Source organism: Owenweeksia hongkongensis DSM 17368 (genome assembly GCF_000236705.1).
Lineage (GTDB): Bacteria > Bacteroidota > Bacteroidia > Flavobacteriales > Schleiferiaceae > Owenweeksia > Owenweeksia hongkongensis.
In genome coordinates this window covers 1,557,131-1,614,801 of sequence record NC_016599.1, presented here as the reverse complement: position 1 = coordinate 1,614,801, position 57,671 = coordinate 1,557,131, and the positions used below count along the sequence as shown (strand labels likewise).

At 41.4% G+C, this 57,671-nt stretch carries 49 protein-coding genes and 5 tRNA genes (2 of these 54 running past the window's edge); 44 read left to right on the top strand and 10 right to left on the bottom strand.

Annotated features, from left to right (window positions below; genetic code table 11):
• A protein-coding gene (locus OWEHO_RS07340) for an amino acid carrier protein (protein WP_041628046.1) crosses the window boundary here: on the bottom strand, positions 1–1,218 show its 5' portion. It extends 588 nt beyond the left edge of the window; only the first 1,218 of its 1,806 coding nucleotides appear in the window; the start codon lies at positions 1,216–1,218; its stop codon lies off the left edge, out of view.
• A gap of 149 nt (positions 1,219–1,367) precedes the next feature.
• Here OWEHO_RS07340 and OWEHO_RS07335 point away from each other — a divergent pair, with 149 nt between their 5' ends.
• From OWEHO_RS07335 to OWEHO_RS07210, 27 genes are all read left to right on the top strand, one after another.
• Positions 1,368–3,065 carry a sodium-dependent transporter gene (locus OWEHO_RS07335; RefSeq protein WP_014201836.1) on the top strand — a complete coding sequence of 566 codons (1,698 nt, stop codon included), beginning with the start codon at positions 1,368–1,370 and terminating at the stop codon, positions 3,063–3,065.
• Positions 3,062–3,208: a hypothetical protein gene (locus OWEHO_RS18485; RefSeq protein ID WP_014201835.1), complete on the top strand. Its 147-nt coding sequence runs from the start codon at positions 3,062–3,064 to the stop codon at positions 3,206–3,208. Before OWEHO_RS07335 ends, OWEHO_RS18485 begins: the two co-directional genes overlap by 4 nt.
• Before the next feature lie 2 nt (positions 3,209–3,210).
• A complete protein-coding gene (locus OWEHO_RS07330) occupies positions 3,211–4,308 on the top strand; it encodes a ComEA family DNA-binding protein (protein ID WP_014201834.1) in 1,098 nt (365 codons plus the stop codon).
• 27 nt (positions 4,309–4,335) lie between these two features.
• Complete coding sequence (locus OWEHO_RS07325; protein ID WP_014201833.1) at positions 4,336–5,508, top strand: acyl-CoA dehydrogenase; 1,173 nt, start codon at positions 4,336–4,338, stop codon at positions 5,506–5,508.
• Between the two features lie 75 nt (positions 5,509–5,583).
• Positions 5,584–5,775: a 30S ribosomal protein S21 gene (gene rpsU / locus OWEHO_RS07320; protein ID WP_014201832.1), complete on the top strand. Its 192-nt coding sequence runs from the start codon at positions 5,584–5,586 to the stop codon at positions 5,773–5,775.
• A gap of 76 nt (positions 5,776–5,851) precedes the next feature.
• Entirely contained in the window at positions 5,852–6,751 is a 900-nt protein-coding gene (locus OWEHO_RS07315) for a tyrosine recombinase XerC (protein WP_014201831.1), read from the top strand.
• A 6-nt stretch (positions 6,752–6,757) separates the two neighbouring features.
• Entirely contained in the window at positions 6,758–7,063 is a 306-nt protein-coding gene (hpf, locus tag OWEHO_RS07310) for a ribosome hibernation-promoting factor, HPF/YfiA family (RefSeq protein ID WP_014201830.1), read from the top strand.
• Positions 7,064–7,157: 94 nt separating this feature from the next.
• Positions 7,158–7,231: transfer RNA gene (locus OWEHO_RS07305), tRNA-Thr, on the top strand.
• A gap of 38 nt (positions 7,232–7,269) precedes the next feature.
• Positions 7,270–7,351 (top strand) — tRNA-Tyr (locus tag OWEHO_RS07300).
• A gap of 87 nt (positions 7,352–7,438) precedes the next feature.
• Positions 7,439–7,512, top strand: a tRNA-Gly gene (locus OWEHO_RS07295).
• Positions 7,513–7,643: 131 nt separating this feature from the next.
• Positions 7,644–7,715, top strand: a tRNA-Thr gene (locus OWEHO_RS07290).
• A 66-nt stretch (positions 7,716–7,781) separates the two neighbouring features.
• Positions 7,782–8,969, top strand: a complete 1,188-nt coding sequence (tuf, locus tag OWEHO_RS07285; protein ID WP_014201829.1) for an elongation factor Tu — start codon at positions 7,782–7,784, stop codon at positions 8,967–8,969.
• A gap of 71 nt (positions 8,970–9,040) precedes the next feature.
• Positions 9,041–9,113 (top strand) — tRNA-Trp (locus OWEHO_RS07280).
• A 15-nt stretch (positions 9,114–9,128) separates the two neighbouring features.
• Positions 9,129–9,320: a preprotein translocase subunit SecE gene (gene secE, locus OWEHO_RS07275; protein ID WP_014201828.1), complete on the top strand. Its 192-nt coding sequence runs from the start codon at positions 9,129–9,131 to the stop codon at positions 9,318–9,320.
• A 23-nt stretch (positions 9,321–9,343) separates the two neighbouring features.
• Complete coding sequence (gene nusG / locus OWEHO_RS07270; protein WP_014201827.1) at positions 9,344–9,895, top strand: transcription termination/antitermination protein NusG; 552 nt, start codon at positions 9,344–9,346, stop codon at positions 9,893–9,895.
• Between the two features lie 90 nt (positions 9,896–9,985).
• The gene (gene rplK, locus OWEHO_RS07265; protein ID WP_014201826.1) at positions 9,986–10,423 is read left to right on the top strand and encodes a 50S ribosomal protein L11; all 438 of its coding nucleotides are present in this window, start codon (positions 9,986–9,988) and stop codon (positions 10,421–10,423) included.
• A gap of 17 nt (positions 10,424–10,440) precedes the next feature.
• A complete protein-coding gene (gene rplA, locus OWEHO_RS07260) occupies positions 10,441–11,130 on the top strand; it encodes a 50S ribosomal protein L1 (protein ID WP_014201825.1) in 690 nt (229 codons plus the stop codon).
• Positions 11,131–11,154: 24 nt separating this feature from the next.
• A complete protein-coding gene (gene rplJ / locus OWEHO_RS07255) occupies positions 11,155–11,679 on the top strand; it encodes a 50S ribosomal protein L10 (RefSeq protein WP_014201824.1) in 525 nt (174 codons plus the stop codon).
• Positions 11,680–11,746: 67 nt separating this feature from the next.
• Complete coding sequence (rplL, locus tag OWEHO_RS07250) at positions 11,747–12,124, top strand: 50S ribosomal protein L7/L12 (protein ID WP_014201823.1); 378 nt, start codon at positions 11,747–11,749, stop codon at positions 12,122–12,124.
• Positions 12,125–12,222: 98 nt separating this feature from the next.
• Positions 12,223–16,047, top strand: coding sequence for a DNA-directed RNA polymerase subunit beta (gene rpoB, locus OWEHO_RS07245; RefSeq protein WP_014201822.1), 3,825 nt, complete (start codon positions 12,223–12,225; stop codon positions 16,045–16,047).
• A gap of 33 nt (positions 16,048–16,080) precedes the next feature.
• Positions 16,081–20,400, top strand: coding sequence for a DNA-directed RNA polymerase subunit beta' (gene rpoC, locus OWEHO_RS07240; RefSeq protein ID WP_014201821.1), 4,320 nt, complete (start codon positions 16,081–16,083; stop codon positions 20,398–20,400).
• 3 nt (positions 20,401–20,403) lie between these two features.
• Complete coding sequence (locus OWEHO_RS07235) at positions 20,404–20,727, top strand: DUF3467 domain-containing protein (RefSeq protein WP_014201820.1); 324 nt, start codon at positions 20,404–20,406, stop codon at positions 20,725–20,727.
• Between the two features lie 231 nt (positions 20,728–20,958).
• Positions 20,959–21,345 (top strand): hypothetical protein, encoded by a 387-nt coding sequence (locus OWEHO_RS07230; protein ID WP_014201819.1) that lies wholly within the window; start codon positions 20,959–20,961, stop codon positions 21,343–21,345.
• A 2-nt stretch (positions 21,346–21,347) separates the two neighbouring features.
• Positions 21,348–22,745 carry an LruC domain-containing protein gene (locus tag OWEHO_RS07225; protein ID WP_014201818.1) on the top strand — a complete coding sequence of 466 codons (1,398 nt, stop codon included), beginning with the start codon at positions 21,348–21,350 and terminating at the stop codon, positions 22,743–22,745.
• A 249-nt stretch (positions 22,746–22,994) separates the two neighbouring features.
• A complete protein-coding gene (locus OWEHO_RS07220; RefSeq protein WP_014201817.1) occupies positions 22,995–23,384 on the top strand; it encodes a hypothetical protein in 390 nt (129 codons plus the stop codon).
• Between the two features lies 1 nt (position 23,385).
• Positions 23,386–24,771 carry an LruC domain-containing protein gene (locus OWEHO_RS07215; protein WP_014201816.1) on the top strand — a complete coding sequence of 462 codons (1,386 nt, stop codon included), beginning with the start codon at positions 23,386–23,388 and terminating at the stop codon, positions 24,769–24,771.
• 147 nt (positions 24,772–24,918) lie between these two features.
• Complete coding sequence (locus OWEHO_RS07210) at positions 24,919–25,923, top strand: radical SAM/SPASM domain-containing protein (RefSeq protein WP_014201815.1); 1,005 nt, start codon at positions 24,919–24,921, stop codon at positions 25,921–25,923.
• A 225-nt stretch (positions 25,924–26,148) separates the two neighbouring features.
• Here the strand turns inward: OWEHO_RS07210 and OWEHO_RS07205 are convergent, their stop codons facing one another.
• From OWEHO_RS07205 to OWEHO_RS07195, 3 genes are all read right to left on the bottom strand, one after another.
• The gene (locus OWEHO_RS07205; protein WP_014201814.1) at positions 26,149–27,441 is read right to left on the bottom strand and encodes a M56 family metallopeptidase; all 1,293 of its coding nucleotides are present in this window, start codon (positions 27,439–27,441) and stop codon (positions 26,149–26,151) included.
• Positions 27,438–27,809: a BlaI/MecI/CopY family transcriptional regulator gene (locus tag OWEHO_RS07200; protein ID WP_014201813.1), complete on the bottom strand. Its 372-nt coding sequence runs from the start codon at positions 27,807–27,809 to the stop codon at positions 27,438–27,440. Before OWEHO_RS07200 ends, OWEHO_RS07205 begins: the two co-directional genes overlap by 4 nt.
• 316 nt (positions 27,810–28,125) lie before the next feature.
• Positions 28,126–28,812, bottom strand: coding sequence for a zinc metallopeptidase (locus OWEHO_RS07195; protein ID WP_014201812.1), 687 nt, complete (start codon positions 28,810–28,812; stop codon positions 28,126–28,128).
• Positions 28,813–28,908: 96 nt separating this feature from the next.
• Between OWEHO_RS07195 and surE the strand changes: the two genes are divergently transcribed.
• The 5 genes from surE to OWEHO_RS07170 all read left to right on the top strand — a co-directional run bounded on the left by surE (position 28,909) and on the right by OWEHO_RS07170 (position 36,187).
• On the top strand, positions 28,909–29,682 hold the full coding sequence (gene surE, locus OWEHO_RS07190; RefSeq protein ID WP_014201811.1) for a 5'/3'-nucleotidase SurE: 774 nt from the start codon (positions 28,909–28,911) through the stop codon (positions 29,680–29,682).
• Between the two features lie 49 nt (positions 29,683–29,731).
• Entirely contained in the window at positions 29,732–30,025 is a 294-nt protein-coding gene (locus OWEHO_RS07185) for a hypothetical protein (RefSeq protein WP_014201810.1), read from the top strand.
• 65 nt (positions 30,026–30,090) lie between these two features.
• Complete coding sequence (gene lpxB, locus OWEHO_RS07180; RefSeq protein WP_014201809.1) at positions 30,091–31,200, top strand: lipid-A-disaccharide synthase; 1,110 nt, start codon at positions 30,091–30,093, stop codon at positions 31,198–31,200.
• A 4-nt stretch (positions 31,201–31,204) separates the two neighbouring features.
• Entirely contained in the window at positions 31,205–32,377 is a 1,173-nt protein-coding gene (locus OWEHO_RS07175; protein ID WP_041627494.1) for a SpoIID/LytB domain-containing protein, read from the top strand.
• A gap of 219 nt (positions 32,378–32,596) precedes the next feature.
• On the top strand, positions 32,597–36,187 hold the full coding sequence (locus OWEHO_RS07170; RefSeq protein WP_014201807.1) for a methylmalonyl-CoA mutase family protein: 3,591 nt from the start codon (positions 32,597–32,599) through the stop codon (positions 36,185–36,187).
• A 109-nt stretch (positions 36,188–36,296) separates the two neighbouring features.
• Here OWEHO_RS07170 and OWEHO_RS07165 read toward each other — a convergent pair whose 3' ends face one another.
• From OWEHO_RS07165 to OWEHO_RS07145, 5 genes are all read right to left on the bottom strand, one after another.
• Complete coding sequence (locus tag OWEHO_RS07165; RefSeq protein WP_014201806.1) at positions 36,297–37,454, bottom strand: ATP-binding protein; 1,158 nt, start codon at positions 37,452–37,454, stop codon at positions 36,297–36,299.
• A 71-nt stretch (positions 37,455–37,525) separates the two neighbouring features.
• On the bottom strand, positions 37,526–38,014 hold the full coding sequence (locus OWEHO_RS07160; protein WP_014201805.1) for a hypothetical protein: 489 nt from the start codon (positions 38,012–38,014) through the stop codon (positions 37,526–37,528).
• Between the two features lie 2 nt (positions 38,015–38,016).
• Positions 38,017–38,415 (bottom strand): hypothetical protein, encoded by a 399-nt coding sequence (locus tag OWEHO_RS07155; RefSeq protein ID WP_014201804.1) that lies wholly within the window; start codon positions 38,413–38,415, stop codon positions 38,017–38,019.
• Between the two features lie 11 nt (positions 38,416–38,426).
• Positions 38,427–38,786 (bottom strand): hypothetical protein, encoded by a 360-nt coding sequence (locus OWEHO_RS07150; protein WP_014201803.1) that lies wholly within the window; start codon positions 38,784–38,786, stop codon positions 38,427–38,429.
• A 54-nt stretch (positions 38,787–38,840) separates the two neighbouring features.
• Positions 38,841–39,341: a GbsR/MarR family transcriptional regulator gene (locus tag OWEHO_RS07145; RefSeq protein ID WP_014201802.1), complete on the bottom strand. Its 501-nt coding sequence runs from the start codon at positions 39,339–39,341 to the stop codon at positions 38,841–38,843.
• A gap of 107 nt (positions 39,342–39,448) precedes the next feature.
• Here OWEHO_RS07145 and OWEHO_RS07140 point away from each other — a divergent pair, with 107 nt between their 5' ends.
• The 12 genes from OWEHO_RS07140 (at position 39,449) to OWEHO_RS07075 (ending at position 56,220) form a co-directional block, all read left to right on the top strand.
• Positions 39,449–39,853 carry a very short patch repair endonuclease gene (locus tag OWEHO_RS07140; RefSeq protein WP_014201801.1) on the top strand — a complete coding sequence of 135 codons (405 nt, stop codon included), beginning with the start codon at positions 39,449–39,451 and terminating at the stop codon, positions 39,851–39,853.
• 76 nt (positions 39,854–39,929) lie between these two features.
• Positions 39,930–40,154: a helix-turn-helix domain-containing protein gene (locus OWEHO_RS07135; RefSeq protein WP_014201800.1), complete on the top strand. Its 225-nt coding sequence runs from the start codon at positions 39,930–39,932 to the stop codon at positions 40,152–40,154.
• A complete protein-coding gene (locus OWEHO_RS07130) occupies positions 40,154–41,749 on the top strand; it encodes a DNA cytosine methyltransferase (protein ID WP_014201799.1) in 1,596 nt (531 codons plus the stop codon). Before OWEHO_RS07135 ends, OWEHO_RS07130 begins: the two co-directional genes overlap by 1 nt.
• A 58-nt stretch (positions 41,750–41,807) precedes the next feature.
• Positions 41,808–43,415 carry an ATP-binding protein gene (locus OWEHO_RS07125; RefSeq protein WP_014201798.1) on the top strand — a complete coding sequence of 536 codons (1,608 nt, stop codon included), beginning with the start codon at positions 41,808–41,810 and terminating at the stop codon, positions 43,413–43,415.
• Between the two features lie 3 nt (positions 43,416–43,418).
• Positions 43,419–46,070 (top strand): Z1 domain-containing protein, encoded by a 2,652-nt coding sequence (locus OWEHO_RS07120; protein WP_014201797.1) that lies wholly within the window; start codon positions 43,419–43,421, stop codon positions 46,068–46,070.
• Positions 46,067–47,086: a PD-(D/E)XK motif protein gene (locus tag OWEHO_RS17835; RefSeq protein WP_014201796.1), complete on the top strand. Its 1,020-nt coding sequence runs from the start codon at positions 46,067–46,069 to the stop codon at positions 47,084–47,086. Before OWEHO_RS07120 ends, OWEHO_RS17835 begins: the two co-directional genes overlap by 4 nt.
• Before the next feature lie 275 nt (positions 47,087–47,361).
• On the top strand, positions 47,362–48,615 hold the full coding sequence (locus OWEHO_RS07110; protein WP_014201794.1) for a YCF48-related protein: 1,254 nt from the start codon (positions 47,362–47,364) through the stop codon (positions 48,613–48,615).
• An 865-nt stretch (positions 48,616–49,480) separates the two neighbouring features.
• Positions 49,481–51,721 carry a helix-turn-helix domain-containing protein gene (locus tag OWEHO_RS07100; RefSeq protein ID WP_014201792.1) on the top strand — a complete coding sequence of 747 codons (2,241 nt, stop codon included), beginning with the start codon at positions 49,481–49,483 and terminating at the stop codon, positions 51,719–51,721.
• Between the two features lie 80 nt (positions 51,722–51,801).
• Positions 51,802–53,043, top strand: a complete 1,242-nt coding sequence (locus OWEHO_RS07095; RefSeq protein ID WP_014201791.1) for a YCF48-related protein — start codon at positions 51,802–51,804, stop codon at positions 53,041–53,043.
• 68 nt (positions 53,044–53,111) lie between these two features.
• Positions 53,112–55,364 (top strand): GDSL-type esterase/lipase family protein, encoded by a 2,253-nt coding sequence (locus OWEHO_RS07085; protein WP_014201790.1) that lies wholly within the window; start codon positions 53,112–53,114, stop codon positions 55,362–55,364.
• 58 nt (positions 55,365–55,422) lie between these two features.
• On the top strand, positions 55,423–55,749 hold the full coding sequence (locus OWEHO_RS07080; protein ID WP_014201789.1) for a DUF3817 domain-containing protein: 327 nt from the start codon (positions 55,423–55,425) through the stop codon (positions 55,747–55,749).
• A 39-nt stretch (positions 55,750–55,788) separates the two neighbouring features.
• Positions 55,789–56,220: a hypothetical protein gene (locus OWEHO_RS07075; protein ID WP_014201788.1), complete on the top strand. Its 432-nt coding sequence runs from the start codon at positions 55,789–55,791 to the stop codon at positions 56,218–56,220.
• A 14-nt stretch (positions 56,221–56,234) separates the two neighbouring features.
• Here the strand turns inward: OWEHO_RS07075 and OWEHO_RS07070 are convergent, their stop codons facing one another.
• On the bottom strand, positions 56,235–57,671 hold the 3' portion of the coding sequence (locus tag OWEHO_RS07070) for an FG-GAP-like repeat-containing protein (RefSeq protein WP_014201787.1). The gene runs 1,260 nt beyond the window's last position; only the last 1,437 of its 2,697 coding nucleotides appear in the window; its start codon lies beyond the right edge, outside the window; it ends in the stop codon at positions 56,235–56,237.

The window sequence follows — 57,671 nt, the reverse complement described above, 5'->3', positions numbered from 1 at the left end:
AAATCCACCAAGCATGGCAGATGGAGCAAAAGCGCCATCAATAATAAGGGTGAAGGCATGACCTACATTTCCAATGTTTTTGAAAACAATAATTAAAGCTGCTAACACGTAAAGACCAGCCATAAAAGGAACAATTTTTTCAGTAACCTTAGCAATACTTTGAATTCCACCAAGGATAACAACTCCCACCAAAACAGCTAAGAAAACACCGAAGTATGGACCCATACCTTGTAGCATTGGAAATTGGCTGGAAAGCTGCTCATACGCCTGATTGGCCTGAAACATATTACCACCACCAAAGCTGGCACCGATAGCAAGAATTGCAAAAACTACGGCCAATACTTTACCAAGTCCGCCCATGTTTCTAGCTGCAAGTCCTTTACGTAAGTAGCGCATTGGGCCACCTTCTACTACACCGTCAGCGCCAATGTCACGGTATTTTACTCCAAGTGTACACTCTGTAAATTTGGAAGCCATACCGAGTAATCCGGCAAGAACCAGCCAAAAAGTAGCTCCAGGGCCACCTACAGAAATTGCTACGGCAACACCCGCAATATTTCCAAGTCCTACGGTAGCACTTACGGCTGTAGCCAAAGCTTGAAAGTGAGTTACTTCACCCGGTGCATCATCTTCGTCAAATTTTCCTCGAACCAAGGCAATGGAGTGGCGCCATCCCCAAAAGTTGATAAAGCCCATTCGGATGGTGAAAAACAGTGCGCCAAAAATCAACCAGATTACAATAAATGGAATTTGATTGGTGCGTACAGTTCCATTTGGATTTTTTACAACTTGACCATCGTCAGTGTACACTTTATTATCATACATCCCCATTGCATAGAATGGGTCCCAAAAAATTACCGATGCAAACACATCCACTATTGGTTTGAATGTTCCATTAAAAGTTTCGGCAACAGATTCTGACTCAACTTCAAATTCACGGCTTAGTTCTGTGCCGACAGCATCGCGTACGGTAACTGAATGCGAAATGCCTTCTGTCAAGCCATTGCTTTTGCTGGCATTGGTGTCAGTACTGGTTTTTGACCAATAATATCTATAAGGAGGTGTTCCGCCTTTTACATCAATTTCGGCAGTAGCATCATTGATTTGATTGCTTACGTTGTCGATTTTGAGGTCTTCAATAACAAGGGGAGGGTTTTGCGCTTGAAGATTTAATAGGCTAAGAAATAGAAATGATAACAGCGGTATTGCTTTACGCATTTTGTGCATTTTGGTTTTTGAAAGTTTGCAATGTTCTTAAAAATATACCGCTATGGCAAATTTAAGATGTCAACAAGCTATTTTGGAGGTGCTTATATTTATATATTTAATGCGGTTTACTTTTTAACTAAAGACCTTATATACCGCTGATGAGTACAAATAAAGAAGCCTGGGGTTCCAGGATAGGGCTGATTTTGGCAATGGCCGGAAATGCCGTAGGACTTGGAAACTTTCTTCGATTTCCTGTTCAAGCTGTTCAAAATGGAGGTGGCGCCTTCATTATTCCATATTTAGTTTGCTTTGTTTTAATGGGAATCCCAATCCTTTGGATAGAGTGGAGCATGGGGCGCTTTGGCGGCAAAGGAGGAAATCACAGTACTCCATTTATATTGGATACCATGGGTAAAGCCCGTTTTTGGAAATACTTTGGCGTGTTCGGTATTTTCACCAACATAGCCGTTGCTTCCTATTATTGTTACATCGAGTCATGGACAATGTCCTACGTTTTTCATTCCATTAGTGGCACCTTTACGGGAATGGAGCAGGGAGCCGTAGCCGATTTCTTCAACACCTATCTTACTATTGGTAAATCTACCACTGGCATACCTTATGAAGCGGTGGTTTTTTATGTGATCTGCTTGGCGCTGAATACCTATATATTATCAAGAGGACTAAAAGGAGTGGAGCGTGCCGCCAAAATAGGTGTGCCCATGTTGCTTATTTTTGGTGCTTTTCTCGCTTTTCGCGGATTGACCCTTGGCACGGATGGAGCTTCGGCCATGCACCCTGATTCCAATGCGTGGGACGGTCTTAACTTTTTGTGGACACCACAGTTTGACTCACTTTCCAACCCTACGGTATGGTTGGCGGCTGCGGGCCAAATGTTTTTTACGCTTTCAGTAGGAATGGGTACGGTGCATTGTTATGCTTCCTATATAAAGTCTAAGGATGATATTGCGCTCAACGCAGTATCGGCTGGTTTTATGAACGAATTTGTGGAAGTGGTTCTCGGTAGCCTTATTGTAATTCCTATCGCGGCTGGTTATTTGGGCATTGATTGGGTAAAGGAAAATGCAGGCTTTGGAATGGCGTTTCAAACCATGCCTTATTTGTTTGACCAATGGGGAAGCGTCATTAGTAATCTCGCAGGTGTCTTCTGGTTTGGACTTTTATTCTTTGCAGGAATCACATCTTCCTTAGCTATGGGTACACCATGGATGGGCTTCATGCAGGATGAATTTAGCTTTAGCAGAAAAAGTGCCGCGTGGTCTTTTGGCCTTATCATATTAATGTTTGGCCTACCCACGGTTTTAATTTATCAAGTAGCGACCAATGGGGTGGTGGACCAAATTTTCTTTAATGAATATGATTACTGGGCAGGCACCATGTCGTTGGTGGTTTTCGCTACAGCGGAAGCAGTGCTCTTTGCATGGATATTTGGAATGAAACGAGGCTGGGCAGAGTTGCTTTCTGGGTCAGATATGAAAGTGCCAGTATTCTTTAAATATGTAATGATGTACGTTACTCCTTTATTATTGATGGCCGTATTTTTTGGCTCGCTCTTTTTGCCGCAAGGCGGAGATTGGGCTTCAGCTTTTAGTGGATTGTTTTCGGGCAACGGCTGGCAATTGGATAATAACTCTATCATTTTGATGCTTCAAAACACAGGTCTGAAAGAAACCATGGCTGCAGCATCCAACCCTGAAGAAATCGCAAGATTGACTCAAAAAATAAATTATGTCAATGCCGCTCGGGGCTTGCTCGTTTCTCTCTTTTTAGGAATTAGTATCTTGGTGTACATCGCTTATCTCAAACGTCAAAAGAATCTTAAAACCGAAACAATATGAATACCAGCGCGATAATTTTGATGGTCAGTACTCAACTCGTGGTAGTTGGTTTTACTATATATTTTTTCAAAAAAGTACTAAGCACACCACCCAAGCCCGAGCCGGATTCGTATGATGAAAATGATGACGAACCAAGGCCATAGATATGTGGAAGGGGCTTAAAGAAATATTCAATTACAATAAAAAGCAACGCAACGGACTTTTGATTTTGATAGCTGTAGCCTTGGGTATTCAGCTATTCCTTTATTTCAGTGACATTTTTGTTGAGCCACTTCCTGAAGAAGATACAGCGCGCTTTGCCGCGGTGGTTAAAAATTGGGAGCGAGAAAAGGATTCGGTAGAAAATTACTCATCAACCAATGAAGTTGCACTTTTTGATTTTGACCCCAACATAGCAGATCGTGAGGAATTTGAAGCGCTGGGTTTACGTCCCTTTTTAGCAGAACGAATTATTAAGTACAGAAATAAAGGCGGGCAGTTTTATAAAAAAGAAGACCTTCTTAATATATATGGTATGGATTCGACTTGGTACAGTCAGTTGGCTCCGTATGTGGATATTGAAGGGGCGGAGCGGATAGAATCTTTTACCAAAAAGGAAAAGAAGCTAAACCTAAAACCGTTCAAGATCAATTCCGTTTCACAAGCCGAGTTGGAATCGTATAATATAAAGGAGTGGCAGGCCAAGCGCATTATTACCTTTCGGGAAAAGGTGCATCCTTTTAAAACTAAAGAAGAGCTTTTTAAAGTTTACGGTTTTGATTCCGCTTTTGTAAAAGAGCTGCTGCCTTTTGTGGTAATTGATGAGATGGAGGAGGAAAGCACTCCTACAGAAATGGTGAAAGTAGAAATCAATTCTGCTGATTCGCTACAGCTACTTTCCCTTAAGGGAATTGGTCCGGCATTTTCAAAGCGTATTTTGGAGTATCGAAATAAGCTGGGAGGATTTTATACCAAAGAGCAATTGCTGGAAGTGTATGGCATGGATGCGGAGAGATTTGAAAAAGTTGCTCCTTATGTAAATGTGGATGAGTCACTAATAAAAAGATTAGATATAAATAAGGCCACTTTTAAGGAGCTAGTGAATCACCCATACCTTAGCTATGAGCAGGTTAAGAACATTGTGAACTTCCGTGAGAAGGTGCGCCCATTCAAGACTAACGAAGAGTTAAAGCACATTGAGTTGATTGATGACGCAATATTCAGTAAAATTGCAAACTATCTAAACCCCTCACCCTCTCAGTAATGGGAGGGAAATATTAAAAATTTGATAATGGAATTAACAGCAGATACGATGGAAGGCGGAATTTCTTTCGGTATGACCGAAACGCAAAAGATGATCGCAGAGACTGTAAAAGATTTTTGCGCACAGCATATCACCCCTAATATTATGGAGTGGGACGAAGCCCAGACTTTTCCCAAAGAAGTTTTTCAAAAGCTAGGTGAACTTGGCTTGATGGGTGTTTTGGTGCCAGAAGAGTACGGTGGTGCCGGGCTTACTTACACAGAGTATGTTACCGCAATTACTGAATTGAGTAGAGTCGATCCATCTATTGGATTGTCAATGGCGGCTCATAATTCACTTTGTACCGGCCATATTCTTCAGTTTGGAAACGAAGAACAGAAGAAAAAATATTTGCCAAAATTAGCTACTGCTGAATGGATTGGTGCTTGGGGATTGACCGAAGCCAATACAGGTAGTGATGCCATGCGTATGAAGGTGACTGCTAAAAAAGATGGCGATCACTGGGTGCTAAATGGTGCTAAAAACTGGATTACTCACGGTATTACCGGAGATGTTGCAGTGGTGCTAGCTCGTACTGGTGAGCTCTTGGATAGTCACGGTATTTCTGCGTTTATAGTAGAAAGAGGTACTCCTGGTTTTTCTGGTGGTAAAAAAGAAAACAAGCTGGGCATGCGTGCTTCAGAAACTGCTGAGATGATTTTTGACAATTGCCGTATTCCTGCCGAGAACCTTATTGGTGAAGAAGGTGATGGTTTTATCCAGGCTATGAAAGTTTTGGATGGTGGTAGAATTTCTATCGCATCACTTTCTTTAGGAACTGGTTTTGGAGCTTTGGATGCAGCTACTAAATACTCTAAGGAGCGTGAGCAGTTTGGAAAGCCAATTAGTCAGTTTCAAGCAATCGCTTTTAAATTGGCGGATATGGCCACTGAGCTAGAGGCTGCAGAACTACTAACCTTAAAGGCTGCCGATATGAAAAATAAAGGCATGAAAATCACCACAGAAGGAGCGATGGCAAAGCTTTATGCTTCAGAAGTAGCGGTAAGAGTTTGTAATGAGGCTGTACAGATTTTTGGAGGTTATGGTTTCACAAAAGACTTTCCAGTAGAGAAGTTTTACCGTGATGTAAAGCTTTGTACCATTGGTGAGGGAACCTCAGAGATCCAGAAATTGGTGATCTCTAATAATATTATGAAATAAATAAAGGCGCACTTGTATTGGTAATTAAATTATTACGCATACATTTGCAGCCCTAAAAATTAAGAAGTTTTAACAATGCTTGTAGTTTCTGTAAAAGAAGGAGAATCAATTGAACGCGCACTTAAGCGCTACAAAAGAAAATTCGACCGCACTGGTACCATGCGTCAATTGCGTGGACGTCAGCAATTCAATAAGCCTTCTGTAGTAAGAAGGAAAGAGGTTTTGAAAGCCGCTTATATTCAAACCAAACGTCAGGACGAAGAATAGATTTCTCGTACTTTTAGGTTAACAATATTCATATTTAAAGCAAGGATTTGTAGATTTACATCTCCTTGCTTTTTTTATGTCTATAACTCTCTTTTTGGATTATCTCCAAAACCATAAGCGCTATTCAGCGCATACTATTACAGCTTATAAAAATGACCTGGGTAGCTTTCATGACTTCCTGCTTCAGTCTTATGAAATAGAAGAGGGGTGGGATGAGGTTTCACATCACATGATTCGTGAATGGGTAGTTTCCTTAATGGAGGCTGATGTTTCTCCACGAAGCGTAAATCGCAAGCTTTCGGCTGTAAAGAGCTTTTATAAATATTTATTGCGTGAAGGAGAGGTTGAGGCTAATCCCGCGCTTCGTGTGGTTGCTCCCAAGCAAAAGAAAAAACTTTTACGCGTAGCGTCTGAAGATGATATGTCAGATCTTCTTAATAATGATCTTTTCCCTGATGATTACTGGGGGCTGACTCAACGCGCTATAATCACCACTTTTTATCATACAGGAATTCGTTTAAGCGAACTCATCAATATAAAAGTTGAGGATGTTGATTTTTCGCAATCAAAACTTACGGTGATTGGGAAAAGAAATAAGGAAAGAAGTGTTCCGTTGACCTCTAAGTTAAAGGAAGAGTTGGGGGCTTATCTTGCGGTGAGGGAGTCTCAAGAAGAGGGGTGTGATCCAGATAATTTGTTTCTATCTAAAAGAGGAAATAAGCTATATCCGAAGCTTGTTTATAATACCATTAATACATACCTTGGTTTAGTCTCCGATTTGGAAAAGAAGAGTCCTCATGTGTTGCGCCATTCTTTTGCTACACACATGTTAAATCGGGGGGCTGACTTGAATTCAATTAAGGAATTACTCGGGCATTCCAGCTTGTCAGCCACACAGGTGTATACGCACAATAGTATAGATCAATTGAAGAATTTGTATAACCAAGCCCACCCGAGGGGCGATGATAAAAACTAAAGAAGTATGAAAGTAAGAGTTCAGTCCGTAAACTTCACAGCCGATCAAAAATTAATAAATTTCATTCAAGAAAAATTAAATAAGCTAGATCAGTTTCATGATCGAGTAATTGATGGGGAGGTGTTTTTGAAAGTAGATAACAACCCCGGAAAGCAAAATAAAATCTCAGAAATTAAGCTCAATATTCCTGGGCATGAGCTAGTTGTGAAAAAGCAATGTAAGTCCTTTGAGGAGGCGGCTCAGCTAGGTGCGGACGCTCTTCGCAGGCAGCTTAGAAAGCACAAGGAAAAAGTAAATGCGATAGCATCGTAATTTTTTTTTCAGATCGCTTGCAGCAATTCAAAATTGTTTTACATTTGCAGTCCGTTTAAAAAAGCGGGCTGCTCTTGTTTTTATTGGAGTCAATGCCGATGTAGCTCAGTTGGCCAGAGCAGCTGATTTGTAATCAGCTGGTCGGGGGTTCGAATCCCTCCATCGGCTCTTTAATTTCCCATCATTTTTGGTGGGAAATTTTTTTCGGGGAGATACTCAAGCGGCCAACGAGGACAGACTGTAAATCTGTTGGTTTTACCTTCGCAGGTTCGAATCCTGCTCTCCCCACTTAAGCCAGACTTGGTTTTAGTGAGAAGCTAAAAGTTGAAAATTCTTTTTCAATAATAAGCTTTTAAATTTTAATCAAGTGTACCAGCGGGAGTAGCTCAGCTGGCTAGAGCATCAGCCTTCCAAGCTGAGGGTCGCGGGTTCGAATCCCGTTTCCCGCTCAACTTAAAGAAGAGAATCCGGTTTTTCCGGGTTCTCTTTGTAAGGTTTAAAATAATTGGTTATTGATTTATCGAAACTTCTTTTAGTAGGAAGTTTGTAGGTAGATTAATAATCTTTTGTGATGAAAAAAGCCGATGTAGCTCAGGGGTAGAGCGTTTCCTTGGTAAGGAAGAGGTCAGGGGTTCAATTCCCCTCATTGGCTCTAAGTGAAAGACCACGGTGGTCTCGCTTTTATTAATAGATTATAATATAATTAAGTTTTTTAACCATGGCAAAAGAAACATTCAAAAGGGATAAGCCCCACTTGAACATCGGTACCATCGGACACGTTGACCACGGTAAGACCACTTTGACAGCGGCTATTACCACCGTACTAGCTAACGCTGGTCTTTCTGAACTTCGTTCGTTCGACTCTATCGACAACGCTCCTGAAGAAAAAGAAAGGGGTATCACTATTAATACTTCTCACGTAGAGTATCAAACTGCTAACCGTCACTACGCTCACGTTGACTGCCCAGGTCACGCGGATTACGTAAAGAACATGGTTACTGGAGCTGCTCAAATGGACGGAGCTATCTTGGTAGTTGCTGCTACTGATGGTCCTATGCCACAAACTCGTGAGCACATCCTTCTTGGTCGTCAGGTAGGTATTCCTCGTATCGTTGTATTCATGAACAAAGTGGATATGGTAGATGATGAAGAGCTTCTTGAGCTAGTTGAGATGGAAATCAGAGAATTGCTTTCTTTCTACGAATATGATGGTGATGAGTCTCCTGTAATTGCAGGTTCAGCTCTTGGTGCACTTAACGGTGAGCAAAAGTGGGTTGATACTGTAATGGACTTGATGGCTAAAGTTGATGAGTGGATCGAAGAGCCAGAGCGCGATAACGAGAAGCCATTCTTGATGCCTATCGAAGATGTATTCTCTATAACTGGTCGTGGTACTGTAGCTACTGGTCGTATCGAAACTGGTGTTGCTAACACTGGAGATCCTGTAGAAATTATCGGTATGGGTGATGAGAAGCTTACTTCTACTATCACTGGTGTTGAGATGTTCCGTAAGATCCTTGATCGCGGTGAAGCAGGTGATAACGTTGGTATCCTTCTTAGAGGTATTGAGAAAACTCAAATCAAGAGAGGTATGGTAATCTGTAAGCCAGGTTCAATTACTCCTCACAGCAAATTTAAAGCTGAGGTTTATATCCTTAAGAAAGAAGAAGGTGGACGTCACACTCCATTCCATAATAAGTACCGTCCTCAGTTTTACCTACGTACAACTGATGTAACTGGTGAGATTTATCTTCCAGAAGGAACTGAAATGGTAATGCCTGGTGATAACGTTTCTATTAACGTAGAACTTATCTCTCCAGTAGCAATCAACAAAGGACTACGTTTCGCTATCCGCGAAGGTGGTAGAACTGTTGGTGCTGGTCAGGTAACTGAAATTACTGACTAAGACTTAGGTCTTATATAATAAATAGGTAAGAAAAGGTGTCCCGATTTGTCGGGATACCTTTCTGCCTAAATACGGGTGTAGCTCAGCTGGTAGAGCAGTGGTCTCCAAAACCGAAGGTCGTGAGTTCGATTCTTACCACCCGTGCTAAGGACAAAAAGAATGAGTAAAGTAAAAACTTATTTCCAGGAGTCGTACGAGGAGTTAGTGCACAAAACTTCTTGGCCTACCTGGTCAGAATTGCAAAAGTCAGCAGTGTTAGTAGCTGTTGCATCGATAATTATTGCGTTGATAATTTTTGCAATGGATAAAGTTATCAGTACTGCATTAGAAGGATTCTATAATTTGTTCTAAACAACACTGGCACAAAATTAAGTATGAGCGACAGCGGGAAAAAATGGTATGTAGTTAGAGCTATTTCCGGACAGGAAAATAAGATAAAAGGCTACATCGAGGATGAAATCGAATTCCAGGGATTGAGCGATTACTATGGTCAGATATTAGTACCTACTGAAAAGGTATATCAAATACGCAACGGCAAGAAAGTAAGTAAGGAAAGAAATTACTTTCCTGGTTATATAATGATCGAAGCCAATCTTATTGGTGAGATGGTGCACACTATAAAAGGAGTGCAGGGTGTAATTGGCTTTCTTGGTGAAGTAAAAGGTGGAGATCCTGTTCCACTTCGTCAATCTGAAGTAAATAGAATGCTTGGTAAGGTAGATGAGCTTACTGAAGTAGATGAGAAGATAAATATTCCTTTTATGGTTGGAGAAACTGTAAAAGTTATCGATGGTCCATTTAATGGATTCAACGGTTCGATCGAGAAGATAAATGAAGAGAAGCGTAAGCTTGAGGTAATGGTGAAAATCTTCGGTCGAAAAACTCCTTTGGAACTTAGCTATATGCAAGTTGAGAAGGAGGCGTAATTAACGAATAGTATGTGAGCTATATAAAAGTCCGGTCTTGCTTCCACAGCCGGCAAATAGTTTAGACTTTTTTAATAGAAAAATAACAAAATGGCTAAAGAAGTAAGCGCTTTAATTAAGCTTCAGGTAAGAGGCGGTGCTGCTAATCCAGCTCCACCAGTAGGACCTGCATTGGGTGCTAAGGGTGTTAATATCATGGAGTTTTGCAAGCAGTTTAATGCTCGTACTCAAGATAAGCAAGGAAAGGTACTACCGGCAGTTATCACCGTATACGCTGATAAATCTTTTGACTTTGTAATCAAAACCCCACCAGCAGCTGTACAGCTAATGGAGGCGGCCAAAATCAAAAAAGGTTCTCCACAGAGTAACCTTCAGAAAGTAGGAAAAGTAACCTGGGAACAGGTGAAAGCAATTGCCGAGGACAAGATGGCGGATCTCAATGCATTTACTCCTGAGTCAGCAATGATGATGGTTGCGGGTACTGCTCGTAGCATGGGATTGAATGTTACTGGACAAAAACCATTTTAATCATAAAGATTTAAGAAATGGCAGCAATAAGCAAAAAGAGAAAAGAAGCACTAAGCAAGCTAGATGTAAATAAACTTTACTCTCTAGAAGATGCAAGTGCCCTTGTAAAAGACATTAATACTACCAAATTTGATGCTTCAGTAGATGTAGCAGTAAGATTGGGAGTTGACCCTCGTAAAGCAAACCAAATGGTTCGTGGTGTAGTAACACTACCTCACGGTACAGGTAAAGACGTAAAAGTATTGGCACTTGTTACTCCTGACAAAGAGCAGGAAGCAAAAGATGCTGGTGCAGACTACGCAGGTTTGGATGAGTACATCGAGAAAATAAAAGGTGGATGGACCGATGTGGACGTAATTGTAACCATGCCAAGTGTAATGGGTAAGATTGGTCCCCTAGGTAGAGTATTAGGTCCTCGTGGCTTGATGCCTAACCCAAAAACCGGTACTGTAACTATGGATGTGGCTAAAGCTGTATCTGATGTGAAAGCTGGTAAGATTGACTTTAAAGTTGATCGTTACGGAATCATTCACGCTGCAGTGGGTAAAGTATCATTTGAAGCAGAAAAAATCAGAGAAAACGCAGAAGAGTTGCTTAAAACTCTATTGCGTATGAAGCCATCTGCTGCAAAAGGAACTTACATCAAGAGCATCAGCATGAGCAGCTCTATGAGTCCGGGAGTTTCTATTGATGCAAAGTCAATCTAATCCCACAGTAAAAGAAATTAGACGATGACAAGAGAAGAAAAAAATCTAGCAATAGACAACCTTACGGAGGTACTAAAAGGTGCAGAAGTACTTTATGTAGCTGACATCGCTGGCTTAAACGCTGAGCAATCAAGCAGCCTTCGTAGACTTTGCTTCAAAAATGAAGTAAAGATTAATGTGGTAAAAAATACACTTCTTAAGAAGGCTATGGAGCGTTCTGAGAAGAATTTTGAGGACTTGTTTCCTACCCTTAAAGGGAATACCACAATCTTGGTTTCTGAAACTGCAAATGCACCTGCTAAGCTTATAAAAGAGTTTAGAAAGAAAGCTGAAAAGCCTTTCTTAAAAGGAGCATATATTCAGGAATCTATTTATGTAGGTGATGATCAACTAGAAGCCCTTGCAACCCTTAAATCTAAGGAAGAGCTTATTGGCGAAGTTATCACCTTGTTGCAATCTCCTGCCAAGAATGTTATCTCTGCTCTACAGAGTGGAAAGAACACTTTGGGTGGTCTTATGAAGACCTTAGAGGAGCGCGCGGCATCTTAAAAGTGTACGCACTCAGCTTCCATATATTGGCGTAATTATTTATTTAAATTTTAAAAAGAATACCGAAATGGCGGATATTAAAGAATTAGGCGATCAGCTTGTAAACCTTACTGTTAAGGAAGTAAACGAATTAGCAGACTACCTTAAAGAAGAGCATGGCATTGAGCCAGCTGCTGCAGCTGTTGCTGTTGCAGGTCCTGCAGCTGGTGGCGAAGCCGGTGGTGGTGACGAGCAAACTGAATTTGACGTAATCCTTAAAGCTGCAGGTAGCTCTAAGCTAGCTGTTGTAATACTTGTAAAAGAACTTACAGGATTAGGTCTTAAAGAAGCAAAAGAGCTAGTTGATGGAGCTCCTAAGCCTCTTAAAGAAGGTGTAGCAAAAGACGAAGCAGAAGCACTTAAAGCTCAATTGGAAGAGGCAGGTGCTGAAGTTGAGATTAAGTAATCTCACTTAGCTTTCTTATTACGGTTTAGGTCTTTCCCGCAGAAGTGCGGGATAGGCCTAAACCCTTTTGTGTTTATTTTAACTTTATTTAAATTCCAATGTCCAAAAACCCAGTTACAAAAAATCTTTCGGAAAGAATAAACTTCGCGTCTATCAAGAACGCTTTCGATTATCCTGATTTTTTGGATATTCAATTGCAGTCTTTCCACGATTTTTTCCAGCTAGACACTAAACCTGATGATCGACATGATGAAGGGCTTTATAAGACGTTTAGTGAAAACTTCCCCATTACTGATGCCAGAAACCAGTTTGTGCTGGAGTTTCTGGACTATTTCATAGACCCACCTCGCTATAGCGAAGAGGAGTGTATCGAAAGAGGACTTACATTCAGTGTACCACTTAAGGCTAGATTGAAGTTATATTGTACAGACCCTGAACACGAGGATTTTGAAACCATTGTTCAGGATGTGTACCTAGGTACCATTCCTTATATGTCACCACGCGGTACTTTTATCGTAAATGGGGCAGAAAGAGTAGTAGTGTCTCAGCTACACCGTTCTCCTGGTGTATTCTTTGGCCAAAGCTACCACGCTAATGGTACTAAATTGTATTCAGCACGTATTATCCCATTTAAGGGTAGCTGGATAGAATTTGCAACAGACATCAACAGTGTGATGTATGCTTATATCGATCGTAAGAAGAAGTTACCACTTACTACACTTCTTCGTGCTATTGGATATGAGCGCGATAAAGACATTTTGGAAATCTTTGATCTTGCAGAAGAAGTAAAGGTTTCTAAATCCGGCCTTAAAAAGGTGTTGGGCAGAAAACTAGCTGCTCGTGTATTGAAAACCTGGGTTGAGGATTTCGTGGATGAAGATACTGGTGAAGTAGTATCTATTGAGCGTAATGAAGTAGTGTTAGATCGTGACACTGTTTTAGAAAAAGAACACATTGATGAGATTGTAGATGCTGACGTGCAAACTATTCTTCTTCACAAAGAGGATATCGAAGCATCAGAATTCTCAATCATTCATAATACATTACAAAAAGATCCAACTAACTCTGAGAAAGAAGCGGTGGAGCACATCTACCGACAGTTGAGAAACGCTGAGCCGCCAGATGAGGAAACTGCTCGTGGTATCATCGACAAGCTGTTCTTCTCTGAGCAACGTTACAATCTTGGTGAGGTAGGTCGTTACCGCCTAAACAAGAAATTGGGTCTTGATATTGCAGCTGATACTCAGGTATTAACAAAGGATGATATCCTAAACATTGTAAAATACCTTATTGAGCTTATCAACTCAAAAGCTGAAGTGGATGATATTGACCACTTGAGCAACAGACGTGTGCGTACTGTAGGTGAGCAAATGGCTAACCAATTTGGTGTAGGTCTTGCTCGTATGGCTCGTACCATTCGTGAGCGTATGAACGTACGTGACAACGAAGTATTTACCCCGATTGATTTGATCAACGCGAAGACACTTTCTTCTGTGATCAACTCATTCTTTGGTACAAACCAGCTTTCTCAGTTTATGGATCAAACCAATCCATTGGCCGAGATTACGCATAAGCGTAGACTTTCAGCCCTAGGGCCTGGTGGTCTATCTCGTGAAAGAGCAGGTTTTGAAGTACGTGACGTTCACTATACCCACTACGGTCGTCTTTGCCCTATTGAAACTCCTGAAGGACCAAACATTGGTTTGATTTCTTCTATGTGTGTTTACTCTAAGGTAAACCGTATGGGATTCCTTGAAACTCCTTATCGTAAAGTGGTAGAAGGTAAAGTAGATTTTGCTACTCCACCAGTATACCTAAGCGCAGAAGAGGAAGAAGAAAAGGTAATTGCACAAGCAAATGCTCCGGTAAAAGAAGATGGATACTTTGAAAACGACCGTGTAAAAGCACGTGATGAAGCAGATTATCCTCTTATTGAGCCAGATAAGCTTGATTATATGGACGTTTCTCCTAATCAGATTGCATCTATTTCTGCATCTCTTATTCCGTTTTTGGAGCATGATGATGCGAACCGTGCATTGATGGGATCAAACATGATGCGTCAGGCCGTACCATTGTTGCGCCCTGAAGCTCCAGTTGTAGGAACAGGTCTTGAAGGCCGCGTAGCTAGTGATAGCCGTGTGCTTATCAACGCTGAAGGTAGTGGAGTAGTAGAATATGTAGATGCTGAAAAGATCACCATTAAGTATGACCGTACTGATGATGAGCGCTTGGTAAGCTTCGAAGATGATTCCAAAACTTATAACCTTGTTAAGTTCCGCAAGACTAACCAAGGTACATGTATCAACATTAACCCAATCGTTGTAAAAGGCGAAACCGTTAAGAAAGGTCAAGTACTTTGCGAAGGTTATGCAACCGAAGGTGGTGAATTGGCACTTGGTAGAAATATGCAAGTGGCATTTATGCCTTGGAAAGGGTACAACTTTGAGGATGCAATTGTAATCTCAGAAAGAGTTGTTCGTGAAGATATCTTCACCTCTATCCATATTGATGAATATTCATTGGACGTAAGAGATACTAAGCTTGGTGCTGAAGAACTTACTGCTGATATTCCAAACGTGAGTGAAGAGGCAACTCGTGAGCTTGACGAAAATGGAATTATTCGCGTAGGAGCAGAGGTAAAAGCTGGTGATATCCTTATCGGAAAGATTACTCCAAAAGGAGAATCTGATCCTACTCCAGAAGAAAAATTACTTCGCGCCATATTTGGTGATAAAGCTGGTGATGTAAAAGATGCATCCCTTAAGGCTTCTCCATCATTGCAAGGTGTGGTAATTAATAAAAAGCTATTCTCAAGATCAGTAAAAGACAAGAAGACTCGTCTTGCTGACAAAGAAGTTCTTGAAAAACTTGAGGAAGAATTTAACATGCAGGTGGAAACTATCCGCCAGAAATTCCTTGAAAAGCTAAATATACTTGTTGCCGGTAAAACCAGCCAAGGTGTAAAAAATGATCTTCATGAAGACGTGATTCCAAAAGGAACCAAGTTTACTCAAAAGATCCTTAACAGTATAGATGACTATACTCGCATCACTGGTGGAACCTGGACAACAGATGCTGAGAAGAATGACCTTATCGCTACTCTTATCCATAACTACAAGATCAAGGTGATGGATGTATTGGGAGTATACAAGCGTGAGAAATTTACCATCAGCATTGGTGACGAATTGCCATCAGGTATTGTGAAAATGGCCAAAGTATACATCGCTAAAAAGCGTAAGCTTAAAGTGGGTGATAAAATGGCTGGACGTCACGGTAACAAAGGTATCGTTGCTAAGATCGTTCGTGATGAGGACATGCCATTCCTTGAGGATGGAACTCCTGTGGATATCGTATTGAACCCACTGGGTGTACCTTCTCGTATGAACATCGGACAGATTTATGAAACCGTACTAGGATGGGCTGGTAAGAAGCTTGGTAGAAAATATGGTACTCCAATTTTTGATGGAGCATCACTTGATGATATCAATGCAATTACCGATGAAGCAGGAATTCCACAGTTTGGTCACACCTTCCTTTATGATGGTGGTACCGGTGAGAAATTCCACCAAGCGGCATCAGTAGGTGTGATTTACATGCTTAAGCTGGGTCACATGGTAGATGATAAAATGCACGCTCGTTCTATTGGACCTTACTCGCTTATTACGCAACAGCCACTTGGAGGTAAAGCTCAATTTGGAGGTCAGCGTTTTGGAGAGATGGAAGTTTGGGCTCTTGAAGCATTTGGTGCTTCAAACATCCTTCGCGAAATTTTGACTGTAAAGTCGGATGACGTAGTGGGTAGAGCTAAAACCTATGAAACCATAGTGAAGGGAGAACCAATGCCTGAACCAGGTATCCCTGAATCTTTCAACGTGTTACTACACGAATTGAACGGTCTTGGTTTGAAGATCACTTTGGATTAATCATCATTTTTAAGAACTTAAGTTTCCGAATTCATGGCTTTAAGGAAAAACGATAATAACAGTTACAACAGCAACTTCAAGAGCATAACAATTAGCCTTGCATCTCCTGAGTTTCTTTTAGAGAGATCTCACGGAGAAGTGCTGAAACCAGAGACGATTAACTACCGTACTCACAAACCAGAGCGTGATGGTCTGTTTTGTGAGCGCATCTTCGGTCCTGTAAAGGATTACGAATGTGCTTGCGGTAAGTACAAGCGTATCCGATATAAGGGTATTGTGTGCGACCGTTGTGGTGTTGAAGTAACTGAAAAGAAAGTACGTAGAGAGCGTGTAGGTCACATCAACTTGGTGGTGCCTGTAGCGCATATCTGGTACTTCAAATCTTTGCCAAACAAAATTGGGTACTTGCTAGGTCTTCCTACCAAGAAACTCGATATGATTATTTATTACGAGCGCTATGTGGTAATTCAGGCGGGTAATGCTACCAAGCCTGATGGTTCACCACTAGGCTACATGGAGTACCTTACTGAAGAAGAATATCTAGAGGCATTGGAGCGCTTACCAAGCGAAAACAATTACCTTGATGATAGCGATCCTAACAAATTCATCGCTAAGATGGGTGCTGAAGCACTTATCGATTTGTTAGCGCGTCTTGACTTGGATCAACTGTCTTATGACCTTCGTCACAAGGCTAGCACCGAAACTTCTCAGCAACGTAAGCAAGAGGCTCTTAAGCGTCTTCAGGTTGTGGAAGCTTTGCGTGATGCAAACACTCGTATTGAAAATCGTCCGGAGTGGATGATCGTTAAGGTGGTACCAGTTATTCCACCAGAACTTCGTCCATTGGTGCCACTTGATGGTGGTCGTTTTGCAACTTCGGATTTGAATGACTTGTACCGTAGAGTAATCATCCGTAACAACCGTTTGAAGAGACTTGTGGAGATTAAAGCTCCAGAAGTAATCCTTCGTAACGAGAAGCGTATGCTTCAAGAAGCGGTAGATTCTCTATTTGACAATACACGTAAATCAAGCGCAGTAAAGACTGATAGCAACCGTGCACTAAAATCTCTTTCTGATTCATTGAAAGGTAAGCAAGGTCGTTTCCGTCAAAACTTACTTGGTAAAAGGGTTGACTACTCTGCACGTTCGGTGATCGTTGTAGGTCCTGAAATGAAATTACATGAGTGTGGTCTTCCAAAAAATATGGCAGCAGAGCTTTACAAGCCTTTCATCGTGCGTAAGCTTATCGAAAGAGGTATTGTAAAAACTGTAAAATCAGCCAAGAAGATTATTGACAAGCGCGAGCCTGTAGTATGGGATATCCTTGAAAATGTAATGAAAGGACACCCTGTATTGCTAAACCGTGCACCAACTCTTCACCGTTTGGGTATTCAGGCTTTCCAGCCAAAACTGATTGAAGGAAAAGCGATCCAGCTTCACCCGCTTGTATGTACTGCATTTAACGCGGATTTTGATGGTGACCAAATGGCGGTTCACTTGCCACTAGGATCAGCAGCGGTTTTGGAGGCTCAAATGTTGATGCTTGCATCTCATAACATTTTGAACCCTGCAAACGGATCTCCTATTACTGTACCTTCTCAGGATATGGTTTTGGGTCTGTATTACATGACCAAAAGCCGTAAGAGTACTCCAGAGCATCCAATCAAAGGAGAGGGGCTTACCTTCTACTCTGATGAAGAAGTTCAGATTGCACACAACGAAGGTCGCATTAACCTAAATGCACCAATCAAAGTGCGTGCTCGCGTACTTGGAGAAGATGGAAACCTTACCATGAAAGTTATTGAAACTTCTGCTGGTAGAGTTTTGTTTAATCAAGTAGTGCCTAAGAATGTACCGTTTATCAACGAAGTACTTACTAAGAAAGCACTTCGTGAGATTATTGCTGATATTCTTAAGCAAACTGATATCCCTACCACAGCTAATTTCCTTGATGATATTAAGTCACTTGGATATGGGTTCGCATTCCGTGGAGGATTGTCGTTCTCGCTTGGAGATATCATTATTCCAGAAGAAAAAGATAGCCTAGTAAAAGGTGCTGAAGAGCAAATCGAAAGCATTCTAGCTAGCTATAACATGGGTCTTATTACCAATAACGAACGTTATAATCAGGTAATTGACGTATGGACAAATACCAACGCCCGCCTTACTGAGCGTGCTATGCATCACCTTATTACCGACCGCCAAGGGTTCAACCCCATCTATATGATGCTTGACTCTGGTGCGAGGGGTTCTAAAGAGCAGATTCGTCAGCTTTCCGGAATGCGTGGTTTGATGGCCAAGCCTCAAAAATCAGGTTCTAGCGGTGGTGAGATTATCGAAAACCCGATTATCTCAAACTTTAAAGAAGGTCTTTCTATCCTTGAGTACTTTATTTCTACTCACGGTGCGCGTAAAGGACTTGCGGATACGGCACTTAAAACGGCTGATGCAGGATACCTAACTCGTAGATTGGTAGATGTGGCTCAGGACGTAATTATCAATGAGCCAGATTGCGGTACTCTTAGAGGATTGGAAGTAACTGCACTTAAGAAGAATGAAGAAGTAGTAGAACCATTGTTCGAAAGAATTTTGGGACGTACTTCACTTCATGATGTGATTGATCCTGTTTCAGGTGAAATATATGTGAAGTCTGGAGATGTTATTGAAGAACCAGCTGCACGCCAAATTGAAGAGTCTCCGGTAGAAATGGTGGAGGTTCGTTCAGCATTGACATGTGAAACCGATAGAGGTATTTGCGGTAAGTGCTACGGTCGTAACCTAAGTACTGGTAAGATGGTACAAAAAGGTGAAGCTGTAGGTGTAATTGCAGCCCAGTCAATTGGAGAACCAGGAACACAGCTTACCCTTCGTACATTCCACGTGGGTGGTACTGCGGGTAACGTTGCTGAAGAATCTTCTATCAAAGCTAAGTTTGATGGTCAGATCGACTTTGACGAACTACGTACCGTAACTGGTGAGGATGGTGATGGTAATGAAGTGGAAACTGTAATCGGTCGTACTGCAGAAATGCGTTTGGTAGACGAGAAAACAGGAATCACTTTGGCTACCAACAACGTACCTTATGGTTCATTCCTAAGAGTGAAAAACGGTGCTAAGCTTAAGAAAGGTGATGTAATCTGTGATTGGGATCCATATAACGCGGTTATCATTTCTGAAACTGCTGGTACTATTAAGTTCCAGGATATTGATCAGGGTGTAACTTACCGTGTAGAGATTGATGAGCAGACAGGTTTCATGGAGAAAGTAATCTCTGAAACCCGTAGCAAGAAAGTTATTCCTACCATCTCTATTGTAGATGCTAAAGGAAACGAACTGAAGCATTATACACTTCCTGTGGGAGCCCACATTATTGTGGAAGAAGGTGATAAGATTAAAGCAGGTAAAACACTTGTTAAGATTCCACGTAAATCTGCAAAAGCGGGTGATATTACTGGAGGTCTTCCACGTGTGACTGAGCTTTTTGAAGCACGTAACCCTTCTAACCCTGCTGTGGTTTCTGAGATTGATGGTGTAGTTTCTTATGGTAAAATCAAGCGTGGTAACCGCGAGATTATCGTAGAAAGCCGTACTGGTGAATTAAAGAAATACCTTATCAACCTAAGTAAGCAAATCCTTGTACAAGAGAACGATTACGTTCGTGCAGGTATGCCACTTTCTGATGGAGCTATTACTCCAGCTGATATTTTGGCTATTCAGGGACCAAACAGAGTTCAGGAATATCTTGTAAATGAAGTGCAGGAAGTTTACCGTCTACAGGGTGTGAAGATTAATGATAAGCACTTTGAGGTAATCGTTCGTCAGATGATGCGTAAGGTAGATATTCAGGATCCGGGTGATACCATGTTCCTGGAAGGAAACCTTGTTCACAAGAATGACTTCATCAAGCAGAATGACTGGATTTTTGATAAGAAAGTAGTGATGGAGCCGGGAGAGTCTGAAAACCTGAAAGCAGGTCAGATTATCACTGCTCGTAAACTAAGAGATGAGAATTCACTTCTACGCAGAGCTGATAAGCAATTGGTAGAGGCACGTGATGCACACCCTGCAACGGCACGTCCGATATTGCAAGGTATCACAAGAGCTTCGCTACAAACCAAGTCGTTTATCTCAGCTGCTTCCTTCCAGGAAACTACTAAAGTACTTAACGAGGCTGCCGTAAATGGTAAACGCGATACTTTGGAAGGCCTGAAAGAAAACGTAATTGTAGGACACAAAATACCTGCTGGTACCGGACTCAAAGAGTACGAAAATATCATAGTAGGTAGCCGTGAAGACTACGATCGTTTGAAAGCAAGCGAGGCTGTAGAAGATGTAGAAGAAGTAAAAAGCTAAGAGATGGCTGACGAAAATCAACAAATGCCTAAAGAAGGGCAAGTAAACGTGGAGTTGAGTGAAGAGATTGCGGAAGGAATTTATTCCAACTTAGCTATCATCAACCACTCATCAAGCGAGTTTGTGTTGGATTTTATCAAAATTATGCCAGGTGTACCCAAGGCTCGAGTAAAGTCGAGAATTGTACTTACCCCACAGCATGCCAAGCGTTTCCTAAGAGCGATGCAAGACAATGTAGCGCGCTTTGAAGCACAGCATGGTGAAATCAAGGATATAGAGCAACCACAAATTCCTCTAAACTTTGGCGGCCCTACTGGGCAGGCATAAACTTAGCTTAAGCTATAAATTACAAACCCCGATCTCGAAAGAGGTCGGGGTTTTTTTGTGAGTTGATAAGGAAGGTGGCCACTCTCAATTCAACTTTGCAAATGATTTCTCAAGTTATAAAGAGCAGTAAAGTAGACGTATAAATAATGCCGATAAACGAATGTTTTTCTTTTGATAGGTTCAAAATGTGAATGTTTGCCTCGTTTTATAAATCAACTAAAAACAAATACTATGAAGCAAACATTGATTGTTGCCGCAATTTCGGCTGTCGCATTGGTTGGCTGTTCAAAAGAGGAGCAGAAAATCCAAGGAAATACTGATGAGTCAGTTACTTCTTTTAGAGAAATGAACGTGCCTGAAGGATTTGATTTTGCCGGAAGTAAAACTGTAACCTTTACATCTACCGGCAATAGTGGCCTTACTGTGGGGGCTAAAGGTTTGCTAACTGTACAAACCTTGGATGGAATTACACTTCTAAAGCATAATCGAAATCTTGATCAGGATTTTGAGATGCGCATCAATATTCCAGTAGGTACTAAAGAGCTTGTTGTGGTAGATGGGCCTATAATGAAACACGTGAAGATCAATTCACCCTTTGTTAATCTAAACTCTATCTAATCATGAAAAAAATATTTAATTTATTGATAGCAGCGTGTTTGGTGAGTACTGCACAGGCTCAGTTTGCACATACATTTAACAGTAGCTCAAGTTTCCAACCGAGTTTAGACAATAGTGGTGTATTTAATGACCCGGGGTGCTTTCGAAACTATACGGGATATCCTCAGTTATTTTGGGACAATACTGCAGGAGGGGTTAAGGCCATGTCTCACAGCAACCCATTTATAATCTTTTTCCCAGTGATGAATATTCAAAGTGGTTACTCGGTTAAAATTACGTATTCGAGTCAGGTTCCTGTTGTTGTATATTTTAATTTTGGCACTAGCTCCAATACATTTGAGGGAGGGTGGCCCTCGACTAGTTTACCTGCTGCGGCTACTCCTACTGAAGCTACTATTAATGTTCCTTCGGGATATACGGGTTTGTTAAGACCATATATTTACAGTAGTCCGTCAACTAATTTAACCCTTCACGGTGTTGAGGTAACCAACGCCACCTATTCTCCTGGTCCTGGATGTACGGTGACAAATGGAGGCGGTACTGCTTGTACAGATACTGATGCAGACGGTGTATGTGATAATGTAGATGATTACCCGAATGATCCTAATAAAGCTTATAGTTCTATGGTTTTACCTACCACTTTTATGTACGAAGATCTTTTCCCTGCCTATGGCGATTTTGATTTTAATGACTTGGTAGTTTCAGCTAAAAGAGAAGCCATTACAGATGCGGATAATGACCTTCGTTACTTGGTAATAGAGGCCGAAGTAAAAGCTGCTGGTGGATCTATTGCACAAGGTTGGGGCTTAGAGTTAAATGGAATCAACCCATCTGATGTGGTAAGTGTAAATGGTAGTGATGTTTCAGGAAATGTAATGATGCTAGGAGCAAATGGCACCGAAAATGGCCAAACCCATGCAGTAATTCCGGTATTTGACAATGTAAATAAAGTGATAACCTGGGGAGGTGGATCTTTCTTTAATACAGTTGCCGGAGATCCTGTAGGTACAGGCGATATTATTACGGTTACCATTGAATTTGCAAAAAGTAGTAATTTGACAGTAGGGGATCTTGACTACAACTTCTTTAGCTTTAGAACTGGAGATAGAAGTCATGAAATTCATGAAATGGGAATGGCTCCTACAAACTTAGCCAATCAAGCTCTTTTTGGAACTATGGCAGATGCCAGCAACTTGAACAATGGTGAAACCTATGCTTCTATAGATGGACTTCCATGGGCAATATCTACTTCGGGAACTGACTATGCTGTAGAGAAAGCGGATATAGTAGAAGCTTTCCTTAAACTTGCAGGCTGGGCACAAAGTGGTGGTAACTCTTACCAGGACTGGCATACTAATACTACAGAAGGAACTTATAGAAATAGCGCTAAGATTTACTAGACAGTTATTTATTGCTCGAGCATATTTAAACTGCTTTGGCGTAATTAATATATCCCCAATCTCTAAAGAGGTTGGGGTTTTTTTGTGTCTTATTTGGTCGGTAAATTGTTCTTGTATGTACCTGAACTTACCTGTGTTGTTTTAAAATGTAGTCGAAAAAAACATATCGTTAAACGAAGATTTTTCCTACAATTATCTGAAAATTTCAATTTTTGCCTCGTTTTATAAATTCAACTAAAAACAAATACTATGAAGCAAGCATTGATTGTTGCCGCGATTTCAGCTATCGCATTGGTCAGCTGTTCAAAAGAGGAGCAGAAAATTCAAGGGAATTATGATGAGTCAGTTACTTCTTTTCAAGAGTTAAACGTACCCGAAGGTTTTGATTTTTCTGAATTGAAAACAGTAACTCTTAAAGTACCGGCTCATGAAGGATTGCCTTCTCAAGCCATGACATTAATTACTATTCAAAATAAAGACGAAGTAACACTTCTAAAATACAATGTTGATCTTTCCAAGGGTTTGGAAATGCCGTTTGATATAGTTGATGGAACCAAAGAATTGTTTTTGGTAAATGCTAGCGGTACAAGAAAAGCCTTATCAGTATCAGGAAACGTAGTAACTCTAAATTCTATTTAAGATGAAAGCTAAAATGATTTATATAGGCCTATTGGCTCTTGTATTTGGAGGAATCTCTAACGCTCAGTTTAGTCATGATTTTTCAAGTACTTCTAATCTAAACCCGTTTTCGACACCTTACTACACGAGCAATTCAGGTTGTTTTATGGTAGGTAATGGAAGCGTTTATGACGCAAATTTAGATGGTGTTCTTCCAGATCTATCTTACTTGCAGATGATGATGCCTGTAATGCAGTTGAACACAGGGTATGTGATAACAATAGAACTGACTGCTGCTAGCTCAAACTCGGTAGATGCTTATTTGGTTACCCCAGGAGGGTCTTTTAATCATATTCAGACAGTGCATTTTACTGGAAGTTCGCAGCGTCAAACTATTACAGTTCATAGCGGGGCAGCTAGTGGTTTTTACCGCCCACACATTGTTATTCGAAACTTAATTGGTGGTGGAACTTTGGTGTTACACTCTATTAATATAACTAACGCCACATACACAGCTCCTTCTACAGGTTGCAACGTTTCTACAGTTGCGCCATGTGCTGATACCGATTCTGATGGTGTTTGCGATGATGTAGATGATTATCCAAACGATCCTACTAAGGCCTACAGCTCTGTGGTGCCATCTACCACCTTTATGTACGAAGATCTTTTCCCTGCCTATGGCGATTTTGATTTTAACGACTTAGTAGTTTCAGCTAAAAGAGAAGCCATTACAGATGCAGATAATGACCTTCGCTATTTGGTGATAGAGGCACAGGTAAAAGCTGCTGGTGGATCAATTGCACAAGGTTGGGGCTTAGAGTTAAATGGAATCAACCCATCTGATGTGGTAAGTGTAAATGGTAGTGATGTTTCAGGAAATGTAATGATGCTAGGAGCAAATGGTACAGAAAATGGCCAAACCCATGCAGTAATTCCGGTATTTGACAATGTAAATAAAGTGATAACCTGGGGAGGTGGATCTTTCTTTAATACAGTTGCCGGAGATCCTGTAGGTACAGGCGATATTATTACGGTTACTATCGAATTTGCAAAAAACAGTAATCTAGCGTTGGCTGATCTTAACTACAACTTCTTTAGCTTTAGAACAACAGATAGAAGCCATGAAATTCATGAAATCGGTATGGCCCCAACAAGCCTTGCAGATGTATCACTTTTTGGAACTATGGCAGATGCCACCAACTTGAATAGTGGGGATACTTATGTGTCTGTAGATGGTTTTCCATGGGCAATATCTACTTCCGCAACTGATTATGCAGTAGAGAAAACAGATATAGTAGAAGCCTTTTTGAAATTCGCTAGCTGGGCACAAAGTGGTGGAAATTCATACCAAGACTGGCACACCAATACTACTGAAGGAACTTACAGAAATAGTGCAAAGATTTACTAGGTAACTATTTATTGCTCGAATATACTTAAACGGCTTGAGCTTAATTAATACAAACCCCGATCTCGAAAGAGGTCGGGGTTTTTTGGTTTACAATCAAAACTGACCTTTGTCATTTTTTGAGAGGTCAAAACGGACTAGTTTTGTTTCATGTCAGAATTGAAGCGAAAATTTAAAAGCCTAGCTGCCGATAAGCCCTTGATATGGAAAGCCATAAAAAAAGGTCAGGAGCTGAAGTACAATTATCAGTACCAAAGGTATTATGGCAAGTTCAAAACGGAGACCGCTTCAATTACCGAAATCAACCTTGAATTTTGTAGCAATTGCAATCTTAGGTGTAAGTTTTGTGCTTTAGATCACTTGAAGCCCAAAACTTATATGAGTTTGAAGGTACTCGATACATTGTTTGAAAACCTCTTGCACGAAAATCGTTTTGAAAGAGTTAAAACCATCAACCTATATAATGGTGGCGAAACTTTGATGCATCCCAATAAACTCAAGTTGTTTGAGCGCATTAAGTATTACCAAACTCTTTTTAAAGCAATGGACAGGCCTTTTCCTAAAATAGTATTGCTCACCAATGGGATGCTTTTGCGTTCCAAATTGGCGCGAGAAATACTGAGTTTGAAAGTGTTGGATGAAGTAGGCTTTAGTTTGGATGGAGGTTCACCAGAAGCATTTGAGGATGTGCGTGTAAACGCCAAATGGGAGAAATTTTCTAGAAACGTAAAGGATTTTATAAACCTTAAAAAAGACCTTCACCCAGAATGCAAAACATTTGGGATTAGTATTGTAATGGCTCCGCACCCTCTTAATGATACATGGATGCATCCTGAGTTTAGAGAAATTACTCAGATGTTGGATTCTGTGGAATACCGCAGGCTACACGATTGGGGCGGACAGGTGGATATTGGCGAAAAGCAAAAAGTAAATAAAAAGGGCTGCGACCTACTGATGAAGCAAATGGTAATTTTGCCAAATGGTGATGTGAGCGTGTGCTGCAACGATTTGAACAGTGAAGGCGTGGTTGGGAATATTTTGAAAGACACCCTTTATGATGTTTACAAAGGACAGCAGCGCTTGCGCTATGTTCATCTTTTACACGATGGTCGCAAGGATGAGTTGGATCTTTGTAAAAACTGTGTGAGTTTTTAAAATAACCCTGACGAGTTTTTAAACTGGTCAGGGTTTACTATTTCTAATTCTCACTTTTTATACTTCCACGAGAGTCTCCCCGAGCGGAGTCGAGGGGCAGTATCTGTGAGGGTCCTCGACTTTGCTCGGACTGACGAAGCTGGAAGTTTAAACCTGCTAAGATTAAAGCTATATTAATTTCAATTGCTGCGAACCTTCATTAAGTAAAGGAATCACTGTTACATTTCATTTAAGCTTCATGTTGATGGGGATTATAAAAGACATCGCTACCTTTTTTCCTCCTTTATAGGCTGGGGCGGTAAGAGGAATGGAAGCAATGAGTTTACTTATTTCCTCATGAGCCTCGTCCACTGCGGATTTTTGCTCAATATTGTCTTCTTCATACGAAAGCCCTTTGAGTACTTCCACGTCTTCAATGGAAGCATCTTTAGCAATTATAAATTGCACGTACACTTTTCCTTCAATACCTAGCTTGGAGGCTGTTTTAGGATATTCGAAGTTATTTCCAATGTACTTCATAATACCTTGTTGGAAACAGGCTTTTGCTTCATCATTGGATAAATTAGCATCACAGCCTTCAAAAAGTGGCACCTGTTCTACATCTGCAAAAGAAATGGGAGTCGTTTTTTCTTCATGTTGTGCACTTACTGACTTTTCTTCTTTCACTTTATCACAAGAATAAAGCGTCATAGCCGCCAGCATGGGCAGAAGAGCCAAATAAGCCCATTTAAAATGTCTGTTTGTTTTCGATTTGTAAATCATGGTAATACGTGTTTTAATTAAACTTGAATTAAAAAAAGGAGTGGCAGTTCCCGCGGCCAACGGGAAATTGAGTTCATTGCCAAATGCACTGCTCAGAAGGAGGTGTGCATACTCTTCACGTGATGTTTTTTCTACAGCTTCTTCATCAGCCAGGCACTCATGGGTTTGCCTTAGCTCTTTTGCCAGTAGGTGTATAAATGGGTTGAACCAGGCGAGGGCTGTAATAATTTGAAAGTAGAGATTGTCCAGCCCGTGCCATTGGCGAACATGCACCTGCTCGTGTTTTATAATAGTATCAATGTCTTTATGCCCTTTTAGCGAAAGCGGAATAATGATGCTCTTGAAAAAAGTGTAGGCGCTGGAAATATTGGATGAATAATAGATGTTGCCGGTTTTCTCAACCGCCTTTCTTTTTATTTGAAACGCTTTGGCGAGTCCTATTATAAGGAGCAGGGTCATGATTGAGAATCCTGCAAAATAGGAGAGAAGCAGCCAGTTGGTGGAATTTGTAGTTTCTTCTATTGGTGAGGCTGTAGTATTCAGGATAATTTCTTCCAACTGAAAAGTGGCGAGAGCGGGCGCAACGCTATTGGTAAACTGTGGCGCAACTAAAGGAATGACAAACGATATCAAGGGGATAGAAAGTAACAACCAACGGTTTCCTGCAAAAAAGCTAAAGCGCTTAAATACCAAGATATAAAGTAGATAAAGCATCCCTGAAAAGGCTACAAAGCGGATGATGAGGAGGGTATTCATGATTCCTTATTGTTTTCGATTATTTTAAGAATGTCATCAAGTTCTTTGGTGTTGAGCTGTTTCTTCTTTACAAAAAAGGAAACCATGTTGCTGAATGAGCCTTCAAAGTAGCCACTCATCAGATTGTCCATTTTGTATTTGCTGTATTCTTCTTTGGTGATCAGAGGATGGTAGCGGTGCGATTTTCCGTGTGAGGTGTGGTCCACCATTTCTTTTTGTACCAAAATTCTAACAATGGTAGAAACGGTATTGTAGGCAGGTTTCGGCTCAGATATTTCTGCAATGATGTCTTTCACAAAGCCACCATCCAGTTCCCACAGGATTTGCATTATCTCTTCTTCTGCTTTTGTTAGCTCCTTGATTTCCATGCTTTAAATATTTTGCTGGAGCTAATGTAACTAAAATTTTAGTTTAAACTAATTGTTTAGTTTGAAATTTTAATTTAGACATTTAGGAAAGTTTCCCCGAGCGGAGTCGAGAGGGGATAAAAGAAAGTGTCAAGATGGGGCCTCGACTCCGCTCGGACTGACTGGGTGTTGCTTGTCCTCCGCAGAGAGCCTGTGCTGACCCCGAAAGCTTTCGGGGAAGTAGAGGTCCCCGTAGGGCGGAGGTGGATAAAAGAAAAAACCCTGTCAGAGTTTGAAACTCTGACAGGGCTAAATATTTTAAAAGCTTCAATGAAGCTTAGTCTCGACTTCCCATCAATAGCATTACATAGTAAGCCAGCTGAGTGATAGAAGCCAAAGCAGCTACCAAATAAGTATTAGCGGCAGCATTAAGAGCGTCTTTTGCTTGTGCGTGCTCACTTGGGGTGGCGGTGCCAGTGGTTTCTAACCAAACCAGTGCACGATTACTCGCGTCATATTCCACCGGAAGGGTAACTACAGTAAATAATGTAATGGCTCCTTGTAGGAAAATCATCGTCCATAGAACTGTGTCCAATGGAAATAGGTGCACAAAGGCAGAACCTAAAATCATCAATAGGAAAACAATACCCATAGCCTTGGAGCTAAAGCTCACGATAGGTACCATGGCCGAACGGAATTGCAACCAGCTATAAGCGGTAGCATGTTGCACAGCGTGTCCACATTCGTGGGCAGCAACGGCAGCAGCGGCAATGTTTCGTTGTTCGTAAACTGCTTCACTAAGGTTTACAGTTTTGTTTGCAGGATTGTAATGGTCGGTAAGCTGGCCGGGAGTAGAAATCACGCGTACATCGTGAATATTATTATCAGCCAACATTTTTTCGGCAATCTCGCGGCCGCTTAGCCCGTTGGCCAAGCCAACTTCGCTATATTTTTTAAACTTACTCTTTAGGCGCATTTGTACTATAAAGCCAATCGCCATAAAAGCCAAGAGAATAATTATCATCGTTCAGATTGTTTTAAAATTTACTGGTGTAAAAATATCAAATTGCGTGCCCCTTCAATTGCTTTATAAATAATAGTTTTACCCAAAATAACAGATATGGCCGATAAAAAACCACTGATCTTAGTTTGTAACGATGATGGAATCACAGCACCGGGTATTCGCCATTTGGTGGAAACCATGAACGAACTAGGTGAAGTAGTGGTAGTTGCGCCTGATGGACCACAATCCGGGATGGGTCACGCCATTACCATCAATGGTATTTTGCGCTGTGATGAAATAAAAATTGAAGAGGGTCCACAGACAGAATATAGCTGTACAGGTACACCTGTGGATTGTGTCAAGCTGGCAGTAAATGTGGTGCTTGATCGCAAACCAGACTTAGTGGTGTCCGGTATCAATCACGGAAGTAATTCTTCCATCAACGTGATTTATTCAGGAACGATGTCGGCAGCGGTAGAAGGCTCTTTGGAAGGAATTCCGTCTATCGGTTTTTCACTTTCTGACTTTAGCTGGGAAGCGAATTTTAAACCCGCTCAGAAATATATCAAGGAAATAGCCGCCAAAACTCTAAAGGAAGGTTTGCCCTATGGTACTTGCCTCAACGTGAATATTCCCAAGCATACCGGTGAAGAGTACAAAGGTGTAAAAGTGTGCCGTCAGGCAAAAGCCAACTGGGAAGAGGAGTTTGACTCTCGCACCGATCCGCGTGGCCGAAATTACTACTGGCTTACCGGCAAGTTTGTAGATTATGACAAAGGGCAGGACACCGATGAGTGGGCGCTGGCCAATTATTACATTTCGGTGGTTCCCGTAAATAGCGACATCACCGCCCACCATCTTATCAACGAATTAAACGATTGGGATTTGTAGCCCAATATTTGCAATTGCCTTTTCGTTAGTTTAAAAAAATCACACATACATGTTCAAAAATCTTTCGCCACAGTGGCTGCTGGGTTTAGTCATCGGTTTGTTGATGCCACTGCTCGGAATTTTATTAATGATAGAATCTCGTCCAGAGCTGGTGGGCATTCAGCGTTTTGAAGGTGACATTATCAAGCAGGTAAATGTGCAGATTATCACCCTTGGGATGATCATCAATGCAGGTCTGTTTTTCCTCAGTCTAAAGTTTGATAAAGAAGAAATCGGGCGCGGCATTCTCTCCATCAGTGTGGTTTATTTGGTGGTGATTTTTATCTACAGGTTTCTGTTATAATCTTTTTCGCCTTAATGATTTAAGATGCCCCTCAGGGGCTAATTTTATAGTTTCAAAATATACTTGTGAAATACTACATCATAGCCGGAGAAGCCAGTGGCGACCTACACGGTGCCAACCTAATGCGTGAGCTTGCAGCCCAGGATGCTCAGGCCGATTTCCGCTTTTGGGGTGGTGACCGCATGCAGGCTGTGGGCGGTTTGCTGCGCAAGCATTACCGCGATTTAGCTTTTATGGGTTTTGTAGAAGTGGTGCTCAATATCCGCACGATAGTGAGCAACCTTAAGTTTTGCAAAGAAGATATTAAGGCTTACAAGCCTGATGCTCTTATCCTTATTGATTACCCTGGTTTTAATATGCGAATTGCCGAATGGGCCAAGAAAGAAGGCATCAAGGTGATTTATTATATCTCGCCACAAATTTGGGCCTGGAAGCAAAACAGAGTGCACAAGCTAAAGCGAGATGTGGACAGAATGCTTTGTATACTTCCCTTCGAAAAAGACTTTTATGCACGCTTTGATATGGAGGTTGATTTTGTGGGACACCCACTTATTGACGCCATCGAAAGACGTGAAAATCTTAAGCCCGAAGAGCACAAAAAAGAATTGGGCCTTGATCCAAGCAAGCCTGTGATTGCCATTCTTCCCGGAAGCCGAAAGCAGGAAATACAAAGTATGTTGCCTACCATGCTAAAGGCCGGGCGCAAGTTTAAAGACCACCAATTGGTGTTGGCCATGGCGCCATCTCAGGATTTACATTTTTACAAAAAAGTAGCAGACTTAAAAGATGTGGCTACCCTTTCAGGGAAGACTTACGATTTATTTGAAATTGCCGATGCCGCATTGGTAACCTCAGGCACCGCAACTTTAGAAGCAGCACTTTTTGAAGTTCCTGAAGTGGTGTGCTATAAAGGCAATTGGATTTCGTACCACATTGCTCGTCAGTTAATCAAAGTGAATTATATCTCTTTGGTAAATCTTATTGCGGATAAGGAAGTGGTGAAGGAAATGATACAGGCCGATATGAATGTTGCCAAGCTTCAAAAGGAGCTGGAAAAGTGCATTAGCAACAAGGGCTATTTTACCGAAGAGTATAAAAAGCTAAAGGAACTACTCGGTGGACCGGGGGCTTCGCAAAGGGCAGCTAAGATTATTGTGGAAGAAGTTGGAGCGTAGAATAATGAAACTCAAGCTACTCATATTAACCCTTTTCCTCAGCCCATCGCTTTGGGCTTTGGATGTGAAGATTCGTTTGTTCTCTACAGATAATCTGACTTCGGCTACCATCATTCCTGATACGGGAGCGTATTATCTTATTGCTTTGGATGATAAGCTTCGACCGATTGATACGGTGCTTGATGTATTTGAGGAAGAGGAAAACCGTAAACTTTCCATCATCAGATATGGTAAAGATGTGCAAGCCAAAAAGGGTGATAACAATCTTGGAATTTATGATGCAGTGCTCATTCGTAGCAAGGATCCCAAAAAGGAGTTTAGAATTTATGCAGCCGGCAAATGGCGCGTTTATCATGGCGATTTGCAGCTAAGAATTTATGATGGCTATGTGCAGGTGGTAAATATTGTAGATATAGAAGATTATGTGGGGGGCGTAGTAGAAAGTGAAGGTGGGCATGAGTTGAACCCGGAATACTTTAAGGCTCAAGCGGTTTTGGCGCGCACTTTTGTTTTACGAAATTGGAACAAACACATACGCGATGGTTACAACCTGAAAGATGATGTTACATCTCAGGTGTATTTTTCCAAAGCGCATTATCGTTATTCTGCAGCAATTCAAGACGCGGTGGATTGCACTAAAGACACCGTAATTGTAACCTATGATTGCGAGCCTATACTTGGTGTTTTTCATGCCAATAGTGGTGGATACACTGTGGGGTCAGATCATGCTTGGTCAAAAGCTATTGAATATTTAAAGCCACAACGTGATACTTTTAGTCTGAATGTAGGAAGTTACAATTGGGAAAAAACAGTTTCCAAATCAGAATTTTACGGATATGTGGCAAGCAAAATGGGCGTTTCTAATGATGTTCATTTACACAAAGCCTGGCTCAACTTTGACCAAAGAAATGGAAGAGTTGCCTACTTTGAATACAAAGGAAAACGTCTTAAACTGACCAGTCTCCGGACAAAGTTTCGCTTACGCTCCACCTATTTTACTGTTCAGGAATCGGGTAGTAACCTAATCTTAAAAGGTAATGGCTACGGCCATGGAGTGGGCCTTTCACAAGATGGCGCCATGGAAATGGACAAGCGAGGCTACAACTACCGCGAAATTTTAAAGTTCTACTTTTCTGACGTGGAGCTGGAGTGTATTGAGCATCTGGGGGATAGTTGATAAGTTAATTAGTTGACTGGTCAATTGGTTAAAAAGTTAACTGGTCCTCCCCCAGCTTTCAGCCACCCCCTCCAGAGGGGGATAGGGTTTTGTCTCCCGCTGGCGGGAGTGCCCGAAGGGCGAGGGTGGACATTTCAACTAATTCCCCAATCAACCAATTCCACGTTTGGCGGCTAGCCACACCATTGCTTACCTTTGCCATCCTTTAAAAATCACGATATGCAACAAACAGCTCCATATACCCCTAAGAATAAAGTTCGAATTGTTACGGCAGCCTCACTTTTTGATGGCCACGATGCGGCTATCAATATCATGAGACGTATCATTCAATCTACTGGCTGCGAGGTGATTCACCTTGGTCACGACCGTTCTGTAGAGGAAGTGGTGAACACCGCTATTCAAGAAGATGCGCAGGCCATTGCCATGACATCTTACCAAGGTGGGCACATTGAGTATTTTAAATACATGCGCGATTTACTAAAGGAAAAGGGAGCCGGACACATCAAGATTTTTGGTGGTGGCGGTGGAGTTATCCTTCCTGAAGAAATTGAGGAGCTTCATGCTTATGGCATTGATCGTATTTATTCACCTGACGATGGCCGCGAAATGGGCCTTCAGGGAATGATTAACGATATGGTGGAGCAGGCAGATTATCCTACCGGAAATGATATAAACGGTGAGGTGAATCAGCTTGACGAAAAGTTTAAGCCCGCTATTGCCCGTCTTATTTCGGCTGCCGAAAACTACATGGAAGAGAGCAAGGAAATTCTTGACATTATTGATAAAAAAGCGGAAGAAGTAAAAACCCCGGTTTTGGGTATTACAGGTACCGGTGGTGCCGGAAAGTCTTCTTTGGTAGATGAGTTGGTTCGCAGGTTTTTGATGGATTTTGAAGATAAAACCATCGCTATTATTTCTGTAGATCCATCCAAGCGTAAAACGGGTGGAGCTCTTTTGGGTGACCGTATTCGCATGAACGCCATTCGCAATGACCGTGTTTACATGCGCTCATTGGCTACCCGTCAAAGTAATTTGGCGCTAAGCAAGCACGTAAAGGAAGCGGTGAATATTTTGAAGGCTGCCAATTATGATTTAATCATTTTGGAAACTTCGGGTATTGGTCAAAGTGATACCGAAATCATTGAACACAGTGATGTTTCACTATATGTGATGACCCCTGAATATGGTGCTGCTACTCAGTTGGAGAAAATCGACATGCTTGATTTTGCAGACATTATTGCACTTAACAAATTTGACAAACGTGGAGCTTTGGACGCTTTACGCGATGTAAAAAAACAATACCAGCGCAATCATCAGCTTTGGGATAAAGACCCGGAGACGATGCCTGTTTTTGGAAGTATCGCCAGCCAGTTTAATGATCCGGGTACAAACCAATTGTACCGTTCATTGATGGACAAAATTGTAGAGCGCACAGGCGCTGAGCAATTAAAAACCAGCTTTCAAAGTGGCGAGGAGATGAGTGAAAAGATTTTCATCATTCCACCAAATCGTACACGTTACCTCTCTGAAATTTCTGAAGGAAACCGTGCTTATGATAAGAAAGCCAAAGATCAATCTGCTGTAGCACAAAAGCTATATGGCTTGTACCAAGCGGTACTTACTTTTGGTGGCCCGGATTTGTTGAAAGGCTTCGACTCCGCTCAGCCTGACGGAATGGGGAATGTCACCCTGAGTGGGGCTGACGCAGGAAGCTCTGTATCGAAGGGTGAAAACGAAGACATAATTTCTTCTCTTATCACCAAATTCAAGGAAGTAAAAAAAGACCTCGACCCGCACAACTGGGACATCGTGGTGCATTGGGAAGAAAAGGTGAAAAAGTACAAGGATGAGGTGTACACTTTTACCGTAAGGGACAAAAAGATTGAAATAAAAACACACACGGAATCCTTGAGTCACACTCAGGTTCCGAAAGTGTCATTGCCTCGCTACACAGCTTGGGGAGATTTACTTCAATGGAACCTTCAGGAAAATGTACCAGGAGAATTTCCATACACAGCGGGAATCTACCCATTCAAAAGAACGGGTGAAGATCCCACGAGGATGTTTGCCGGAGAAGGTGGCCCAGAGCGTACCAACAGACGTTTTCACTATGTGAGCCAGGATATGCCTGCTGCGCGTTTAAGTACTGCTTTTGACTCGGTTACCCTTTACGGGAATGACCCAGATCACCGACCAGATATTTACGGAAAGATTGGTAACTCAGGGGTGAGCATTTGCTGCCTTGACGATGCCAAAAAACTATATTCAGGTTTTGACCTTTGTGCGCCTACCACTTCTGTGAGTATGACGATTAACGGTCCTGCGCCTATGCTTTTGGCTTTCTTTATGAATGCCGCTATCGATCAGCAGTGCGAAAAGTATATCCGTGAAAACGGGCTGGAAGCTGAGGTGGATAAAAAGTTAAAAGAAATTTATGATGACAACGGTCTTCAACGGCCACAATACCAAGGCGCCATTGCTGCCCGCAGCGAAGAAGCCATGCATGGCGATGATGATGTGTCCCCCGCTGGAGGGGGTACGCGCAGCGGGGGGGAGGATACTACCAAAACCCTTTCTGGAGTTGCTGTAAACGGAGATCTTCCAGCTGGAAACGCTGGCCTTGGTTTGATGCTTCTCGGTATTACCGGAGATCAGGTTTTGGATGCAAAAGTGTACAATGAGATAAAAGCTAAAACGCTGGCTACCGTTCGTGGTACCGTTCAGGCGGATATTTTGAAAGAAGATCAGGCACAAAACACCTGTATTTTCTCTACTGAATTTGCCCTTCGCCTGATGGGTGACGTTCAGGAAAGCTTTATTGACAAAAAGGTTAGAAACTTCTACTCAGTTTCTATTTCGGGATATCACATTGCAGAAGCGGGAGCCAATCCAATTACGCAGTTGGCATTTACTTTGGCCAATGGTTTCACTTACGTGGAATATTACCTGAGCCGCGGAATGGACATCAACGAGTTTGGACCAAACTTGAGTTTCTTCTTCTCTAATGGAATCGACCCGGAATACGCGGTGATTGGACGTGCTGCGCGTAAAATTTGGGCGAAAGCCATGAAGGAAAAGTACGGTGCCAATGCTCGTGCTCAGATGTTGAAATACCACATTCAAACTTCGGGTCGTTCGCTGCATGCTCAAGAAATTCAGTTTAACGATATCCGTACCACGCTTCAAGCTTTGTATGCTATTTATGATAACTGTAACTCGCTACACACCAATGCCTATGATGAGGCGATTACCACCCCAACTGAGGAAAGCGTGAGAAGAGCGATGGCGATTCAGCTGATTATCAATAAGGAATTAGGTCTTGCCAAAAATGAAAACCCAACACAGGGAAGTTTCATTATTGAAGAATTGACCGACTTGGTAGAGGAAGCTGTTTTGGCAGAATTTGACCGCATTACCGAAAGGGGAGGCGTTCTTGGTGCCATGGAAACCATGTATCAGCGTGGAAAGATTCAGGAAGAAAGCCTGTATTACGAAACCCTTAAGCACACAGGTGAATTCCCAATTATAGGTGTGAATACTTTCTTGAGTTCTGAAGGTTCACCAACGGTTCGTCCGGGTGAAGTAATCCGCGCTACGGAAGAAGAAAAACAATACCAGATAGATATGTTGGGTCGCCTTCACAAGCGTGGCGAAGACCTTACCGGTAAATGGCTAAAGCGTCTTCAGGAAGCAGCTATTCATAATGAAAATATGTTTGATGTACTGATGGAAGCAGTGAAGTTCTGTTCACTAGGCCAAATCACCAATGCCTTGTTTGAGGTAGGTGGGCAGTACCGTAGAAATATGTAATACACGAATGTCATCCTGAGTGACCGACCGAAGAGAGGTTGTATCGAAGGATGAGCTTTTGAGATATAAAGGAGGACGAGAGTCCTCCTTTTTTTTTGCCAGCTTGGGCTTACCATTGCTCTACTCTTTCCAAAATATCAAGCAAACCAATTACCTCAATATTCTCTTTGATGTAGTAATTATCAGCTTCAGGAGTGATTACAAAAAGATGCTTTAATTCTAAATCTTCCATAGCAATGTGGGTGCCTTTGGTAAGAGTGGGAGAGTTGGATAGTTTTATCTCGGCAGCAAGCAACCAATTATTATTTCGCCTTACCAAAAAATCGATTTCGGCACCATCCTGAGTACGATAAAAGTAGTATTCATCATCAGGTTTCAAAACGGTAATGAGTTGATTTATCACAAAAGCTTCCCAAGAATGTCCTACTGCGAGATGCCCCATCAGGCTGTTAAAATTTTTTATACCTAACAAATGATGCAACATTCCAGTATCGGTAAAAAATACTTTAGGCGACTTTACAATTCGCTTTTTAAGATTGCTAGACCAGGGCTTTAGGCTATATACTAAGAAGGCATTTTCATAGTAACTGAAATATGTTTTTACAGAAGGCATGCTAACTCCTAAAGATCTTGCTAGCACGGAAAAATTTAGGGTAGAACCCTGGTTAGAGCTCAGCATTTGCAGCAGTCGCAAACTTGTATTTGGGTTTGCGGCTAGACCTAGAGCGGGTAAATCACGCTGTATATAGTTATTGATAAAATTTTGCTGCCAAGTGGAGGCAAAACGGTTTTGAGATTTTAGTAAAGGCTCAGGAAACCCACCCAAAAGCCACGTCTCTTGCCAGGTTTTAGTGGTTTTCACTTCCAGTAAATTAAGAGGGCGCAAGAGTAAGTAAGCAATGCGCCCAGCTAAACTTTCAGAACTTTGCCTGAGCAGGGCAGGTGAAGCGGAGCCTAAAATGATAAACCGAGCAGCCCTGCGATTATCATCAATAAGCGAACGTAGCAAGGGAAAAAGCTCGGGCATAAATTGGATTTCATCTAAAATCACCGTTTTATTTTCATTGGATTGTAAGAACAGTTCGGCATCTGTAAGCTTGGCTCTATCCGAATTTCTTTCCAGATCGAGATATACAAATTTTTGTCTATCGTCAAAGTGACTTTTGGCCAAGGTAGTTTTGCCTACTTGACGTGCTCCTACTATACCTACAGCCGGAAAATGCTGTAGCAAATAGTTAAACTCTTCTGTGATTAAGCGATGTATCATAAGCAATCATCCCTGCAAATTTAAAAATAATTTTTAAATTTGCAGGGATGATTATAGAGATGATTGACTAATCAGAAATTCTGGGGTTTGTTTCTTATATAAATCAACCAGCCACCAATTCCTCCAAAAATACCCGCAGGGATAGCACCCACCACTGCAAAAAATAAGGTTGGAATCCCGATATATTTCAACAGAAGGTCAACAGAAACTTCATAGTCAATGCCGGTGTGGTACTCTATAAAGAAGACTATGCTACCAAGAAAGCTTCCTGTTGTAAGTGCCAGTAGAGCGGTGCCAACACTTGCAAAAATGAACACTGCTTTAGAGGCTATTTTGCGCTGAGCTACACATCCGGCAACAGAGAAGCTTGTGGCTAACATCGTCATGCATCCTACAAGAAAAGAAATTGGGTACTCTACATCTTGATACCAGTATAATCCATTTGGAAACCCAGCTTGCTGCAAAACATAAATAGTTATCCAAAGGAACGGGATCGCCAACCCAATGAGGTTGGCGATTGTGGCGGTTTTTTGCACGTAAGCTTTGTTCTTGGTTTTCATCCCTATTCAGCATTAGGAATCATGCGGGCTCTGCGTTCAGTTGCTTCTCTGTTTTGACGAGCCGCTTTTTTACCTCTAAAAAACATGAACAGATTTACAAAAAGTACGGCACCGAGGTAAATGCTGAAGCCACCAATTTTTTGGCTCAAAGCCTCAATCATTTCCTGGGTGTTTTCCAGCTGATACATTTTGAGGATCCATAAAGCAAAACCAACATTAAGAAGGTAAAAACCCGTTTTGAAAAGTTGATTGGTACTCACCGCAATTTCTTCTCTTCCGTTAAAGATGTCGCGCATATACACAAGTCCGTTTTTGAAAAGATTGCGAGCTACAAACCATGTGAGCACAAGGGCTATGGGGATGTAGATGAAATAGGCGGTAACTGTTAAATCCGTAGTCATGGTAATTGAATTTATAGATTAGTATTTATTGTATTCTCTTTTTTGAGGAGTCTTACCCACAGCATGTTGGCAAAGTGAATAGCTCCGAGGGCAAGACAGATAAAACCGATTTTGCTGGTGAGCAAAGCCAGTAAGTGGGAGTAGGACTGTAGCTGTGGCCAGCTGCTGAGGTTTAGAGCTACATAGCCGAGATTGAACAGATAGTAGCCAATTAGTAAAATGCTGTTTAAGCTGTTGGCAAGGTCAGGTCGGTTAGGATAAAGATCATGCAGATATACTGCGCCAAAGTGGTAAAATAGCCAACCAATTCTGAGAATGATAAAGGCAGTGATGCCGAAGTAAAGACCGTATGCGAGGATATTTAAATTCATAATTACAGAAGTTTCAGTAAAAATTGAAAGTATGTAGGTAAATTTTTTTTGCTTCTATTTTATAAGGCTCATCAATGATTTGTAAAACCAGTTTTTGTCAGACTTGATAAACTTATCCAGAGTGCCATTTACCTTAGAGGTAAAGTCCTGAAGATTGGCCATTGTTTCTTTAAACTGCTTGGCATCTTCACTGTCATCTTCTACGGTTTGTAGATCTGCAACTATTTTAGTTACCGGCTCCAACTCGCGCTTGGCACGTTCTTTAGCAATTTGACGTGCTATTTCCCACACATCTTTTCCCGCAGAAAAATATTCCTTTCTTTCTCCGGCCACCATTTCTCTTTTCACCAAACCCCACTCAATCAAAGCACGAATGTTCATGTTGGCGTTGCCACGCGAAATCTTTAGCGTATCCATTATCTCCTCGGTGGTCATAGCGTCTTTGCTGGCAATAAGCAAAGCGTGGATAGAAGACATGGTGCGGTTTATCCCCCAGCTGCTGCCCAGTGCTCCCCAGGCTTGAATGAATTGATTTTTGGCTTCGTCTAATTGCATGGGGCTAAAGTAATAATATATTTTAAACTTTCAATAAATATTGAAAGTTTATTCTCAATTAACTTGAAGTTTGGCTATTGTTTATCTTCGGGCAAAGCGTTTTTGATATGGCAGATGTACACGAACCTGAGGTGCGCTCATACAATATGAGTAGGATAAAGGGTAAGGATACCAAACCTGAAATGAAGGTGAGGAAGTATCTCCATGCTCAGGGCTTCCGCTATAATCTGCATGGAAAGTATAAAGGACAAATTCTACCCGGTAAGCCTGATTTGGTTTTACCCAAATACAAAACAGTAATTTTTGTGCATGGCTGTTTCTGGCATGTTCATGAAGGTTGCAAATACTTCTCCCTACCTAAAACCCGCACTGAATGGTGGAAGGATAAGCTCTATAAAAACAAAGCCCGTGATGAAAAACACCAACGCGAGCTTGAAGAAATGGGGTGGAAGGTTATTGTGATTTGGGAGTGTGAGGTTAAAGATGGGAGTTACAAAGAAAAGCTCTTCTAAGTTAAATCTAACTTTTTACTAAATGCTATTTATAGAGTGTAGACAACCGACCTGAGGGCTGGTAGATTTGAACTCTATGAATAGCGATTTCGAGTTTTTATTATCATTTGGTAAGTCCTTGCGCGACAGGCGTATTAAGAAAAACCTCTCTCAGGAGAAGCTGGCGGCAGAAGCAGGATTGCACCGAACCTACATTGGTGCATTGGAAAGAGGTGAGAAGAACGTATCACTTCTTAATCTAAAAAGATTGGCTGATACATTCGGTATTGAGCTACATGAACTTCTAAACTTTAATGCTTAATGTCTATTCCGGTTATAGACATATTTGCTGGTCCGGGAGGTCTGGGTGAAGGTTTTTCTTCTTTGGTTGAAAATGATAAAAGGGTCTTTAATATTAAGCTTTCAATTGAAAAAGATGAAAACGCTCATCAAACATTAGAGCTTAGAAGTTTTACACGGCAATTTATAAAAGGAAAACTACCAGAAAAGTATTACGAACTACTGAGAGAAACAAGCCTTGACAAAAGAGAGGAGAAACGAGTTTCATTATTCAACACATATCCCAAACAAACAAAAATTGCAAAAAATGAAGCATGGCTGTGCGAACTCGGAAATCCAAAATTCCCATCGGATTTAATCGACTCTAGAATATCGAAAGCTTTGAACCAATCCAAAAATTGGCTTCTAATTGGAGGACCGCCTTGTCAAGCTTATTCATTAGTTGGTAGATCAAGAGTTGGCGGTATAGATGCAAAAGATCATCGCGTATATTTATACAAAGAGTATCTCCGAATAATCGCGAAACATCATCCCTCAGTTTTTGTGATGGAGAACGTAAAAGGCTTACTCTCAGCCAAGGTTGGAGAAGAAAAAGTTTTCGATTGGATATTAAGGGATTTAACAAAACCTGGTTCTGTTTTCGAAGAACACAATTCGCCTGAATACAAAATATATTCACTTACAAAGAAGCCCGATTCGTTTGATGCAAACGGGAACCCACTTTATGAAAACAACACGGACTATTTAATAAAGTCAGAACAGTATGGTGTGCCTCAAAAAAGACATCGTGTCATCCTACTAGGGATTAGAAAAGATTTGGATATTCAACCAAGTGTTTTGGCTAAGGTCAGTAAGGAAGTGACTTTAGAATCGATAATTGATGATTTACCAATCATAAGAAGTGGAATAAGTAAGAGTCTTATTTCATCAAGTATTGTCAAGGGTAGAAAAAAACATATCTACGAGAAGGTTGAAAACACAGATGAAAACTGGACAAAGCTGACCAAGCAATTCAAGAAGGAAATCGTAAGCTGGAATGGGTTTGCGGAGAATCCTAAGACTTCCAATCAACCATCATCTTTTGGTGCAGAATTCATTAAGTATAATACCCCATCAGAAACAAACCCGCTTAGAGCTTGGTACAAGGATGATAAGCTTGGTGGGGTTTGCAATCACGAATCTCGTTCTCATCTAGTTCAAGATTTAAAGAGGTACTTGTTTGCTGCAATCTATACAGAGCATTATCACCGCTTCCCTAGAATGCAAGACTTTGCAGAGCATCAAAAAGAACTATTGCCAGATCACGCTTCCGCAGAAAGTGGAAAGTTCAATGACAGATTCAGAGTTCAACTCCCCAACACAGCAGCCACTACAGTTACAAGTCATATTTCAAAGGACGGCCATTATTTTATTCATTATGACCCTGCACAGTGCAGAAGCTTTACAGTGCGCGAAGCAGCTCGAGTGCAGACATTTCCTGATAATTACCTGTTTTGCGGTAGTCGTACGGCTCAATTTCATCAGGTAGGGAACGCTGTGCCGCCTTATTTGGCAAAACAAATTGGGAATGTCGTTCATGACATATTTAAACAAATAAAAAGTCTAACCAAAGATTAACTGCCTTGAAAACATATTATTCAGCCTACTATAACCATAAGATCAATATCAGTGTGAGATGAAAGAAATAATTAGCATTCCTAATGCTCCACGGACTTTTCATGCCCTTCGCAGTTTGGGCTACGATCTTTATTCTTCCATTGCCGATGTGGTCGATAATGCTATAACAGAAAAGGTAAGCGCCAATAGGGTGGATATCCGGTTTGAGCCTGATGCAAGCAATGCAATTGTATGTCGCATTCAGGACAATGGTGGCGGCATGACAGCTGACGTACTGGAGGAAGCAATGCGTCTGGGTACCGAAACCACTTACGAAGATCAAGATTTAGGGAAGTTTGGTATGGGGATGAAAACAGCTTCCCTTAGTCACTGTAATGTATTGACAGTTATTAGTAAAAAAAGCAAATCATCTCTTTGTGGTTTTCGCTGGGATATAGACAAGGTGGAAGAAACACAAAAATGGACATTGTTACAGCTTGATGAAAGTGATATTACCGATTTACTTGAGCTTGAAAGTATAGAAATAGGTGAACAAGGAACTCTTGTTTGCTGGGACGATGTTTTTAACATTGATAGGGATTACCATTCATATGAAAATGGAAAGCTGGCGCGCAACTATTTCATTCGTCTACTTAGCAGGCTGCGTTTGCATTTGGGTATGGTATATCACCGTTTTTTGGATGGAACAGTAGCTACTACAGGTACATTTGATATCCGCATTAATGGAGAGCCCATCAGTCCTTGGGATCCATTTCTTCGCGAAGAAGAACATAGTAATAAAGTAGTGCTTAAGCCTAGCCAAGAAGAATTGCATATAGATGGTTATAACAAAGCAATTCAAATTAAAGGTTGGGTGATGCCTAATCAGCAAGCCTTCTCTTCTTCTGAAGCTTGGACAAAAGGCAAGGGTTTGCTCTCTTGGAACGATGCTCAGGGTTATTATATCTACCGAGCTAACCGCATTATTCGCTTTGGGGGCTGGCACTTTACTAAGGCAAAGGATGAGCATGACAAGCTGGCCCGTATTAGCATAGACATAGACCCAGAACTTGATGCACTTTTTCGCATTACAGTAAATAAGAATAGGGTGCAGTTTCCCGAACTCCTAGCTCAGCACCTGAAAACTCAAGTGAATCCTATAGTGGTAAAGCAGGCCAAGACTGCGTACAACAAATCTGGTGATCAGAAAAAGGTCAATAATAACTTTCGTAGAAAGGCGCCCCAAGTGAGCAAAATCTCAAAAGGGCTGATTCAGGAGAATAAGATCACTACACATACTTCTGAAGTGGGGGGCAAAGAAGAAGTGCATGTGAGTAATCCAAGAGGCACATGGCTGGCCAATAAACTACATGAGTTCAGCAAGTATGGTAAAAGCCAAGATTTTGAAATTGTGTCGGACACTCTCGAAAAAGGCAGACTGTGGAAGATTGTATGTCACCCGGGTGAGCGCTTTAAAGTCATTGTCAATTCCAATCACCCTTTTTATGAAAAAGTATACAGGAGTAGCACTAATAAAGCCATAACTGATGCTTTGGATGCTTTTATTTTTTCGCTAGCCTTTGCTGAGTTATATAACAAATCTGATCAAAATGCCCAACTGTTTGACACTTTCAAGTCTGTTTGTGCAAATACGCTGGAACGACTAATAGAAGAAAAAGTCCTTTGAGCCATGGAAGAACAATACATTGAACAAATTGCCAAAAATCTTTATGGTTACTTCAATCATGTAGGGGTCGAGGCTTTTGATATAAATAATGAACTGGAACAAGTTACTCATCCGATAACTCGAGAAAAGCCGGATAAAGAATCCTTACGAGCGATAGAAGAGCGATTTCTACAAAAAACTCAATACAAACGCTCACATGATGGTGCCATTCTTATTCCAGTTTCAGTAGTATCAGACCCTCGGCTGCACGAAGAGTGGTATCCTGAATGGTGGGATATCCATAACAATGACGAAAGCAGCTATTACTGGAAACGATTAGAAGATCACCTCTCCCGCGAATTGACCCGCAAGTACGGTCCGGATTCAGCGGCTAAAGTGGTAAGAAGTATAGATGATGCGACCTATCGTATTATGGATAAGCTAGCCAACCCAGCTCGAAAAGAATTTAGCTACAAGGGTATGGTAGTAGGTTATGTTCAAAGTGGTAAAACAGCCAATTTCACTACTCTAATTGCAAAAGCAGCGGATGCGGGATACAAATTCATAGTTGTTCTAGCAGGTATTCATAATGTATTGCGTAGACAGACCCAGGTAAGATTGGATCAGGAACTTACAGGAATAAGGGATGTAGAAAGTGAGGGAGCGTACATAGCTCAGCCAGGTGCTGCCAAAGCATGGAATAGGCTTACTTCTGCGGATAGTGACTTTTTTCAGGGTACACATGGACTTTTTTCCGGCTATTGTGAGCGAGTAACACCAACACTTGCTGTAGTTAAGAAAAATGTGCGTGTTCTTGAAAGATTAATAGAATATGTATCTGAGGCAAACTCAGAGGCTCGGGCAAACATGCCAATACTGATAATTGATGATGAGGCTGATCAGGCATCTGTGGATGGGAATGCCAATGACCCTGATGCAGATCCTACACGTACTAACGAGCGTATTCGCACATTGCTGAGTTATTTTTCGCGTAAAACTTACGTTGGCTACACAGCGACACCGTTTGCAAATGCGCTTATCGATTTGACTACTGAACATGATGGGCTGGAAGACGATCTTTATCCGAGGAACTTTGTTGTTTCGCTACCCAAACCTGAAGGGTACTTTGGAGCTGCCCGCATTTTTCAGGGCGATCTCTCGGATTACTTTGTCCAACAAATTCCATCCGAGAGGAATCAGTTGTATCGTACAGGCGAAATTACTACAAGCTTGGCTCGATCAATAGATCAGTTTCTTTTGGGCTGTGCGGTCAGAAACCTTCGCTTACAAAAGGAAAAGCCAATGAGTATGCTGGTGCATGTTTCCCATATAATTGATGAAATGGCGGTAGCAAAGCGTATTGTAGAGGGGTACATGGAAGATTTGAAAAGTCGTTATAGAGATGCGGTTCAAAGCGCGGCACTGAAAGATGATATGAGGGAAATGTGGAATGATTACTCGGAAAATGCCGCTGCTATCAATAGGGATTTGAAACTCGAAAACTTTCTGCCTGATTATAATGAGGTTTGGACCGAGCTTGATAGAGTGTTTCAGGTGCTTCAGGTGCTGGAACTTAATAGTCGTTCAGACGATACTCTAGATTATACTACCGGGGAAGAAATAAAAGTGATTGCTGTTGGTGGAAATCAGTTGTCACGTGGGCTAACGCTTGAAGGGCTCATGATTAGCTATTATTTGCGTGAAAGTCGCCAGTACGATACACTCCTACAAATGGCCCGCTGGTTTGGTTACCGTCACGGCTATGAAGATTTGACCCGTATCCATACTACTGCCCGAATCTGGGAATTTTTCGAACACCTTGCTTTGGTAGAGCAGGAACTCCGTAGTGAAATTTACCGCTACGAAGAGGATGGTCTTACTCCAATGCAAATGGCACTTGCTATTCGTGATCATCGCACCCTAAGCGTAACTGCTCCTAATAAAATGGGAGCAGCGATGATGAGGCAAACATCTTTCAGCGAGTCGCTTAACCAAACCATATGGTTTCCTCTTGATCAACCAGAAGTGCTTCGCGAAAACTGGTATTTAGGAAGTCGGTTTATTGAAGCCATTGATAATGATACGGATTTCACCAATGTTAATGACACAGGTGTATTTCTATCTAATGATAAAGTAGATGGTGCAATAGTACTAGAATTTTTAAATGGCTATAGTTTCGCAGGCACTGAAAGTACCGGAGGGCCTGGTCTTCCTGATCAATTGCTGCTAGAATACATTGACCGGAGACTTAATCATGCTAGTCCCGAGCTTACGCAATGGAGTGTAGCTGTGGTCGGTAACGCGAATCCAACATTAGGAGTTAATCCTGTAGATTTTGGAGGACTCCAGATCAATCCTCTTGGTAGGAGCAGAAGGTATAGTGAGAAGGGGTATAACATCGGAGTACTCACCGAGTCCCCTCACTTGCGTATAGACTTGGTAGAGGGAGCTAGTAGTCCATACGATAATAGAGATTCTCAAAATCCTTTGCTGCTATTATATCTAGTTGCCAAAGAAAGCAGGGCGCGAATACAGCCGCAGCTACCCCTTTCAGCAAATGTTAGGGTCAATCTGTATTATGGAGTGAAAACAGCACATGTTGACCTTTTAGGTATTGCTATAGTTTTGCCCGAAAGTCCACAGGAACCTAACAGTTATCTTGGACAGTTGATATGAAGTTCGAAGATTTTACAAGTGAAATATGGTCAACCTTGCCAGCTCCAGATGGCGTTAGCGGTGGCTATCTAACTAGCACTATTACCTTGGATGATGCTGATCCAGTTATTATTCACCTTTTTCGAGATCACTTAGATAATTACCATATGGCTATTGAGGCTCCGGAGGCACAATCAAAGCATCTCAATGATCCGGGTGTCAATGGTCTTGAAATTCAACTTGTCGAATATAGGTTCCACAGTGGCTCTACTAGGCGTTTCATTGATCTTGCATGCAGCATTTCAGATTATCTCGAAGAATTTACCGAAGTAGTACGCGAAATAGTCACTGAGATTCTTCAACGTGGTACGGCACCAGTAATAGCAGTGCAGATGGTTATTCGAAATTGGCTTACTTTCTGGGGTAAAGTGAATAAAGACATTCTTTCGGAAAGCAATCAGATTGGGCTTATTTGTGAATTACTTGTGCTCGAAAAACTATGCGAAATAGATCCTCAAAAAGCTTTGGAAAGCTGGAAAGGTCCGCTTCAGGAAAAACACGATTTTTCCTTTCCAAATTGGAGTCTTGAGGTGAAAGGAACAAGAAATAGTAAACGTATTCACACTATTAATGGAATTGAGCAATTGGTGGCTCCCATAAACAAACAGCTTAGCTTTGTCTCTTTCCAACTGGTCACCGCAATTAGCGAAGTTGGGGTCAATCTAGCAGATCTGGTTAAATTGATTAGAGATGTTCAATTTAAGTCTCGTCCTGATTTAGTTATTAAGTTTAACAAGTTATTGCTATCAGCTAATTACAGCCCTTTGCATGAGGAATACTATCGCCAATCTGGATATGATATACTCTCCGCTTTTGTGTATAGTGTTGAGGGAGATTTTCCTAGATTGATTCCAAAAATGCTTAGCACGTCACTTAGTTCTAGAATTTCAGATGTGAGGTATGATATAGATTTAACTTCAATTCATGGAGATGAATTGAAGTCTGCGGCATGGGAACAATATCTTGACATGACTTAACTAATGCTCGTTATAAGTTTGATCTATCTCTGACTTGTTGGCAAAACACCCTTTAGATAATCCAGCTTTGAGTCTTAACTCTTTGAGTTTAAGTTCAAATTGTTCTTGATTTGTCATCAAGCCAATTTGAAGCTATGTTGAAAACTGAACAACGGAGAATTGTCTACATTTTGCTTTTTTGAATACGTAAGAAATAAAAGCTCCCAACCCTTTCTCCATTCCCCACGTCTATGTAGTTGAAGCCCCAATTTCTTGCTACTCCAATACACCTTCCTATGAAGTCAAAAATTTACTTTCTCGTATGCTTTGCTCTTTTGGCTTTTCAGGGCCAGTCACAGTGGAACCGCATTGACACCATCACCCATGGGAGTATTAATTCTATCCACTTTATAAATGCCGATACGGGTTTTGTGTATGCCCAGCCGGGTGTTATTTGGCGCACGGCCAATGGCGGGCAGACCTGGGATTCTATTCCGCTCAACTTTACTGGATACCTTCATGATATGGCCTTTGCCAATGCCAGCGTAGGTTATGCGGTGGGCGGAGCCTGGTTTCCACATGGCGTGCATTATCCTTATGCTATTTATAAAACTATGGATGCCGGCCTTAGCTGGGATTCTATTCATGTAGGAGGTGCTGGAGGAGTTTTCAATTATGTGGCTACGGTAAGCGATATGGAGTTTTTTGCCACCAGTCAGGAGGGAATGTTACACTCAGATGATGGAGGCCTTACTTACGATACAGCTTCAGTTTCCAATCTCCCGTGGGGAACGGAGCAATACACCCGAATACGTTTTTTAGATGCCAATGAAGGTTATGTGTTGGTTAGGTCCAATTCTTTTGTGGGGCATCTTTTCAAGCTGTTCAAAACTACCGATAGCGGTGGTTCATGGCAAAGCATTCATGAAGACACAGCAAGCAATTTCGCCCTTGATTTTGTGATGACATCTTCAGGAAACGGGCTTATTGTGGGAAATGACAATTATGTACTCCGTACTACCAATGGAGGAAACAGCTGGCAAAAGGTTGCGATTTCTGATAACAGTTTTTTTATTCACCAGATAGAAGAAGTAGATGGACATATTTATGGATTGGGTAGCGATTCCGATGATACCACAAGTGTACTATTTTACTCATCAGACTGGGGCAGTAGCTGGCAAAAACAGTTTTCTACCAAATGGACCACAGGTGGTTTAGTGGATTTTAGTATTTCCTCCAGTACCGCAGGATATTTTGCTACCTGGCGTGAGGTGTATAAAAATGAACAGTTGACATCTATTCCTGAATTGCAGAATAGTGGTTTTGAATTATATCCCAACCCTGCTTCAGATTTTCTTTCCATTAAGCTTAACGAAAATGGGCTAGCTCCTTACAGTATCTGTAACATTCATGGGCAAAGAGTGCTGGAAGGTGTTGTGAGTGATGAAGGGGAGAGCCGGATTCCTGTGGGGGAGTTGAAGAGTGGGGTTTATGTTTTGGAGTTTTTCCAAGGTAAACAGCGTGTGAATAAAAGGTTCGTAAAGAAGTAGTGTTTGTCTGTGTTGCAGATCGTCACCCTGAGTGACTGACCGCAGGGAGGTCGTATCGAAGGGTGAATTGTTTTTATCTTTTCCTTTTTGCTCAAGCCACGGGGCTCTTCCTTTTTCATTGATAAAAAGGAAGCAAAAATCTAGGCTGCATTCCCTCTCCTCAAAAACTACGTCTTCACTTTCATTCGCGATCAGAGCCCACTTCGACTGCGCTCAGTGTGACAATGGCGCTGCGCTTCATTCGCTGATCACTCCTGTGAAAGTTCAGCTTTGTTTTTTACGGAGATGCAATGAAGCCGGTCACATCACGAAAATGTATTTTCATTATACCCGATTTATTACCGCTTTGCTTCTGTACGTCTTTTAATTGTCTTGAGGGGAAACTTGTTTCGATGGATAGGCCTTTCATCTTTTCCGTAAGAAGCCAAATGAAGTGGAGCGTAAAAATTTAGGCTGTTTGAGTTCCGCAGGTATGCGGAATGAGTTTCTAAATTTTAGCGGAAGGGAATGTAGGCTTCAAGGAAAAGCTGAGTAGCCTGGGACTTTTTGCTTACTTTTTTGACTCGAGAAAAAAGTAAGAGATAAACTTTTATTCACCTCTCTTTTATTGTTTAAATAAGACTTCATGAGCTCCCCGATAGCTATTGGGGTCGGTTGTTTAATTTTTTGACTCGAGAAAAAAGTAAGAGACATTTTGGTTCCCTGCCTGCCGGTAAGCAGGGTCTTGGGGGCACCTGACCCCGAAAGCTTTCGGGGGAAAGCATAAGCACTTGGGCGCATAATGGGAAAAAGGACATAAACCATGACTCTTTTGGATAATCCCTCACCTTATCCCTACTTTGCAAATCATTCCAAATCTCAATTCATGTCTCAGGTTTCTACCGACAAACTTCAACTGGCTGCCCAATTTGTAAACTCCACAGCCAGCCACATTTTCCTTACGGGAAAAGCGGGAACCGGTAAAACTACTTTTCTACACAATTTGGCGGAAGCCACGCATAAAAAGTTTGTGGTAGTAGCGCCTACCGGCATTGCTGCGCTTAACGCAAAAGGGGTGACGATTCACTCGCAATTTCTATTGCCTTTCGGAACATATTTACCTGAGCCAGTACAATTCCAGGGAAGCCTGCAAAGTAGTTTTTACACCCGAAAAGAACTGGCAAGCCGCCATTCGCTAAACAGCGCCCGCAAAAAAGTATTGCGAAATATTGACCTTCTGATAATTGATGAAGTGAGCATGCTGCGTGCGGATTTGCTGGATGCTATTGATTATAGAATGCGTGCCGTAAAAGGTGATTACAAAAGACCATTTGGTGGCGTGCAACTTTTGATGATTGGCGATTTGTATCAATTGCCACCTATTGTAAAGGATCACGAGTGGCAGTACATGAAGCAATTTTATCGAAGTCCTCACTTTTTTGAAGCGCTGGCGCTAAAAGAAGGCTTCACCTACATTGAGTTGGATAAGATTTTTCGTCAAAGTGATGACACGTTTATTAATGTGCTGAACAACCTTCGAAATGATGTGTGTACTCCAGCTGATCTGGAATTGCTGAACAGTCATTTCCGTGAAGGAGAAATAGAGGAAGAGGGCGTGATAACTCTTACCACCCATAATAATCGTGCGGACAAAATGAATCGTGAGGCACTGGATAAACTGGATGGTCCTTCACATTATTATGAAGCTGAGGTAGAGAAGGATTTTCCGGAGAAGCTTTTTCCATTGCCGGAAAGTTTGGAGCTGCGAGTTGGCGCTCAGGTTATGTTTGTGAAGAATGATATTTCGGAGAGCAAAGCTTTTTATAATGGAAAAATAGCACAGGTTACTAAGCTGGGTGACGATAGCATTTCTGTAAGCATGGAGGGTGATGACGAATACTGGTTGAGCCGCCATGAGTGGGAAAATAAAAAGTATCAGGTAAATGAATCCACCAAAGATTTGGAGGAGGAGGTGATAGGCACTTTTAGTCAATTCCCCATTAGATTGGCGTGGGCCATTACGGTACACAAAAGCCAGGGTTTAACTTTTGATAAAGCGGTGATAGATGTGGGGCAAGCCTTTGCTCCGGGGCAGGTATATGTGGCGCTTTCACGCCTTCGCTCATTAGATGGTTTAATTCTTCGCACCAAAATTTTATCTTCCGTTATAAGCAGTGATGCGCAGGTAGTAAGCTTTTCGACCGCTCGTGCGGCTGATGATTTAAATACCAGATTACAAGGTGAACGGAAGAGGTATTTGTTTGAAATGCTTGGCAATACTTTTTCGTTTGAACCAATTTTGAAGCAAGTGGAATACACGCAAAGCAAAATGGCGGGTAAGCTTGATTTTGAGGATGAGGAAATGAAAACAGCTCTAAATAATTTGCGTGAAGCTTTTGCCGCGGAAGAAGATAATACACGAAAATTTAGAGGCCAGTTGGCGGGCTTGCTTCATCGGGAAGAGACTGAAAAATTAAAGCAAAGGCTGATAAAAGGCCGGGAGTATTATTTAGGCTTTTTAAAATCCAGAGCCAAGGAGCTATTGATACATATTGGAGAGGTGAGTCAGCTTTCGCGCACCAAAGCTTATGTAAATCTGCTGGAAGAAATCGATCAGTTGATAATGGTTACAATCACAGATTTGCTCAAAGTGAGCCGACTGTGTGAGTGCATGCTAAATGATGAGGAAATTACTCAGTTGGATAAAGTTGAAGCTGAGCGTAAAAATCTCAGAGAAGATTTACAGCAAGCCACGGAAACTCACCTCAAGGATAATCCTAAAAACTTAAGTACCAAGTCAGGGCGAAAAAGCAAAGCCAAAAAGCCAAAAGGCGAGACTTATAAAATAACCTATGAAATGGTAAAGGGCGGACTTACGCCAGATGAAATTGCCGAGAAGCGCGAAATGGCCGTTAGCACCATTGAGGGACATTTGGCTAAAGGTATTACCGAAGGGGAAATAGAGGTACATGAGGTGATTGGTGCTTCTGATTTGAAGGAAATCACAGCTGCTTTTGGGAATAATATTCACCAAAGCCTTAACGCTGTTTTTAAGGAGCAAGAGGGGAAATACACTTTTGGAAAATTGAGGATGGTACAGGCCCACCTTCGTAAAGAAGAAAATTAAAAGTAGAGACAACCCAACCAAGGCAGGGTTTTTAACGAGTATAAGGTAGAGGTCGCACGTATCACACAATACCTTTCCTTATGAAAAACAAATACTTTCTTCTTACCATTTCATGCTTGCTTAGCTTGTCGTCATTTTCACAATGGCAGCTTGTAGATTCCATCAGCAACGGAAGTTTTCAATGTTTGCATTTTGTCAATTCAGATACTGGTTTTGCCTACAATGATTGGGCAACTTTGAGACGAACCACCGATGGTGGAAATAGCTGGGACACCGTGTCTATTGCGTTTGACAGCTACATGTATGATATTGATTTTGCTAATAACAACGTGGGTTACGCAGTGGGAGGAGCATGGTTTCCCTTCAATAAATATTATGCAAATAGCATAATGAAAACTACCGATGGTGGATTGAATTGGGACTCGGTATATGGCAATAGTTCGGGTGGGGTATTTTATGATGTTGAGGTGGTTAGCCCAAATGAATTTTATGCTGTGGGCGATTATATGATGGTTCACTCTACAGATGGAGGAGCTACTTTAGATACATTCTCAATATCTACTCCTTTAGAAAGCTTTAGCAAAATAGAGTTTGTGAGCCCTCAACACGGCTACTTATTGGGCCGCACTTACGTGCAAACTTCTACTTATCTCAACCGACTATATGAAACCACTGATGGAGGCTCCACTTGGCAAGTTGTTCATAGCGATACCTTGGGTTATCAGGGCTTCACAGATTTTGTAATTGACGCTTCAGGCAATGGTATTTTATTTGGAGAAAAGGGGCAGGTAAGAAGCAATCAAGGCAGTGGTTGGAACATTGTTCCACTGGCTGACTCTTCTTTGATATTTACGATGGCAGAGATGGCTGATGGAAGGATATACGCCATTGGTGATGATGGTGGTATCAAGAAGCTTTTTGAAACATCAGACTTTGGAAATACATGGAGCAGTCAATTGATTCCTGTGGACAGTAATAATTATGTTGTGGATATGAGTTTCCCTAATGGAGGTGTAGGCTACTTTATAACCAACCGCCACGTGTATAAAAATAGTGCGCTTATTTCTATAATTGAAGAAAAAGGGCTGTTGCAGCTGGAGGTGTTTCCAAATCCAACAGTAAATACCGTTTCGGTTAGTTTACCAGTAAATGAAGATGTATCAGTACAACTCACTAATATTTCCGGCTCCCGGGTAAAGGAAATGACATTTACAGATGTAAATACCTTTGAAGTGAATTTGGAAATTGAGCCTGCAGGTTTCTATTTGCTTAATGTGAGTGCGGGAGGGCAAAACACAGTGGTAAAGCTTATTAAAAAGTAGACGGTATCAAGTGTGCTTTTGAGTGGTTCAATTTTTTAGTCATACCTTTTTGGCAATAATTTGGTTCCATGAAAAAAACACTACTCTCCCTATTTTTTATTGTATTTCTAAGTATTCCAGGAAAATCAAATGATACTCTAAATCCCTGTGTTCGCGGACAAGCATTCCATTTGGTAATATTAGGATCGTCTACAGCTGCTGGGGCAGGGCCTTCATCATCGGCCAATGCCTGGGTAAATAGATATCGAACATTTTTACAATCCATAAATCCACAAAACCAGGTTACCAACTTGGCACAAGGCGGTACCACCACCTATCATATTATGCCCGATTGGTTTGTGGCTCCATCGGGGCGACCCACCACTAACGCGCTGCGCAATGTTTCTGAGGCTATTCGCTTGCAAGCGGACGGTATTATAGTAAACATGCCTTCCAATGATGCGGCTGGTGGTTTTACAGTAAATGAACAGATGGCCAATTTTATCCTGATAGCTCAGGTGGCGGATAGTGCAGGCATACCTGTATGGGTTTGTACTACTCAGCCTAGAAATTTTTCCACTGCCAAGGTGCAAATTCAGGAAGGTGTGAGGGATAGCATTCTATCATATTTTGGAGCTCACGCAATTGACTTTTGGACAGGATTCGCTGATTCCACGGGACAAATGGGGCCGACCTTTGACTCAGGCGATGGTGTGCACATGAATGATACGGCTCATCAAATATTATTTGAAAGAGTGCGAGACAAGCAAATTTTTTCTCAACTCATAGACACTTTAAGCGTTCCTGAACACTCCATTTATTCTATCGAAAACACAAAAATGAAATGTGGTACCGAGTGGGATACTGTGTTTATCCAATTATCCAATGTTGGGGCACCTAGTACATACAACCTTCCGATAAAGTGGGAGGTGGAGAATTTACTTCAAAGTAGTGTAAGCACAGAGTGGGATACCATTTTTGGAGGAGTGAACACATGTGAGTCATTTACTCAAACATTGGCCATTAATACATCCAATGGTGGCAAATGGATGGTAAGCGCAAGTCTCATAACAACTGGCGATTCCCTTACGGTCAACGATTTTTCAGATACTCTAACTATTATTCGCCAAAGTCTCCCAACCATAGCCACTCAAAACGATACGATTTGTGCGGGAGATAGTGCGAGCTTTTTCGCAAGTGGAGGAGATACCATTGTGTGGTATAATGCAATGGATAGTATTATAGGCTTTGGACCTTTTTTTAATACATCTGCACTTCAGCAGTCTGAGGTATATAGAGCTTCAGCTGTATATGGAGAAATGACTTTTAAAGAATCACTCTTCACTACTGATAATTCTTCGATAAGCTATAATGGAATCATGTTTGACTTAATTGCCAATGATAGTTTGGTGATTGATAGCCTTGCTCTAAAGGCGGCTGTGGCAGGCGTTTCAGGGGTAACTGCTTATTATGTAAATAAATCTCATTTTGGCTTGGAAGATAGCGCTCAGGCGTGGACCATGTGGGGCACAGATACTATTTCAGCTTCTGTAGCCGATCAGTTTTGCAATGTAAACTTTGGTAGTATTTCGCTTCAAGCGGGAGATACTTTAGGCGTTTATTTGATGATGCAAAATGGGACCAACTTGAGATATTTAAGTGCTTCTCAGGTTGCAAATTTTACAAGTAGTAAATTGACTTTGACGAGTGGTACGGGTAAGGCGCATAATTTTGGAGCCTCTTATTTTCCTCGTATTTGGAATGGGGAAGTCTTTTATCATTTTGGGTTTAACCCGGAAGGAGATTGCGCTACAGACACTTTAATTGAAGCAATAGTAAATGCAGGAGATATTTACCTTGGAAATGATACCTCTATCGCATTGAATCAAAGTTTACTACTTAGCCTTGGGGGCGATTATTCTCAGATTATGTGGAGTACGGGCGATACAAGCCGTCAACTTTTGATTGATGGGAATGTGTTGGGAGCTGGGCTATTTACCTATTACGTTCAGGCAATTGACCGTTTTGGATGCTTAGTTCATGATACGATTATCGTGGCAATAGGGCAGCCATTATCGCTTATTGAAAGAAGAAATAATCTCTTACAGTTGTACCCAAATCCTACACAGGGCAAGGTTTCGATAAGTTGTGACTGCAGTTTTAAAAATGGTTATCTGGCGGTGATTTCTTCTGAAGGACAGCGGCTGCGTACAATCCCAATAAAAGAAAGCTTTTTAGATATGGAGCTGGATTTAAGTAATCTCCCGAATGGTACTTACTGGCTTCATTTGTTTGATGAGAAAGGTGTAAATGAATATACACCACTAGTCATTAATCATTAATGCAAAAGGGCTTGGTAAATCCACCTTCCGCATCGACCTTTGCGGCCAAATCAGAAACATGGAAAACAAAATAAAGGCTTTAAAGCAGTTTCATATTATTAGTATTCTAGAGGGGGCGTCCTTTCTATTATTAATGTTTATCGCGATGCCATTAAAGTACATGGCAGATTATCCCTTGCCGGTAAAGTACACGGGTTGGGCACATGGTGTTTTATTTATTGCTTATTTAATAGTAGGTCTTCGAGTTGCCGTTTTATGCAAATGGCCTATCGGCAAAGTGGCTTTAGCTGTATTGGCTTCATTGCTTCCATTTGGCCCTTTCGTATTTGACAAAACGGTAAAGAAGGAAATAGCTGAGCGTGAGGCAGCAGTGGTTGTTTCATAGCTTTTGCGATATTTCGAACTCTAATGGCTCAAGTATATTATGAAACATGTGTTCCGCATTTTACCAGAGCATAAGTTAATAATTGAACTCTGTGGATCTAGCTTTGGTTTGGATGACTATATCGAATTTAAAAAGCGAGAAATTACCCATCCGGATTTTAACCCAGAATATGATATTCTTTCCGACTTGCGATGCTCAAATTTTACTGTTCCCGCAAAGGATGTGCACAAGATGGTTACTTTTTTTAAAGAAAGCATCCGTTTGGATATTGACCGCAAAGGATGTCTTCTTACACTGGAGCCACTTCAAACGGCATACTCCATGTTATTTGAAAAGCACATGACTGATAGTATAGTTACCTGGAAAGTATGTACAACAGAAGTGGAAGCATTATCGTGGCTACATTATCCTCTGAGTTTAACTAAGCTTGAAGAAATTTTAGAAGAGCTTAAGAGTGAGAGTTTAATGTAACTAATATTTTTGCTTTAGTTTTTTACCACTTTGGCTGTCATTAGTTGCCCCTCTCCTTGCAGGATGAAAATATACATTCCGTTTGGTTGTCCAGATAAATCAATTTTGGTTTTATCCGAATCTACCTGCTGTTTAAGAATCAATTTCCCGCTAAGGTCAAATACACTAATGTGAGCCTTGCTTAAGTTTGGTGTACTTACCATAAAGTTTCCATTGCCGGGATTTGGAAACACGTTTAAGGAAGTATTTGACTCATTTCTGAACTCATTGATTCCCACCTCATAAATTTTGCCTTTATAGTAGGTAATACCTCCGTTCATGTTTCCGACTAGCATATCCATAAACCCATCATTATTTAAGTCAGCAATGGCAGGAGCTGTGTACAAACCGCCACTATAATTTTCAGTATTTGCAAATGCTGGTTTCAATACTATTTTAATGTTAGGTCTCAATGTGCTGCTTGCATTATAGGGTTGTTGGCAACCTGACGCATTGCCTGAGGAATCTACGTAGGAACCGAATGCATTGGCATTGAAGCCCACGTCAGTCATTTCTACGTGCACATCTCGGCTTCTTGGTTGGTTGCTAAAACATGTTTCAATAATTATATTAGAAGTCCCATCCCAGAGAAAGTTATTATTAAAGTCAAAACTCTGCCAGCCTTGTTTTGGTTGCATCCTCTCTTCATATGCATCTTCCAAACCTTGGGTTACGAACGAATTGAGTACTGTGTCACTCGTGTTCTTCATTTTAATAATCAGGTTTTCAATATCATTATTGGAGCTGGTTGTAATTTTAAATGAAATACTATAAATATATCCATAGGTGAGTCCCGCATTTCGCAATTCCGAAGCTCTGATCAAAAATTGATTCCTACCATTTTTCTTTCTTGTGCCAAAAGGCGTTTCAAATCTATTGCTACTTACAATGGTGCCAGAGCCTATGTTTGGTTGAAGTAGGGATGGGCTATTCATCACTTTGCCGATACTATCAAATTGATAAATGCCAGAATGAGTGGAGCCGACAAAAAGATTATCTGAACCATTTTTTTTGAAAAGATACGGAATGCTATATCCCGATTGTTTTGGAGGTATACTAAGCCCTCCATAAATGGTGGTTTCTAGCGTGAAATTAGGAGAAGTAGAAGAGTTGTTTGAGTAGTAATAAACCCGTCCGTCTTGGTTGCCAATAAATAAATCTAAAGTTCCATTACTATCAATATCGTATAGAAATGGAGCTGCAAAATCACCGGCATCAATGTTTTGAAAATTTGAAGCTACCAATGTGAAGGATGGGGAGGTTTGCGATGAGTTTTTAAAATAATGTAGTGTTCCATTCAGATTTCCAACCAAAGCATCCATATCGCCATCGCCATCCAGATCGCCAAAGCAGGGAATAGAATTGCTGGATATTCCAGAAGAAGCAATGTTCATAAAGTTAGTGTCTATCAG

Excerpts from the sequence above, each read along its gene's own strand:
- rplK (WP_014201826.1), top strand. The coding sequence starts at position 9,986 with ATGGCTAAAGAAGTAAGCGCTTTAATTAAGCTTCAGGTAAGAGGCGGT.
- OWEHO_RS07330 (WP_014201834.1), top strand. The coding sequence starts at position 3,211 with ATGTGGAAGGGGCTTAAAGAAATATTCAATTACAATAAAAAGCAACGC.
- OWEHO_RS07185 (WP_014201810.1), top strand. The coding sequence starts at position 29,732 with ATGTTCAAAAATCTTTCGCCACAGTGGCTGCTGGGTTTAGTCATCGGT.
- OWEHO_RS07205 (WP_014201814.1), bottom strand. The coding sequence starts at position 27,441 with ATGAATACCCTCCTCATCATCCGCTTTGTAGCCTTTTCAGGGATGCTT.
- OWEHO_RS07150 (WP_014201803.1), bottom strand. The coding sequence starts at position 38,786 with ATGAATTTAAATATCCTCGCATACGGTCTTTACTTCGGCATCACTGCC.
- OWEHO_RS07085 (WP_014201790.1), top strand. The coding sequence starts at position 53,112 with ATGAAAAAAACACTACTCTCCCTATTTTTTATTGTATTTCTAAGTATT.
- OWEHO_RS07120 (WP_014201797.1), top strand. The coding sequence starts at position 43,419 with ATGGAAGAACAATACATTGAACAAATTGCCAAAAATCTTTATGGTTAC.
- OWEHO_RS07235 (WP_014201820.1), top strand. The coding sequence starts at position 20,404 with ATGGCTGACGAAAATCAACAAATGCCTAAAGAAGGGCAAGTAAACGTG.
- OWEHO_RS07130 (WP_014201799.1), top strand. The coding sequence starts at position 40,154 with ATGTCTATTCCGGTTATAGACATATTTGCTGGTCCGGGAGGTCTGGGT.
- OWEHO_RS18485 (WP_014201835.1), top strand. The coding sequence starts at position 3,062 with ATGAATACCAGCGCGATAATTTTGATGGTCAGTACTCAACTCGTGGTA.
- OWEHO_RS07195 (WP_014201812.1), bottom strand. The coding sequence starts at position 28,812 with ATGATAATTATTCTCTTGGCTTTTATGGCGATTGGCTTTATAGTACAA.
- rplJ (WP_014201824.1), top strand. The coding sequence starts at position 11,155 with ATGACAAGAGAAGAAAAAAATCTAGCAATAGACAACCTTACGGAGGTA.
- OWEHO_RS07075 (WP_014201788.1), top strand. The coding sequence starts at position 55,789 with ATGAAACATGTGTTCCGCATTTTACCAGAGCATAAGTTAATAATTGAA.
- surE (WP_014201811.1), top strand. The coding sequence starts at position 28,909 with ATGGCCGATAAAAAACCACTGATCTTAGTTTGTAACGATGATGGAATC.
- OWEHO_RS07215 (WP_014201816.1), top strand. The coding sequence starts at position 23,386 with ATGAAAGCTAAAATGATTTATATAGGCCTATTGGCTCTTGTATTTGGA.
- OWEHO_RS07315 (WP_014201831.1), top strand. The coding sequence starts at position 5,852 with ATGTCTATAACTCTCTTTTTGGATTATCTCCAAAACCATAAGCGCTAT.
- OWEHO_RS07175 (WP_041627494.1), top strand. The coding sequence starts at position 31,205 with ATGAAACTCAAGCTACTCATATTAACCCTTTTCCTCAGCCCATCGCTT.
- hpf (WP_014201830.1), top strand. The coding sequence starts at position 6,758 with ATGAAAGTAAGAGTTCAGTCCGTAAACTTCACAGCCGATCAAAAATTA.
- rpsU (WP_014201832.1), top strand. The coding sequence starts at position 5,584 with ATGCTTGTAGTTTCTGTAAAAGAAGGAGAATCAATTGAACGCGCACTT.
- OWEHO_RS07335 (WP_014201836.1), top strand. The coding sequence starts at position 1,368 with ATGAGTACAAATAAAGAAGCCTGGGGTTCCAGGATAGGGCTGATTTTG.
- OWEHO_RS07230 (WP_014201819.1), top strand. The coding sequence starts at position 20,959 with ATGAAGCAAACATTGATTGTTGCCGCAATTTCGGCTGTCGCATTGGTT.
- OWEHO_RS07155 (WP_014201804.1), bottom strand. The coding sequence starts at position 38,415 with ATGACTACGGATTTAACAGTTACCGCCTATTTCATCTACATCCCCATA.
- OWEHO_RS07095 (WP_014201791.1), top strand. The coding sequence starts at position 51,802 with ATGAAAAACAAATACTTTCTTCTTACCATTTCATGCTTGCTTAGCTTG.
- OWEHO_RS07135 (WP_014201800.1), top strand. The coding sequence starts at position 39,930 with ATGAATAGCGATTTCGAGTTTTTATTATCATTTGGTAAGTCCTTGCGC.
- rplA (WP_014201825.1), top strand. The coding sequence starts at position 10,441 with ATGGCAGCAATAAGCAAAAAGAGAAAAGAAGCACTAAGCAAGCTAGAT.
- rpoB (WP_014201822.1), top strand. The coding sequence starts at position 12,223 with ATGTCCAAAAACCCAGTTACAAAAAATCTTTCGGAAAGAATAAACTTC.
- OWEHO_RS07140 (WP_014201801.1), top strand. The coding sequence starts at position 39,449 with ATGGCAGATGTACACGAACCTGAGGTGCGCTCATACAATATGAGTAGG.
- OWEHO_RS07125 (WP_014201798.1), top strand. The coding sequence starts at position 41,808 with ATGAAAGAAATAATTAGCATTCCTAATGCTCCACGGACTTTTCATGCC.
- OWEHO_RS07160 (WP_014201805.1), bottom strand. The coding sequence starts at position 38,014 with ATGAAAACCAAGAACAAAGCTTACGTGCAAAAAACCGCCACAATCGCC.
- OWEHO_RS07145 (WP_014201802.1), bottom strand. The coding sequence starts at position 39,341 with ATGCAATTAGACGAAGCCAAAAATCAATTCATTCAAGCCTGGGGAGCA.
- OWEHO_RS07210 (WP_014201815.1), top strand. The coding sequence starts at position 24,919 with ATGTCAGAATTGAAGCGAAAATTTAAAAGCCTAGCTGCCGATAAGCCC.
- OWEHO_RS07165 (WP_014201806.1), bottom strand. The coding sequence starts at position 37,454 with ATGATACATCGCTTAATCACAGAAGAGTTTAACTATTTGCTACAGCAT.
- OWEHO_RS17835 (WP_014201796.1), top strand. The coding sequence starts at position 46,067 with ATGAAGTTCGAAGATTTTACAAGTGAAATATGGTCAACCTTGCCAGCT.
- secE (WP_014201828.1), top strand. The coding sequence starts at position 9,129 with ATGAGTAAAGTAAAAACTTATTTCCAGGAGTCGTACGAGGAGTTAGTG.
- OWEHO_RS07080 (WP_014201789.1), top strand. The coding sequence starts at position 55,423 with ATGGAAAACAAAATAAAGGCTTTAAAGCAGTTTCATATTATTAGTATT.
- OWEHO_RS07170 (WP_014201807.1), top strand. The coding sequence starts at position 32,597 with ATGCAACAAACAGCTCCATATACCCCTAAGAATAAAGTTCGAATTGTT.
- OWEHO_RS07325 (WP_014201833.1), top strand. The coding sequence starts at position 4,336 with ATGGAATTAACAGCAGATACGATGGAAGGCGGAATTTCTTTCGGTATG.
- tuf (WP_014201829.1), top strand. The coding sequence starts at position 7,782 with ATGGCAAAAGAAACATTCAAAAGGGATAAGCCCCACTTGAACATCGGT.
- OWEHO_RS07225 (WP_014201818.1), top strand. The coding sequence starts at position 21,348 with ATGAAAAAAATATTTAATTTATTGATAGCAGCGTGTTTGGTGAGTACT.
- OWEHO_RS07200 (WP_014201813.1), bottom strand. The coding sequence starts at position 27,809 with ATGGAAATCAAGGAGCTAACAAAAGCAGAAGAAGAGATAATGCAAATC.
- rplL (WP_014201823.1), top strand. The coding sequence starts at position 11,747 with ATGGCGGATATTAAAGAATTAGGCGATCAGCTTGTAAACCTTACTGTT.
- OWEHO_RS07100 (WP_014201792.1), top strand. The coding sequence starts at position 49,481 with ATGTCTCAGGTTTCTACCGACAAACTTCAACTGGCTGCCCAATTTGTA.
- OWEHO_RS07220 (WP_014201817.1), top strand. The coding sequence starts at position 22,995 with ATGAAGCAAGCATTGATTGTTGCCGCGATTTCAGCTATCGCATTGGTC.
- nusG (WP_014201827.1), top strand. The coding sequence starts at position 9,344 with ATGAGCGACAGCGGGAAAAAATGGTATGTAGTTAGAGCTATTTCCGGA.
- OWEHO_RS07110 (WP_014201794.1), top strand. The coding sequence starts at position 47,362 with ATGAAGTCAAAAATTTACTTTCTCGTATGCTTTGCTCTTTTGGCTTTT.
- rpoC (WP_014201821.1), top strand. The coding sequence starts at position 16,081 with ATGGCTTTAAGGAAAAACGATAATAACAGTTACAACAGCAACTTCAAG.